The 43,770-nt window shown below is 43.0% G+C and carries 38 protein-coding genes and 1 tRNA gene; 17 read left to right on the top strand and 22 right to left on the bottom strand.

Annotated elements, in window-relative coordinates:
* On the bottom strand, positions 1-149 hold a 149-nt coding region (locus A3775_RS24925), incomplete at its 3' end, for a GxxExxY protein (protein ID WP_231866950.1).
* Between the two features lie 35 nt (positions 150-184).
* Positions 185-1,414 (bottom strand): methionine gamma-lyase family protein, encoded by a 1,230-nt coding sequence (locus A3775_RS05470; protein WP_066424163.1) that lies wholly within the window; start codon positions 1,412-1,414, stop codon positions 185-187.
* A gap of 85 nt (positions 1,415-1,499) precedes the next feature.
* Here A3775_RS05470 and A3775_RS05465 point away from each other — a divergent pair, with 85 nt between their 5' ends.
* From A3775_RS05465 to A3775_RS05450, 4 genes are all read left to right on the top strand, one after another.
* Positions 1,500-2,318 carry an acyl-CoA desaturase gene (locus A3775_RS05465; protein WP_066424159.1) on the top strand — a complete coding sequence of 273 codons (819 nt, stop codon included), beginning with the start codon at positions 1,500-1,502 and terminating at the stop codon, positions 2,316-2,318.
* Between the two features lie 227 nt (positions 2,319-2,545).
* Positions 2,546-3,598, top strand: coding sequence for a fatty acid desaturase (locus A3775_RS05460; RefSeq protein ID WP_066424157.1), 1,053 nt, complete (start codon positions 2,546-2,548; stop codon positions 3,596-3,598).
* A gap of 192 nt (positions 3,599-3,790) precedes the next feature.
* Positions 3,791-4,858: a fatty acid desaturase gene (locus A3775_RS05455; protein ID WP_066424155.1), complete on the top strand. Its 1,068-nt coding sequence runs from the start codon at positions 3,791-3,793 to the stop codon at positions 4,856-4,858.
* 326 nt (positions 4,859-5,184) lie between these two features.
* Positions 5,185-5,739: a Uma2 family endonuclease gene (locus tag A3775_RS05450; protein WP_066424154.1), complete on the top strand. Its 555-nt coding sequence runs from the start codon at positions 5,185-5,187 to the stop codon at positions 5,737-5,739.
* Positions 5,740-5,891: 152 nt separating this feature from the next.
* Here the strand turns inward: A3775_RS05450 and A3775_RS05445 are convergent, their stop codons facing one another.
* From A3775_RS05445 to psbZ, 5 genes are all read right to left on the bottom strand, one after another.
* Positions 5,892-7,157 carry a glutamate-5-semialdehyde dehydrogenase gene (locus A3775_RS05445; protein ID WP_066424152.1) on the bottom strand — a complete coding sequence of 422 codons (1,266 nt, stop codon included), beginning with the start codon at positions 7,155-7,157 and terminating at the stop codon, positions 5,892-5,894.
* A 4-nt stretch (positions 7,158-7,161) separates the two neighbouring features.
* Positions 7,162-7,569, bottom strand: a complete 408-nt coding sequence (locus tag A3775_RS05440) for a hypothetical protein (protein WP_066381331.1) — start codon at positions 7,567-7,569, stop codon at positions 7,162-7,164.
* A gap of 811 nt (positions 7,570-8,380) precedes the next feature.
* Positions 8,381-8,452, bottom strand: a tRNA-Gly gene (locus A3775_RS05435).
* Between the two features lie 113 nt (positions 8,453-8,565).
* On the bottom strand, positions 8,566-9,144 hold the full coding sequence (gene ribH / locus A3775_RS05430) for a 6,7-dimethyl-8-ribityllumazine synthase (protein WP_066381332.1): 579 nt from the start codon (positions 9,142-9,144) through the stop codon (positions 8,566-8,568).
* A 194-nt stretch (positions 9,145-9,338) separates the two neighbouring features.
* Positions 9,339-9,527 carry a photosystem II reaction center protein PsbZ gene (gene psbZ / locus A3775_RS05425; protein ID WP_066381333.1) on the bottom strand — a complete coding sequence of 63 codons (189 nt, stop codon included), beginning with the start codon at positions 9,525-9,527 and terminating at the stop codon, positions 9,339-9,341.
* A 232-nt stretch (positions 9,528-9,759) separates the two neighbouring features.
* Between psbZ and A3775_RS05420 the strand changes: the two genes are divergently transcribed.
* Positions 9,760-12,471 (top strand): CBS domain-containing protein, encoded by a 2,712-nt coding sequence (locus A3775_RS05420; protein ID WP_066424150.1) that lies wholly within the window; start codon positions 9,760-9,762, stop codon positions 12,469-12,471.
* 63 nt (positions 12,472-12,534) lie between these two features.
* Here A3775_RS05420 and A3775_RS05415 read toward each other — a convergent pair whose 3' ends face one another.
* On the bottom strand, positions 12,535-13,215 hold the full coding sequence (locus A3775_RS05415) for a Uma2 family endonuclease (RefSeq protein ID WP_066424148.1): 681 nt from the start codon (positions 13,213-13,215) through the stop codon (positions 12,535-12,537).
* Positions 13,216-13,523: 308 nt separating this feature from the next.
* Between A3775_RS05415 and A3775_RS05410 the strand changes: the two genes are divergently transcribed.
* The 5 genes from A3775_RS05410 to A3775_RS24560 all read left to right on the top strand — a co-directional run bounded on the left by A3775_RS05410 (position 13,524) and on the right by A3775_RS24560 (position 17,700).
* Positions 13,524-13,847 carry a DUF6825 family protein gene (locus tag A3775_RS05410; RefSeq protein WP_066381343.1) on the top strand — a complete coding sequence of 108 codons (324 nt, stop codon included), beginning with the start codon at positions 13,524-13,526 and terminating at the stop codon, positions 13,845-13,847.
* Between the two features lie 125 nt (positions 13,848-13,972).
* A complete protein-coding gene (locus tag A3775_RS05405) occupies positions 13,973-15,658 on the top strand; it encodes an AarF/ABC1/UbiB kinase family protein (RefSeq protein WP_066381401.1) in 1,686 nt (561 codons plus the stop codon).
* Positions 15,659-15,676: 18 nt separating this feature from the next.
* Positions 15,677-16,399, top strand: a complete 723-nt coding sequence (locus tag A3775_RS05400) for a Stp1/IreP family PP2C-type Ser/Thr phosphatase (protein WP_066381346.1) — start codon at positions 15,677-15,679, stop codon at positions 16,397-16,399.
* An 884-nt stretch (positions 16,400-17,283) separates the two neighbouring features.
* Positions 17,284-17,481, top strand: coding sequence for an NblA/ycf18 family protein (locus A3775_RS05390; RefSeq protein WP_066381350.1), 198 nt, complete (start codon positions 17,284-17,286; stop codon positions 17,479-17,481).
* Positions 17,482-17,499: 18 nt separating this feature from the next.
* A complete protein-coding gene (locus A3775_RS24560; RefSeq protein ID WP_197480094.1) occupies positions 17,500-17,700 on the top strand; it encodes a hypothetical protein in 201 nt (66 codons plus the stop codon).
* A gap of 249 nt (positions 17,701-17,949) precedes the next feature.
* Here the strand turns inward: A3775_RS24560 and A3775_RS05380 are convergent, their stop codons facing one another.
* The 4 genes from A3775_RS05380 to A3775_RS05365 all read right to left on the bottom strand — a co-directional run bounded on the left by A3775_RS05380 (position 17,950) and on the right by A3775_RS05365 (position 23,126).
* The gene (locus A3775_RS05380; protein WP_066424145.1) at positions 17,950-19,509 is read right to left on the bottom strand and encodes a serine/threonine-protein kinase; all 1,560 of its coding nucleotides are present in this window, start codon (positions 19,507-19,509) and stop codon (positions 17,950-17,952) included.
* 325 nt (positions 19,510-19,834) lie between these two features.
* Positions 19,835-20,287, bottom strand: a complete 453-nt coding sequence (locus A3775_RS05375; protein WP_066381356.1) for a hypothetical protein — start codon at positions 20,285-20,287, stop codon at positions 19,835-19,837.
* A 102-nt stretch (positions 20,288-20,389) separates the two neighbouring features.
* The gene (locus tag A3775_RS05370) at positions 20,390-21,577 is read right to left on the bottom strand and encodes an anhydro-N-acetylmuramic acid kinase (protein WP_066381358.1); all 1,188 of its coding nucleotides are present in this window, start codon (positions 21,575-21,577) and stop codon (positions 20,390-20,392) included.
* A 187-nt stretch (positions 21,578-21,764) separates the two neighbouring features.
* The gene (locus A3775_RS05365; protein ID WP_066424144.1) at positions 21,765-23,126 is read right to left on the bottom strand and encodes a hypothetical protein; all 1,362 of its coding nucleotides are present in this window, start codon (positions 23,124-23,126) and stop codon (positions 21,765-21,767) included.
* 326 nt (positions 23,127-23,452) lie between these two features.
* Between A3775_RS05365 and A3775_RS05360 the strand changes: the two genes are divergently transcribed.
* Positions 23,453-24,757, top strand: a complete 1,305-nt coding sequence (locus tag A3775_RS05360; RefSeq protein ID WP_066381360.1) for an acetyl ornithine aminotransferase family protein — start codon at positions 23,453-23,455, stop codon at positions 24,755-24,757.
* A 462-nt stretch (positions 24,758-25,219) separates the two neighbouring features.
* Here the strand turns inward: A3775_RS05360 and pstB are convergent, their stop codons facing one another.
* The 5 genes from pstB to A3775_RS24045 form a co-directional block, all read right to left on the bottom strand.
* Positions 25,220-26,026, bottom strand: a complete 807-nt coding sequence (gene pstB, locus A3775_RS05355; RefSeq protein ID WP_066381361.1) for a phosphate ABC transporter ATP-binding protein PstB — start codon at positions 26,024-26,026, stop codon at positions 25,220-25,222.
* Between the two features lie 65 nt (positions 26,027-26,091).
* The gene (gene pstA, locus A3775_RS05350; protein WP_066381363.1) at positions 26,092-26,973 is read right to left on the bottom strand and encodes a phosphate ABC transporter permease PstA; all 882 of its coding nucleotides are present in this window, start codon (positions 26,971-26,973) and stop codon (positions 26,092-26,094) included.
* Between the two features lie 19 nt (positions 26,974-26,992).
* Positions 26,993-27,943 carry a phosphate ABC transporter permease subunit PstC gene (gene pstC, locus A3775_RS05345; protein WP_066381365.1) on the bottom strand — a complete coding sequence of 317 codons (951 nt, stop codon included), beginning with the start codon at positions 27,941-27,943 and terminating at the stop codon, positions 26,993-26,995.
* 225 nt (positions 27,944-28,168) lie between these two features.
* Positions 28,169-29,323 carry a phosphate ABC transporter substrate-binding protein PstS gene (pstS, locus tag A3775_RS05340; protein WP_369815994.1) on the bottom strand — a complete coding sequence of 385 codons (1,155 nt, stop codon included), beginning with the start codon at positions 29,321-29,323 and terminating at the stop codon, positions 28,169-28,171.
* Between the two features lie 255 nt (positions 29,324-29,578).
* Positions 29,579-29,752 (bottom strand): hypothetical protein, encoded by a 174-nt coding sequence (locus tag A3775_RS24045; RefSeq protein WP_156481571.1) that lies wholly within the window; start codon positions 29,750-29,752, stop codon positions 29,579-29,581.
* 172 nt (positions 29,753-29,924) lie between these two features.
* Between A3775_RS24045 and A3775_RS05335 the strand changes: the two genes are divergently transcribed.
* The 3 genes from A3775_RS05335 to A3775_RS05325 all read left to right on the top strand — a co-directional run bounded on the left by A3775_RS05335 (position 29,925) and on the right by A3775_RS05325 (position 33,955).
* Positions 29,925-30,512: a biotin transporter BioY gene (locus A3775_RS05335; protein ID WP_066381369.1), complete on the top strand. Its 588-nt coding sequence runs from the start codon at positions 29,925-29,927 to the stop codon at positions 30,510-30,512.
* A 155-nt stretch (positions 30,513-30,667) separates the two neighbouring features.
* Positions 30,668-31,144 carry a signal peptidase II gene (gene lspA, locus A3775_RS05330; RefSeq protein WP_066381371.1) on the top strand — a complete coding sequence of 159 codons (477 nt, stop codon included), beginning with the start codon at positions 30,668-30,670 and terminating at the stop codon, positions 31,142-31,144.
* 540 nt (positions 31,145-31,684) lie between these two features.
* Entirely contained in the window at positions 31,685-33,955 is a 2,271-nt protein-coding gene (locus A3775_RS05325) for a transglycosylase domain-containing protein (protein WP_066381373.1), read from the top strand.
* Between the two features lie 132 nt (positions 33,956-34,087).
* Here A3775_RS05325 and A3775_RS05320 read toward each other — a convergent pair whose 3' ends face one another.
* The 3 genes from A3775_RS05320 to A3775_RS24040 all read right to left on the bottom strand — a co-directional run bounded on the left by A3775_RS05320 (position 34,088) and on the right by A3775_RS24040 (position 36,748).
* Positions 34,088-35,566, bottom strand: coding sequence for a DUF4335 domain-containing protein (locus A3775_RS05320; protein ID WP_066381376.1), 1,479 nt, complete (start codon positions 35,564-35,566; stop codon positions 34,088-34,090).
* Positions 35,563-36,189, bottom strand: a complete 627-nt coding sequence (locus A3775_RS05315; RefSeq protein WP_066381379.1) for a DUF3038 domain-containing protein — start codon at positions 36,187-36,189, stop codon at positions 35,563-35,565. Before A3775_RS05315 ends, A3775_RS05320 begins: the two co-directional genes overlap by 4 nt.
* Before the next feature lie 289 nt (positions 36,190-36,478).
* Entirely contained in the window at positions 36,479-36,748 is a 270-nt protein-coding gene (locus A3775_RS24040) for a hypothetical protein (RefSeq protein WP_156481570.1), read from the bottom strand.
* Position 36,749: 1 nt separating this feature from the next.
* Between A3775_RS24040 and A3775_RS05310 the strand changes: the two genes are divergently transcribed.
* The 3 genes from A3775_RS05310 (at position 36,750) to A3775_RS05300 (ending at position 38,867) form a co-directional block, all read left to right on the top strand.
* Positions 36,750-37,268 carry an adenine phosphoribosyltransferase gene (locus tag A3775_RS05310; protein ID WP_066381381.1) on the top strand — a complete coding sequence of 173 codons (519 nt, stop codon included), beginning with the start codon at positions 36,750-36,752 and terminating at the stop codon, positions 37,266-37,268.
* A 124-nt stretch (positions 37,269-37,392) separates the two neighbouring features.
* On the top strand, positions 37,393-38,433 hold the full coding sequence (locus tag A3775_RS05305; RefSeq protein ID WP_066381382.1) for an ABC transporter permease: 1,041 nt from the start codon (positions 37,393-37,395) through the stop codon (positions 38,431-38,433).
* 152 nt (positions 38,434-38,585) lie between these two features.
* Positions 38,586-38,867 carry a hypothetical protein gene (locus A3775_RS05300; RefSeq protein WP_066381384.1) on the top strand — a complete coding sequence of 94 codons (282 nt, stop codon included), beginning with the start codon at positions 38,586-38,588 and terminating at the stop codon, positions 38,865-38,867.
* Between the two features lie 146 nt (positions 38,868-39,013).
* On the opposite strand, the gene purF is transcribed toward A3775_RS05300, so the two are convergent.
* Complete coding sequence (gene purF, locus A3775_RS05295) at positions 39,014-40,513, bottom strand: amidophosphoribosyltransferase (RefSeq protein ID WP_066381386.1); 1,500 nt, start codon at positions 40,511-40,513, stop codon at positions 39,014-39,016.
* A 308-nt stretch (positions 40,514-40,821) separates the two neighbouring features.
* Positions 40,822-43,182 carry a phosphoribosylformylglycinamidine synthase subunit PurL gene (gene purL / locus A3775_RS05290; protein WP_066381390.1) on the bottom strand — a complete coding sequence of 787 codons (2,361 nt, stop codon included), beginning with the start codon at positions 43,180-43,182 and terminating at the stop codon, positions 40,822-40,824.
* Positions 43,183-43,770: the final 588 nt, after the last annotated feature.

Here is a 43,770-nt window from a genome sequence, read left to right as displayed (position 1 = left end):
CCCTGCTGTCTTGCTACCCATAACCCCCGCCTCTCCAACTCGTAAGCCAGCACCGCCTCATACACAGATTCCAACAACCCCGGCCCCAAAGTTGTGTGAACCTTATAAGCAGCATCAACAACTACCTTCGCAATCTCATTCTCCGTCATTTCTTTGCGCCTTTGCGCCTTTGCGCGAAACAATCTTAAACCATCCCCACAGCGTCAATCGCCGCCTCAAGTGCGATCGCTACATGAGTCCAGTGAGTCCCCCCCTGGCAATACACCACATAAGGCTCACGCAAAGGCCCATCCGCCGAGAATTCCAACGTACTCCCCTCAATAAACGTCCCCCCAGCCATCACTACTTGGCTCTCATACCCCGGCATTTCATCCGGAACAGGGTCTAGGTAAGAACCCACAGGAGAATTCTGTTGTATCGCCTTACAGAAGGCAATTAGTTTTTTTGCTGAACCCAATTTAATCGCCTGAATCACATCCCCACGGGGCGCAAGGGGGGCGGGATTGACTGGATAACCCAACTTGTCAAATACGTAACCAGTTAAATAAGTGCCTTTCATCGCCTCGCCTACCATCTGCGGCGATAAAAATAACCCTTGGTATAAAAGCCGATTTTGGTCAAAGGTAGCACCGCCAAAGCTACCAATCCCCGGCGCAGTCAGGCGACAGGCGGCGGCTTCTACTAAATCAGCACGACCTGCTACATAACCGCCTGCCGTGACGATAGTACCACCGGGATTTTTGATTAATGACCCCGCCATTAAGTCAGCACCTACGTGGGTGGGTTCTTGGGTGTCGATAAATTCCCCATAACAGTTATCAACAAAACAAACTGTCTGCGGATTTTGTTGTTTAACTAGATGTACAATTTTCTCTATATCGCTAATTAATAAGCTTGGTCGCCAAGAATAGCCACAAGAACGCTGAATTAACACTAATCTTGTTTTATCAGTGACGCTGTGACTTAAAGCTTCCCAATCTACAGTCCCTTGGGGTGTTAGCTCCAATTGGCGATATTTTATGCCAAACTCAATAAGGGAACCTTGACCTTGACCCCGCAAACCAATCACTTCTTCGAGTGTATCGTAAGGAGAACCGACCACTGCTAGCATTTCATCCCCAGGGCGGAGTACACCAAATAAAGCGCAAGCGATCGCATGAGTCCCCGAAACAAACTGCACTCGCACAGCCGCCGCTTCAGCACCCATCACTTCCGCGAAAACTTTATCTAAAGTTTCTCTACCTAAATCATCGTGACCGTAACCGCTTACACCTGCAAAGTGGTGCGCCCCTACACGCTGATTACGAAAGGCTTCCAGCACTCTTTTGAGATTATGCTTGACCTGAGCGTCAATTCCAGAAAAAATCTCTAACAGTGCCTGTTCTGCTTGCCGCAGCTGTTCCAAGCTGTTCATTACTTCCTCGTTAACAAAAATTTATAGATATGCGGATTTTGGGTTCGCGCAGATTAGGCTGAACAATTTCAATACAGGTTACTGCATGACAATTGCTACTTCTACTAAACCTCAAATCAATTGGGTCAATACCCTGTTTTTCATTGGTTTACACCTCGGCGCACTCTTTGCTTTTGTGCCTGGTAACTTTAGCTGGAAAGCAGTCGGTTTGGCTTTATTCCTTTACTGGGTAACTGGCGGCTTAGGTATCACCCTAGGATTTCATCGCCTCGTCACCCACCGCAGTTTCCAGACTCCCAAATGGTTGGAGTATATCTTGGTATTTTGCGGAACCCTGGCTTGTCAGGGAGGGCCAATCGAGTGGGTCGGTACACACCGCATTCATCATTTACATTCCGATACCGACCCCGATCCCCATGATTCCAATAAAGGTTTCTGGTGGAGTCATATCGGTTGGTTGATTTACCACTCTCCTGCTCACGCTGATGTTCCTCGTTTCACCAAAGACATTGCCGAAGACCCAGTTTATCAGTTTTTACAGAAATATTTTATTTTTATCCAGATTGCTCTGGGTTTATTGCTACTATATCTGGGTGGCTGGTCTTTCGTAGTTTGGGGAATTTTCGCCCGTATCGTTTGGGTTTATCACTGCACCTGGTTGGTTAACAGTGCTACCCATAAATTTGGCTACCGTAGCCATGAATCTGGTGATAACTCCACCAATTGCTGGTGGGTAGCTGTACTGGTGTTTGGTGAAGGTTGGCACAATAACCACCATGCTTTCCAATATTCGGCCCGTCACGGTTTGGAATGGTGGGAAATTGATTTGACTTGGATGACAATTCAATTGTTGCAAGTGCTTGGTCTGGCTACTAATGTCAAACTTGCAGACAAAAAGCAATAAGTAATTTATTATTAGTCATTAGTCTCATGTTTCATACTGGTGACTAATAATTTTTTCGCAACCAATCCATCCATTTTTCCGTTCTGAAATAGCATTCAAAAGTTATTTAGGTCTGCGCTTAGGTAACTAAGGTTGCTATAATCCAGAACGAATAATGTCTCTAAACTTTGCGGCAAGTTACTTTGTGAGTGACTTGATTAGGGTTTCTGTTTGTTTTTCAGGTTTTCATGACTACATCAATAATCAAGACGCAAGAAATAAATAATGACCTTGGTAATTCCGAACTAAGGCTGAAAGATATTATCAAAACTCTACCAAGGGAATGTTTTCAGTTAAATCGTCGCAAAGCTTGGACAACAGTCATCATCAATGTGTTGATGGTAGGTTTAGGCTACTATAGTTTGGCAATTTCTCCCTGGTTTCTTTTACCACTCGCCTGGATTTTTACCGGGACTGCTTTAACAGGTTTTTTTGTCATTGGTCATGATTGTGGACATCGTTCATTTGCCAAACGTCGTTGGGTAAATGATTTGGTGGGACACCTAGTCTTTATGCCTTTAATATATCCTTTTCATAGTTGGCGGATTAAGCATAACCACCATCATAAACACACCAATAAGTTAGATGAAGATAATGCTTGGCATCCCATCAGACCAGAGGTTTTTGGAAGTTGGAATAAAACTCGTCAGTCTGCTTTTGAGTTGTTTATGCGTAAACGCCTCTGGTGGGTAGGTTCTATTGGACATTGGGCTGTTGTGCATTTTGATGCACGGAAATTCAAAGCCAAAGATCAAGCCGATGTTAAACTTTCTGTGGCTGTAGTCGTAATCTTTGCAGCAGTTGTTTTCCCACTACTCATAGCTACCACTGGTGTTTGGGGATTCGTGAAATTTTGGTTTGTGCCTTGGTTGGTTTATCATTTCTGGATGAGTACCTTCACCATTGTTCACCACACTTACCCAGATGTTCCTTTTAAGGCAGCAGATAAGTGGAATGAGGCAATGGCACAGTTATTCGGCACTATCCATTGTGATTATCCCCGTTGGGTAGAATTTCTCTGTCACGATATTAATGTCCACGTTCCCCATCACCTGTCTACTGCAATCCCCTCTTATAATTTGCGCCTAGCTTATAGCAGCATCAAAGAAAATTGGGGTGATTATCTCCATGAGGAATTGAAGTTCTCTTGGCCTTTAATGAAGCAAATTACTAATCAGTGTCAACTGTATGTAACCGATGTTGGTTATCAAACTTTTGACGAATATCGCGCAGGAAAGTAAACCTCATTGTCTTTAGCATCGCTAGTATGTAGCGTGCTGATTATCCTGAAAAGTAGTACATATTCTGGCAATTTTTTACATGAATATTGCCTCATAAATTGCCAGATATTTATTTGATTGCGGGCTTTTTTAGCACTGCAAGTATGACAGTCTCCAACATAGTCTGATTTCCTTTCTAATTGAACTAATCCCGTGCAATCCACTACTGTTAACTTCGATAATTCTCCTCCCAGTCAGCCTTCTGAGGGTACAACTACACTGCCCTTTACTCTTCAGGATTTGAAAGCTGCTATTCCCGCAGAATGTTTTCAACCAAATGTGAGTAAATCACTGTTTTATTTTTTCCGCGATATCCTAATTATTGGTGGACTGTATGCAGTAGCTCACTACTTAGATTCTTGGTACTTTTGGCCGGTTTTTTGGCTGATGCAAGGCACAATGTTTTGGGCTTTGTTTGTAGTTGGGCATGATTGCGGACATCAATCATTTTCTAAGCATAAATGGTTGAATGATTTGATTGGGCATCTGTCTCATACACCAATCTTAGTTCCTTATCATGGTTGGCGCATTAGCCACAGAACCCATCACAAAAATACTGGCAATATCGATAATGATGAAAGCTGGTATCCTGTGACAGAATCACAATATAAGGAGATGCCTTTATTACAAAAGATAGGTCGATATTATGTCTTTTTATTGGCTTATCCGGTGTATTTATTTAAGCGTTCTCCTAATAAAGAAGGTTCTCACTTTTCACCCAGTAGCCCACTGTTTAAACCCTCGGAAAAATGGGATGTTATTACTAGCACCGTGCTGTGGATTGGGATGGTAGGTTTATTAGGCTTCCTTACCTATCAATGGGGTTGGATGTGGTTGCTGAAATACTACGCTGCACCTTACATTGTGTTTGTAATTTGGCTAGATTTGGTGACATTTTTGCATCATACCGAGCCGGATATTCCTTGGTATCGTGGCGATGATTGGACTTTCCTTAAAGGTGCGATTTCCAGCATTGACCGCAATTATGGTATATTCAACCACATTCATCACGATATCGGTACTCATGTAGCTCACCATATCTTTTTGAATATCCCTCACTATAATTTGCTGAAGGCGACTGAGGCGATTAAACCTGTGATGGGTGAGTATTACCGCAAGTCTGAAGAACCCATTTGGAAAGCATTATGGCGTTCTGCCCTTAGCTGTCATTTTGTACCGGATAATGGGGGTAAGGTTTACTATACCTCTAATCATCAGTAATTTGCTGCTCACAAAGTCTGAAGTTATATAAAAAAAGTCCGCCAAGGCGGACTTTTTTTTTAGAAGATATTTGAGAGGTATTTTTATGAATACCAAATTTTCGGAAACCTAACCCCCCTAACCCCCCTTCCCTACAAGGGAATGGGGGAATATGTAGAGACGTTTCATGAAACGTCTCTACATTTGTATGAGAGAGGGGTTGCTAGTATGATTTTGGAAACAAACTCTTAGGTGTAAAAATAATGGCTGTTGCTAGCATTATATGATTTTGAATTAGAGAAGTTAGGTTAACATAACTGTAAAGTCAAGTATATGGTGAAATTTATATGAATCTCACGATTGAAGATGTAGAAAGGCTACAACAAAAGCTAGAAGAAGAACAGCAGGACTACCAAATAGAACTGCAAGAAGGAAATATTTTACTTATGGGGCCATCAGATATCGAATCTAGTGAAATTGGCGCACAGTTAATATATTTATTAAAACTTTGGATTAATCCTCGTAAACTTGGGCGGATATTTGACTCAAGTGGCGGGTTTATTATGCCGAATACTGATTTACGCGCCCCGGATGTTTCTTTTGTAGCGGCGGAAAGATTAAAACGCACTGTGAGAGATTTTGCTGAGTTAGTCCCTGATTTAGTTGTAGAAATCAAGTCGAAAACAGATAGAATTTCTAAGTTAGAAGATAAAGTAAAATTATTTTTAGATTTAGGTGCAAGGGTAGGAATATTAATTAATCCAGATGAGTTAACTGTAAGTGTTTATCGTCCGCATGGTGATGTGAAAGTTTTAACTGGTGATGATAAGTTAACTATTAATGAGTTATTTCCTGGTTGGGAAATTGCTATTTCTGAGTTATGGCCACCTATATTTGAATAAGTTGCGTGCTACCTCTAGCGGTGTTATTTGCGCCTACAGTAAGCGGTTCAACTTGCAGTAGGCGTGAACTTTAATTTAATCTCAGGAGGAAAAAGGCAAAATATTCAATCACAGAGCGATCGCCTACCATCCCACCCTACAATCCTACCATCCTAAAATCTCCCATTCCCTTGGATAATATGTTTAGCAGTAGTTAGCGTCTCTAAACTAATAAATCCTCGACGGTGGCCTTTTTGATTAGACATCCCTAAAAATACTGAGTCACCCCGCGCCGGGTTGCGGGAAAAACGCGGAGAAGTGTTAATGTAGGTTGCAGCACTGTTCACCCCTAGAGCAAACTGGCGACTTTCTTGATAAGATTCCGTGGCGATAGAGTCAGCATGACCGCTACTATATTGATTAATCCAAGCGATCGCAGCTTCTAAGCTATCCACCAATTTAAACGCCACTGTTTTAGTTAAATAAGCACAACTCCATTCCCCATCCTTGGCTAGCTGTAACTGGGGAAAAGCTTCTACTAATTCTTCATCGCCTTTAATTTCAAAACCTTTTTCTATCAAACTATTCCATAACACCGCCAAAGATGAAGGCATAGCTTGACGATGAATTAACACTTTTTCAATGGCATTCACTGGGTCTGGTTCACTCTCATGACTATCGAGTATCATCCAGCGCACCATTTCTAGACTGCCATTGAGCGACCAATAAAGGTAACAATTACCCATAGCGGATTTTAACACAGGACAAGTAGCTTGTCGCATCACTTGCTGTACCAAACTAGAACGACCGTAGGGAATGGCTAAATTCAGATATTGGTCTTGAGTAATTAAATCCCGCATGGAAGCCCCATGTTCGGCGGTAATCAGTTCTATGCAACCTGGTGGTAAACCAACTTCAGCGATCGCACTTTGGAGAACTTCAGCAATGGCAGCATTAGAGTGACTGGCTTCTGTACCGCCTTTGAGGATGATACTATTGCCAGTTTTCATACACAAACCGGCGGCGATCGCTCCCAAATCGGGAAACGCCTCATAAATAAAGCCAATTACCCCCAAAGGCATTAACTGGGAATAACTTTGAGAATCTTCCGGTTGATAGTCAGCGTTTCTGACCCGCCTTAGCGGATCTGAAACTTCCCCCAACTTTTGGAGAATTTCCACAGTAGTTGCTAACCGAGTGGGAGTTAACTTCAGCCAATCTAAAATCAAGTCTGGCACAGCCATTTCCCGACTTGCTTCCAAATCCAAAGTATTGGCTTCTAAAATGTCGTCAAAGGATTCTTCTAGAGCCTGTGCCATTGCCAACACAGCGCGACTGCGATCAGTTCCCTTAGTAGTGCCTAATTTCAGGGAAGCTTGATAAGCGCGTTTGGCACTTTTCATTGTTTCGGGGGAATCATCCAAAGGTGGAACAGTCATGAAATTATCGTCTGTAGGTAAGCCAGACCATGAATGCTGGCAGGATAGCCAACAATACCGCCACCATTGCCCAAGCAATAATACTAGAACCATTGGCTAGTCGCAGTGCTAATGGTAGCCATATAATCACTAGCACGAAAATAATCCCCAACGCTATAGGTAAATAACTTTCGCGCAATTTAGGATGGACAACATTCCACCCACTCCCTGTCCAACGCCAAGCACGCTTATAGGGATAGGTGGTTGACAATTGTTCTAGCATATAACCATTATCTTCTACGACAAAGATTTGCTGACAGCGATCGCAGCCAAATGCTTCTGTCAGTGTAATCGGAATCAACCGCCCCCGACGGCGACAGGGACAGATATATTCAGAGTTTAAATCGATTTTTTCAGGTTTTTTAGATGGCACAACCGTTCTACTGACTTGAGCGTGTTGTCTACAAATTGTGAGAGTTCTATATATTTCTCTCCTACTCAGAGCATCCCTATTGTTTCACACACCAAACACAAAGCTTAACTTAAACCTCCGCGTTCCTCTGCGTGAACCTTCTGGAGCGAGACGCTACGCGAATGCGTGACTCTGCGTTAAAAAATCAGATCAAACATCGGGGATACTACCTCTCCAAATAACTCTTTATCTTCAGTGTAGTGGCAGATGCTGCTAACTGAGGCTATTGATTAACCTTCCTGCCAGGTAGCAACCTTGATTAAAATTTTCTGTATTTTCATCGTAACTAACAAATTTTATGTATCTAGATTTCTTTAACATAGACTGCATGAGCGTGTTAGATATACTTCTCAGCTTAGATGGCAAACACTCTCAAGACAACCCATGTAGTCAAGATATTTCTAAGAGCCAACTATTTGTTTTGCTGATAAGTTGACTGCCAAACAACCTTCTGCACCTGACAACAGGGTTAGGGACTTCCAGATAACAAAACATCCAAAATGTAGGGTGCGTCAGTACAAGTCACCCTAGCTACACCAAGAAAATATTAATTCTGACGCACCCTACTAACTACACCTGACAACAGGGTTAAGGACTTCCAGATAAAAAACATCCAAAATGTAGGGTGCGTCAGTACGAGAAACCCTAGCTATACCAAGAAAATATTCATACTGAAGCACCCTACTAACTGTTAAAAAAAAATCAACCGGTTGCGTGATATGCTTCCGGTCAATTTCTTCTCTAGCGGATTTATGATATGCTTGTTATTTCAAGCGGGTAACGCGATTCGAACGCGCGACATTCACCTTGGCAAGGTGACGCTCTACCACTGAGCTATACCCGCAAACCTCACCCTTTTAATATGCCAAATTTTTTTAGATTTGTCAACTACTCCCATGAAAAAAATTTTTTTTGATTGCTGAGTTCCCTAGAATCAGAATCCAGCAATCATCACTCTCAGCCCACTTCCTCGGACTCTGAGGCTAATTTGCCAACGCTGGCATTGCTAAAAGCTGCTGGTAAGGATTGGGTATTGTGAGCATAGCCATCGGTGAAGCTAGAGCGCAATTGCCGCATTAGGCTAGCCATTTCTAGGGCATTCATCGCATAATCCCAGCCGTGATTAGCTTTAATTCCAGCCCTTTCTAGAGCTTGCTGCATCGTGTCTACTGTCAAAATGCCAAAAACCACTGGTACACCAGTTTGAAAACTAGCAGCCGCAATGCCTTTAGCTACTTCTGAAGACACATAATCAAAATGGGGTGTTTGCCCGCGAATCACAGCACCCAGACAAATTACTGCATCATAACGCTGAGAAAGAGCTAGTTGACGAGCCACAACGGGGACTTCAAAACTCCCTGGAACCCAAACATAATCTACCTGATCACCGTGAGGGTTAGGATCTACACCATGACGCTTCAAGCAATCTTGACATCCTTGCAGCAGTTTTCCGGTAACTAAATCATTAAATCGACCAATCACCACTGCCAAACGTAAAGGTTCTGTTTGAGTGAATGTTCCCTCAAAAACTGCCATGACTGCCTCTTAGATTAACGATACTCTTGTCAATATACATTTCTTCTTTAAAAGTAGAAGAGCAGGAAAACACAATTAGGGACAACGAACCCAGAAAAATTGCTAAATTTATCTGGTGTCTGCATACCTAATCTCGTGTTGCTCCTGCTCTTATCGCATTGTTGCTACTGGATACCCTCCAGACAAGTGCTGCCTTAAACCACAAAAAAGTTTAATAGCCCAACTAAAAGCACTAAAGCAATCCAAACTCCAGAACCAAGCCAGAGGAGTTTTTTAGATTCAACCCAGTTTTGAGGAGTTGCATAGGCGACAGGTACGCCAACAACCAGCACAAAAGACATGGCTACAAGAGCTACTAGAGCAAATTGAAATATTATGGTCATTTTTACTTCTCCCAAGACAGCAGAATTCTTAAGGAAATACTAAAGTAAGAATATCCTCAAGGACGACACTGTGATTTTTCCTTATTTGTAACCTAGCAGAAATTGTCACAATTTAGGTAATCGTCCATAGTCAATAGTTCATAGTTCATAATTGTGAAGATTTGTAAATGGTGGATGGTTGCTGATGACTGATGACTAATGACTAATGACTAATGACTAATGACTAATAACTATGGATTTAATTCTTTGTCACACTACAGCCGATTTTGATGCTTTAGGTGCTGCCGTGGGGCTAACTTGCCTCATTCCAGGCAGTAAAATTGTCTTGAGTGGTGGCGCACATCCACCTGTGCGGGACTTTTTGGCACTGTATCGGGATGAATATCCTCTGATTGAACGACGTTCGGTAAATCCTGATAAAATTCGTTCTGTGACAGTTGTCGATACCCAACAGCGCGATCGCTTGGGTAAGGCTGCTGAGTGGTTTGATTTACCTCATGTCAAAAATATTACCGTCTATGACCATCATCTCGGTCAAGATTCTGATATTCCTGCCCAGAAATTTTATATTGATGCTGTAGGAGCTACCACAACTCTGATAGCCGAGCAATTACAAAAAAATAACATGACTCTGACTGCTGCTCAAGCCACAGTCATGGCTTTGGGTATTCATGTTGATACAGGTTCTCTTACCTATGACCAATCTACACCACGGGATGCTTTAGCTTTAGCTTGGTTGATGCAGCAAGGCGCGAGTTTATCAGTTATCTCTAATTACCGTGATCCCGGCTTATCTCGCCAATTACAACGCCTGTTAACTACAGCACTAGAAAAATTAGAATATCTTTGTATACGGGGTTATACTATTGCTTGGGTAACTTTAAAGACAGAAGAATTTGTCCCAGGGTTGTCAAGTTTGGCATCGCAATTAATAGAATTAACAGAAATTGATGCGTTATTGTTAGCGGCGGAATATCCCTTAAGTGAAGATGAATCTAGGTTAACAGTGATTGGGCGATCGCAAATCCCTGGCGTACATCTTGACGTATTATTTCAACAGTTTGGAGGTGGCGGACATTCTCAAGCATCATCTCTCAACTTACGGGGTGCTAATACCCAAGATGTGCTGCAACAAATTTTAGAGGGAATAAAAACAACCATTCCCCACCCACCGACAGCTAGAGATTTAATGTCATCCCCAGTTCGCACCATTCGCCCAGAAACCACCATTGCCGAAGCACAAAGAATTTTGTTACGTTATGGTCATTCTGGCTTATCTGTAGTTGATACACAAGGGCAACTGGTAGGAATTATTTCCCGGCGTGATTTAGATATCGCCTTGCATCACGGTTTTAGTCATGCGCCAGTTAAAGGTTACATGACCACAGACTTAAAAACAATTACCCCAGATACCACACTGCCACACATCGAGTCTTTAATGGTGACTTATGATATTGGACGTTTGCCAGTGTTAGATCATGGGCAGTTAGTAGGGATTGTAACTCGAACTGATGTTTTACGAGAATTACATCAAGCCTATGAAGAAAGAGATAGATGGGAGGAGGGAGAAACAGGAAGATGGGGAGACAGAGAAGTTAGAATACCTACATTAGCAGAATTGCGCGATCGCCTCACTCCCCAGCTATGGCAACTACTCAGCACAGCTTCCCAAGCCGCAGAAAAACGCGGTTGGCATCTGTATTTAGTCGGCGGTGCGGTGCGAGACTTACTCTTAGCCGAAGCCGCAAATGGCAGTTTAATGATTACAGATATTGATTTAGTGGTTGATGGCTTTCATCAAGCCGCAGATGTCGGTGCAGGAGTCGAACTAGCAAAAGCCCTACAGGAAATTTACCCCGCCGCCCGCTTAGAAATACATGGGGCTTTTCAAACTGCGGCTTTGTTGTGGCACAAAGACGTAGAATTAGATTCCTTGTGGGTGGATATTGCCACAGCCAGAACCGAATTTTATCCTTACCCCGCCGCCAATCCAGAAGTAGAAGCAAGTTCCATTCGTCAAGACTTATATCGTCGAGATTTCACAATAAACGCTTTAGCTTTGCGCCTCACTTCACCCCGTGCTGGTGAACTACTCGATTTCTTCGGTGGGTTGCTAGACTTACAAGCCCAGCAAATTCGGGTATTACACGCCAACAGTTTTATTGAAGATCCTACCAGGATTTATCGTGGTGTACGTTTTGCCGTGCGTTTTGGCTTTGACATTGAAAGACGCACCAAAGAGTATATCCACTATGCTATCAACAGTGGAGTTTACGATCGCACCGCCCAAACTAACAGCAAAACCCCAGCCCTACAAACCCGACTCAAAGCCGAACTGAAACACATCCTGGAAGCCCCCTACTGGCAACCAGCTTTACAATTACTCGACAATTTAGGGGCTTTACAGTGCATCCATCCCACCCTAAAACTCGATTATCAACTTATCCGGCAATTACGTTTACTACAACGCTGTTTGCACAAGTTTGATCCTGCCCAAACTTTCACACCTTGGCAAATGCGTTTAGAAGTATTAATTGCCCACCTAGCCCCGAAATATCGGCATAAAGTAGCGAAAAATTTACAATTGCAAGATGACAGTATCAAACGCTTGCAGAACTTAGCCACGGCTGAAACTGAAGTCATTACATCCTTACCTGAATGTGAACGCCCCAGTCAAATAGTGCAGCTACTCCGCAAATACGATTTAGAAATGTTAATTTTAATTGCCTTGCACAGTCAGAGAAAAATCAGACAGCAAATCTGGCATTATTTAACAACTTTAGCTCATGTCCACCCAATTATCAATGGTAATGACTTAAAGAAATTAGGCTACAAACCAGGGCCACAATATCGACAAATGCTAGATGATTTACTCGCCGCAACTTTGGATGGTGTAATAAAAAATCAGGCGGAAGCAGAAGCCTTTTTAGCCCAGCATTATTAGACAATGTTTGTTAAGAAAATATAGAGACGTTGCAGGAAACATCTCTACATTTAACCCCATTCCTTAAATTAAATCTGGGTCGATATTTAACTCCCGCAGTTTTGCTGCTAAACGTTCCGCTTTGTCTTGCGCTTGTTGTGCTGTTTCTTCTGGTGTCGGGACTATTTCCCCATCTGCTGTGAAAAACCGTAATAGTCCCTGATGAATTCCCAAATACAACCCTAATTGTTGACTCCACAAATGTCCTTGTTCATTTGCTTGTAGAGGTTCGTACTTGCCATCTACTAAATGAAAACCTACAAATTCCAAAGTGTAGGGATCAAACCAGAAATAATCAAGCGTGCGAAAGGTATCTTGATATATTTCTTTTTTTAAACCTTTGTCAGTATTCACTGTGGAATCTGATAGAATTTCTAAAATAAAATGGGGGTATTTTCCGTCTTCTTCCCAGACTACCCAACTTTTGCGAGTTTTGCGTTCTGTTCCCAGCACTACGAAAAAGTCAGGCCCCCTAAAGTATTCTGATTTACGTTGGTGGGGACTGTAATAAATCGTCAGGTTTCCTGCGGCATAAAAATCATTTCTCTCTCGCCACAGCAATTCTAAGCAGGTTAACAGTAGGATGATTTGTCGCAGATGTAGTTCTGTTTCCAAGGGAGGCTCGTCACTGTATAAATCACTAGGGGGAAATGTCACATCTGAACAGATGCCCGTTTGAGATTCTAATTCTGAAGCTATGGTCATAGAATATATACGGCATCAAGTGTTTATGGGTTTATTTTAGCAATGTTATGGGAGGCGATCGCCTATCGTCATTTAAGTAATTCCATAAACAAATGTAACAATAGCAACTTACAAACTAGCTAGATTCATCATGTCCCTTGCGTCAGTCCTACAACTTGATTAATATTTAATTGTTATATTCCTATGTAGTTATAATGAATGAATCGCAAAATAACTACCTTGTAAACCTAACTGCACACTCTCAGAAAGAAGCCGCAAAGCATACGGGCAAGTTATAATTCTTTTGCGGACGAGCGTAACAAAAATTTATGAGTAATCCCCTTTTACAAGCCTTTTTCGTGGGCAGAGCCTTAGCAGAAGTAGTGAATGAACGCCTAGAAGTCGCTTTGACTGATGCTTTGAGCGAAATAGGTAAATTTGATGCAGAAGCTAGAGAACAGCTACGCCAATTTACCGAAGAAGTTCTAGAACGGGCAAACCGCGCCGCAGATGCGGCTCAAACAGGACAAACTACTACAGGCAGTAAACCAGCAGGTGGCGGTGCAGTTGACTTGCAAGCAACAGTTGATGAACTGCGAGCAGAAATTGCCCTATTGCGAACCGAATTACAACGTTATCGCAGCAGTTCTTGATACATTTGCTCAATAGTCAATAGTCGCAAATAATTGACAAATAGCTCTTTGTAAAAAACAGTTTAGGGTTAAGAGTGTCTTTTGTTCCAGGTGATTCAGTAAATCAACAACGGTACGCACACAATATGGAAACCAGTTATTCAGATAAAGCATACCGTTGGAATCGTGAAAACTACTCTAGTAAGCGTCGGTTTGTAGACATTTGGTCATTTGTCTTGACTTTAATGTTCAAACTGTGGCGTTACAACAAATCTTGGAGTTATCCTGGCGGTGTGACTGAAGCTAAACAGGCGGCGCGGCGTAAAGCTCAAGCTGTCTGGATTCGTAATACTCTGCTGGAGTTGGGGCCGACTTTTATTAAAGTGGGACAGTTATTTTCTACCCGCGCTGATATATTCCCTAGTGAATATGTCGAAGAGTTGGCAAAACTTCAAGACAAAGTACCTGCTTTTAGCTACGAACAAGTAGAAAAGATTGTTGAGCAAGAACTAGGTAAGAAAATTCCTGAACTTTTTCAAAGTTTTGAACCGATTCCTTTGGCAGCTGCTAGCTTGGGACAAGTACACAAAGCGGTACTACATAGCGGCGAAGCAGTCGTTGTCAAGGTACAGCGTCCTGGACTGAAAAAGTTATTTGAAATTGATTTACAAATTCTCAAGGGGATTGCTCGCTATTTCCAAAATCATCCCAAATGGGGGCCGGGGCGAGATTGGATTGGTATTTATGAAGAATGTTGTCGCATTCTCTGGGAAGAAATTGACTATCTCAATGAAGGTAGAAATGCTGATGCCTTTCGCCGAAATTTTCGCGGCTATGATTGGGTAAAAGTCCCGAAAGTGTATTGGCGTTACGCGTCGCCAAGGGTACTGACTTTAGAATATGTGCCGGGGATTAAAATTAGCCAATATGAGGCTTTGGAAGCAGCCGGGTTAGATCGTAAGGTAATTGCGCGTCAAGGGGCGCAAGCATACCTCATGCAATTACTCAATGATGGCTTTTTCCATGCTGATCCCCACCCTGGCAATATTGCGGTGAGTCCTGATGGCTCGCTGATTTTCTACGATTTTGGGATGATGGGGCGGATTAAATCTAATGTCCGTGAGGGGCTAATGGCAACGCTGTTTGGTATCGCCCAAAAAGATGGCGATCGCGTCGTCCAGTCTCTGATCGATTTAGGTGCGATCGCACCCGTGAATGACATGGGGCCGGTGCGGCGTTCTGTGCAGTATATGCTGGACAATTTCATGGATAAGCCGTTTGAAGCCCAATCAGTAGCAGCAATTAGTGATGATTTATACGAAATAGCTTATAATCAGCCGTTTAGATTTCCTGCAACTTTTACTTTTGTGATGCGGGCTTTTTCCACCCTAGAAGGAGTAGGCAAAGGTCTAGATCCAGATTTTAACTTTATGGAAGTTGCCCAACCTTATGCAATGCAGCTGATCAACAATATGAGTAGTTCAGATAGCAATAGTTTACTTAATGAATTAAGCCGCCAAGCAGTACAAGTTAGTACCACTGCCTTCGGCTTACCACGGAGATTAGAAGATACCTTAGAAAAACTAGAACGGGGAGATATGCGCCTGCGGGTGCGTTCTATCGAAACCGAACGTTTACTCAGGCGGCAAAGCAATATTCAGCTGGGCATGAGCTATGCTTTAATCATCAGTGGATTTACCCTTTCAGCTACTATTTTATTAGTTAATCATTATGTATGGTTAGCAGGGCTGGCTGGTTTAATTGCCGCCGCCATCTCCGTCACACTCATCCGATTGCTCCTCCGCCTCGACCGTTATGACCGTATGTATTAATTTTGGCATCAAAAAGCTATGAAACTTAACTTCACGGGTCTTAGTGATCCGGGACTTGTGCGTTCTAATAATCAAGATCATTACTACATCGACCCAGAAGGGCGATTTTTCATCGTTGCTGATGGGATGGGTGGTCATGCGGGAGGTGAAGAAGCAAGTCGCATTGCCACCAAGGAAATTCAAGAGTATTTGCTGGCTAACTGGAATGCCTCTGAGTCACCGGAAAAGTTGCTAGAACAAGCTTTATGGCAGGCTAATGAAGCCATTTTACAGGATCAGCAAAGTCATCCTGAACGGGCTGATATGGGTACAACAGCCGTTGTCGTCATTTTTTATCATGATGCGCCTTGGTGCGCCCATGTCGGAGACTCTCGGCTGTACCGGTTGCGAAAGTCGCAATTAGAACAAATTACAGAAGACCATACTTGGGTAGCTAGAGCCATTAAAGTCGGCGATATTACCGCCGAAGAAGCCCGCATTCACCCGTTTCGCCATGTCTTATCCCGGTGTTTAGGTCGGGACGACTTATCCCAATTGGATATCCACCAGTTAGATGTGACTATTGGCGATCGCTTACTGTTATGCAGTGATGGTCTGACTGAAGAACTGATTGATGAAAAAATCGCTGCTTGTCTCTATGACACTCCCATTTTAGATACAGCTGCTAAGTCTCTGGTAGAAGCCGCTAAAGAACAAGGTGGACACGATAACATCACTGTCGTGATTGTGGCTATTGAATGAAATTCTGCCAATAGTCATTAGTCATTAGTCATTAGTCATTAGTACAGTTAGTAGTTTTATGGACAAATATCCTCAAGCTACTTTTCCCGGTGTTACCCAGAATGGGCAAACTACAATACCCTCTATCCCTAAGCTAAAAGCCGATGGGACTACTTTTTCACTTCTCCTAATTGTTTTGATTGCCTCGTATCAACCGCGTTTTCTGGCTCTTGCACCTAGGCTTGACTCCTTTTTTAGCGATATACGCAGGAAGCTTGTAGTAGCTGGACTTTCACCCCTCGGTTTGATAGTCATTAGCTCTTGGAGATTTGTCTATATTTTACTATTTTTTATGATTAAAACGACGAATAGTTATAACACCTGTTGCCAGGGAATTTTGACTTATTCAAGTAAAAATACTCAACATTTTGTTCAATTTGAGCATTTTTCCTCTTTACCTCTTGATACAAATACTCTTAGCCACCAAAATTTCCCAATTGGCGGCTATATTTACACAATTTGGTCGGTTGACATCTTGCACCTCATAATATAAGACGCATATAATGCGATCTTAATACCTTTGTTTTTTCACCTTGGGATGGACATCTCCATCCAGGAGCAATTTCCAGTTCCAGGTGTTGACTAGAGGTAGATTCACACCTGCCACCAACTACAATTCAGCCTGAGACTGCCTCCGCAGACTTGGGTTATATGTCAGTAGGTTCAGGTGCAAAATATCCCGACAGTAGAAATCTCCGCACAAAGGATATGGGCAATCTGTCAAATAATTGTTATCTTTCTTAATACAGAGACAAATATGGGACAGACCATAAATCTAGCCCTATACCTGTAGGACTTCTGTCACCGAAATTTACTTTAAGCGTTGTCTGTTTAGGAGTCTAACCATGAATCAACCCATTCAACTCTCATTGGAACAGCAATTCAGCATTCGGTCATTTGCTACTCAGGTGCAAAACATGAGCCATGAGCAAGCTAAAGACTTCTTGGTGAAGTTGTATGAGCAAATGGTCGTGCGCGAGGCAACTTATCAGGAGCTACTGAAGCATCAGTGGGGCTTAGATTCTGGCTCCACTATGGCATAGAGTAGTTTTTGTGTCGCAGTGGGCGACCTCCTTCTCTTGCTCGGTTCCAGAGAGGAAAGGGGCTGGGGATGCTGGGGCGTCAACTCCAAGCAAATTCAACTCAACCTAGGAAAAGCTGATAACCAAAAGCGCAAAACAGCAATTGATTTAGCTAGTAATTTCCATGCGTTTTCACTGACTTTCGACTTATTTGCCAAAGCAGTAGTTGGCAACCATTAGTTACTTTCTACTAATCAACTGTGAACCTGTACTTATGAACCCTTACTGCTCAAATGTTTATAAGCACGATCAACAACTTGCTGATTTGTAACTAGGCACGGTTTGGCAGCTAGCACTAATGCTTATTATATTTATTCCCAATAGTGCTTACAACCTAAATATATTTAATTTTTATAAAAGTTTACATTTTTCTAGAAAACACAATTTTATTATCCTGCCAAGGTCAAGGCAAACAGCAGCAAGTATTCTCTAACCAGAGATATCAAAGGCAGAATCGGTGTCAATGGCTTCTAGCTTGGCTAAAATTTGGGGCTTAATCTTTTCATATTCCTGTTTCAGCAGGTTTTTACTCAGTTGGGGTTCAGCAGTACCGGCTAAGGTTTTGGCTGTGTTGAGCCACTGTTGCAGTCGTTGACGTTGAGCAGTAGCGATACTAGCAACTAGAACATGAAAAGAGCGATGGGGGGATTCCCGCGCAAAGAACAGGAGACGATAATGACCTACTTGGGACAGTAAGCTGACGGTATCTTGACCTAAACTCGTTTTCAGATCAAGGTAATAAGGCAACCACTTAGTACCATGTTGGCGGTTGTAGAGAACAGTAATCCACAGTAACATGGGGTGCGGTGTAGTAATCAAGAGGAATTGATTATAGCGATTGCAAACAAAAAAATTGAGAATGTCCTGTTGTGGTAGCATCACCCATAGGGCTGGTTCAACCTCCCCATTAACATTGATGGGTTGAGGAAAAACAATATTGGCAATTGGTTTATTTTGCGGCCAAGAATTGCTAGAACTGATTTTAAGTTTGGCAGGAGCTAACTGCAATGGTGAGTTAACTTTTGTCTTTTGTTGAGGTTCAGCCGTAATGGTGATGGTATGAGTAGGTTGAGGATGCTCGTCTGGAGTGGGGCGAGTTTGATGGTGCTGGGCGATATTTTCGATAATTTGCAGGATTTCGCTAATACTTTGCGGGCGATCCTGGGCTTTTTTGGCTAAACAACTCATTACCAAATTTTCCACTTCTTGAGGCAGGAGTAAGTGAGGCGCAACCTCTCTAAAAGTTCGTGGTGGTTGTTGGTGATGTGTTTTGTACCATGCGCCAAAAGAATGGGTGGATGCCAGTAATGGCATTTTGCCTGTCAGCATTTCAAACATCATTACACCCAAACTATAGATATCAGAACGATTATCTAGTTCTTTGCCCTCCATCTGTTCTGGGGATGAATAAGCCAGCGTTCCCAAATAAAATTTTGTGTGATCACCATCGCTCTGTAATAATTTAGCAATCCCAAAGTCTAAAATCTTCACTAATTCCCCAAAACTGGCATCTTGGAGGACTAGCATATTGCTGGGTTTAATATCACGATGAATAATCGGACAAACTGAGCCATCAACTGGGATACCATCATGAGCGCACTGTAAACCTAGGCAGATTTGGCGTACCATACTCACAAATCTAGGTAAAGATAATGGTTGTTGCCGGATGATTTGGTTGAGGCTTTGACCTTGTAGATATTCCATGACATAGAAGGGGGTTTGATTTTCATCTAGGCCATAGTCCATGACTCGCACAATATGAATACTTTTTTGCCCAAGTAAAGCACAGGTTTTTGCTTCTCGCTCAAAACGTTCTTGCAGTCGCATCTTTTCATTTTGCATAGACAGGGCGAGAAACTTGACAGCAACAGGTACGCCTCCCAACAAAACATCTTTAGCACGATATACTTTACCCATTGCTCCAGTACCAATTAATTCTTGCAACTGGTAGCGGTTGCTAAGAAGACGACCAATGTTGGGGTCTGACATAGAAAATTCGACTCCAATGTTCAATAAATGTAAATTACACTTACCTATGAAGTAGGTGTGAAGTGCTGGGGTGGAAAAGTGCAATTAAAGATGGAAATGAGTAGACTGACATCTTGCACCAGTTGCGTTATGGCAATTACACGGCGGCGATGCACTCCTAAAAATTCGCTCAAACCCTGAATTTTACGTTGTGGGCATTGCCAACCCTAGGTTGATTGAGAATGGTGCGAGATATCAATAGATGTATCCTCATGTTCTGCACTTGTGATGTAATGTTAGTTTGCCCAATTTTGATGCACGAGATAACTGAATTTATCTTCAGTCTCTAATTATTTAGGGGTTGCAGTTCTAGTTTGGCTTCCATTGTACTGGTTAAAAAATGACCTGCCATGACACCGCTACTGAGAGAATATGTGACATCAGAATTGCGGTGCATGGTTTCAAATCCACTACGACGGTGGCGATCGCTAATCACCCAGTAACGTTGCACAATGGTATCTAACCCAATCCAGCCTTCACCTTCAATCTGACCTAAAATACTATGCTGAACTAAAAAAGTATATTGACGTTCTCCCTCATGCAATCGTCCCTTATACTGTAAAGATATATCTGGGCGATCGCTCCCTGGAAATATGAGTTTTGTCGCCATAGTAAACCAATTATCTCGATTCCAAGCTACCAAGGTCATACCCTTCACATTAATTGGCAGTCCATGACGTTCTAGCCAACTGCCTTGAATTGTCCAGCGTCCTGGTTGCAATAAAAAAGTATGAGCCACCTTGTGTGTTCCTTACTTTGAACGAGTAGTCCTTAGCTACAAAGATATATTTGTAACTGCACAAATGTCAGGTATCAGATGAGTGGGGATTGGGGAGTAGAGTTACTCAGCATCAATGCGGTGAACTTCTCCTAACAAGACTTCACCGGGTGCGCCTGTGACTGCGGGTAAATTGCCAGGTATACCCAGTTGTCGCCAATAAGCTAAAACAGCAAAGGCGATCGCTTCTTTAAAATTAGCATTCAAGCCAACATCATCGGTAGTTAAAACTGGTACTTCTCCCAACAAAAACTGTAACCTTTGCTGCAAATACAGATTACAACTGCCACCGCCACATAAAAATACACGGTTGGGCATTTCTGGCAAAAAGCTGCGGTAACTATGGGCAATGGAAGCCGCAGTTAGTTCTGTCAGTGTTGCCAGCATATCAGATGGACTCAATTGATAGGGTGCGGCATCTTGAAAACACTGTTGCAGGTAATCTAGACCAAATAACTCTCTACCTGTGGATTTAGGCGGATGTAGGTGAAAATATGCTTGATTTAGCCATTTCTCTACCAGAGGATAGCAAGGAGTACCGCTAGCTGCCCATTTACCATCTTCATCGTAGGTTTTAGCACCGTCTGTTAATTGCTGTACGGCTAAATCTAGTAAACTATTACCGGGGCCAGTATCCCAACCGCGAATTTTATTCAACCAGTCATCACGACGCGGGGGAATATAAGTCACATTCCCTATACCGCCGACATTTTGTATACAACGTCCCTCTTGAGGATGACTGAGCAAAAACGCATCTACTCTAGGTACAAGGGGTGCGCCATGACCACCGATAGCAATATCCGCTACTCGAAAATTACTAATAGTGGTAATTTTTGTCAAGTGGGCAATCACGGAACCACGACCGAGTTGTAAAGTATAACCAAGGGAATTTTTTCCCAGTTTCCCATACTCAGGCGGTCGATGATATACGGTTTGACCGTGGGAACCAATCAAAGTTGCTTGTTTGTGTTTTGTTTGAATATTTTCGGCAGCTTGGGCAAAACACAGAGCGATCGCATCATCTAATTCTGCTAATTCTGCCATAGAAATGGCTGCACCAGCGCAAACATCCAAGATTTTTGTTCTCAGTTGTTCAGGATAGGGATAGGTTTCCCCGGCTAGTAACTCTACTTGCAAATCCAAATCTGTACCAGAAATTTCCACCAAAGCCGCATCTATACCATCGACAGATGTGCCACTAATTAAACCTATCACACGGGTTGGGGTAGCAGTTTGTCCAGTTTGGTGCATATACAGAGAGTTTTGTGCGGCTTGCAAGGGGTAGTTTAATTCATCCCATTGTCAGTGTCAAAGATGGAAGTTGCCAATTTGCGTTGGTGCAGCGAAAATTATTTGCTGTTGCTCGATTATGGGAGAGATACCCAACTTCTCAAAGAAGTCGGGTATCTGGTGTTGACATTTTTTTAAGTTGAACTACTTACTTTTTTACCAAAAAATAGGCGTTAGCATACTCAGGTAATTGTCGGATATGTCGGCGAAAAGCGGTTTGATTGGGGAAAATACCGGCTAAAAAATCGAGTTGATACAAGTTAGGTAAAAATGCTCCGCCTGTATCTGCAATCACTCCCATTTGTAGCTGTTTACGTCCTCCTTGATTATGCTCAAGGACAACGATTCTACCTAAACCAATATTTAACACATCACCGGCAAAGGTAACACCGGGTTTAATCGAAATTTTCGCATCTATTTTGTGTCCATAGCCTTTGATAGCATCAACTTGTCTAAAATACCAATAGCGTTTTTGTGCTGTCGCCCTTAAACCCTTGATATAAGACATTCCGTTATTTCTATCTACGTTAAAAAAGCCCTTGGAACCATCTAAAAAATTGATGAGGATGGTTCCTTGCATTAACGCCTCTTCTAAACCATTCCGGGTTAAATAAGCTAATGGTTCTACTTTGCCGAATTCTTTACCTCCGGGTTCATAAATACCCGATAAGACATCTTGCTTTGTATACTTGGTGTAAAATTTATCTTCTGTTGAATTATCTTTTAAACTGTAGAGTGGTGTGTTATAGGTTGAGGTTCTCTGGCGTGAACCTGGATGAGTAAACACTGCATATTTAGTCAGGCGTAGTTGCTTTTGGTGAGGTTTTGCGGGATTATATGGTTTCCATCTGATGACGCGAAAATGTCTATTAATAAAGTTCGGGTTTTGTAAGCGAGTAATGCGATTGTTAGCAATGTCCTCTTGGAGAACATCAATCATAAAATCTAAAGTTTTCAGAATATCTTTAGTAGTAACTTTTTGGGTACTCAGGAGTCCAGGGCGTAAAATATCTGGGTCATCTTCACCGTGTTCTTGAAAATATTTTCTAGTATTCACAAGAACGCTTAATAAATCCGATTGATTAAATTTAACTTGTTTTGTTGGTAGTTGTGCGGGTGATAAAATCTGATTACCGTTGACACTAAATTTATAGTTTCGCCACTCATCAATAATTGGATATTTAACTGATGTTGTTGCTAAATTTTGGTCAGGTTTCGGTGTTTGGTGCTGCGTGATACTTTCAATAGATTTTGATGAATTAGTAATTAAACTACTCTGAGAAAAATTCCCAGTGAAAGCAACTGATTGCAGAGAAGTTTGAGAAAGGTTTGCGGAAGTGATAGGAAAATTAGCTAACTGCTTTAAATTGAATTTTTGCTGATTCTGCTGTTGTGTGGCTATATCGTGATTTTTTGTCTGCTGATATAGATAACTACTAGCCAAACCTATAATTGATATTGTAGCAACACCTACTATTAGTCTGAGTTTATGGCTGAATAAGTTACTCATAATTTAGTCAAGAATCTCGCAATATAAATCTGCTCATGCGTTAAATACGCATATCTTTAGGCTGGAAACCTCTTCCATTCTTCGGGAGAAACTCAACCTAACAGTGCATTATAACTTGCACTCATAATTACTATGCTTATACCAAAAGTTCAGTTTATATCTTTCTCAGGATTAATGAAAAATTGGCTGGATTTCTGCACAATCGCTAATACATAGAAATATCAGGTTGTCAATGCGTAATTTATAGCCAAAAAGCATCAAATGCTACTGTTAATATTTGCACATCGCAGTTAAATTATCCGTATTTTGGAAAAGATTAACACAATATGTTAAGTGTTCCGATTAATCGACCTTTACCTCATCACCCTCGCTTAGTGACATCTTTACCGGGGCCGAAAGCCTTGGCTATGATAGAACGCGATCGCGCTGTTACGTCTCCTTCTTATACCCGTGACTATCCCCTAGTTGTAGCACGCGGTCAGGGTTGTATGTTAGAAGATGTAGATGGTAATGTATTTCTGGATATGACCGCAGGTATCGCTGTCACCGCCACCGGACACGCGCACCCAGAGGTAGTCAAGGAAATTCAAACCCAGGCGGCGCGGTTAGTACACATGTCGGGGACAGATTTTTATTATGAGCCGATGGTGGAACTAGCGGAACATTTGGCGATTCGCGCCCCTTTTCCTCATGGTGCGAGGGTATTTTTCACCAATTCCGGCGCAGAGTCTAATGAAGGGGCGATGAAATTAGCTCGATATTACACTAAGCGATCGCTGATTATCGCTTTTTTAGGAGCATTTCACGGACGCACCTATGGCGCAATGTCCCTCACAGCTTCTAAAACAGTACAACGCGCTAATTTTGGGCCGTTAGTTCCTGGGGTGACACATATTCCCTATGGTACTCACGCCAGTTTGGATTATTTAGAACAACAGTTATTTAATACCATCCTACCGCCCCAGGAAGTAGCAGCAATTGTAGTTGAGCCGATTCAAGGGGAGGGCGGCTACATCGTCCCGGAAGACGGATTTTTGCCCAGAATTCGAGATATCTGCAATCGTCACGGCATATTAATGATAGTCGATGAAGTGCAATCAGGCATGGGGCGTACAGGTTGCTTATTTGCCATTGAGCATTGGGGTGTGATGCCTGATATTATGACTACAGCTAAAGGAATTGCTAGTGGTTTACCTTTAGGTGCGATAATCGCCCGTCCTGAGTTGATGACTTGGCCGCCTGGTGCTCACGCTACCACATTTGGAGGCAATCCTGTAGCTTGTGCGGCGGCTATTGCGACGCTGCGACTATTAGATAGTGGTTTGATGAGCAATGCTACCCAAATGGGAGAAATCTTAAAAGCTGGACTGACTCGACTGCATGAAAAATTCCCCAGGATGTCTTTACCGAGGGGTAAAGGTTTGATGGTAGCTGTGGATTTATTGGATGGTGCAGGACATGATGATAGCAGATTGCGCGATCGCATTATTCAAGCTGCCTTCTTACGTGGTTTATTATTACTCGGTTGCGGTAAAGCGGCTATTCGTTTTTGTCCACCTTTAGTGATTGACAGTCAGCAAATTCACACCGCTTTAGATATTCTGTCTGAGGTTTTAAAGCAGGAGTGTTAGAGGCAACATTTTATGTGCGCGATCGCCCTAATATGGCATCATCTTTGATGAGCGATCGCGGCCAAACTTTGCCAAAAAAAATCCGAAAAGTTGCAAGTTTGATTTGAAGCTTAAAACAATCAATCTTGAGGCATGATTATGAACAGCTATCATCACAAACATAACATCTGTTGGGGTAGGGAACAGGGAACTCTTAACAGGGAACTCTTAACAGGGAACAAGAAAAGATCAGCATCGAAAACTTATCATAAGTAATTAGCCGGACATTATTTAAAGTAATTAGATGAGCAAAAATTAGAAGTTCTTGAGGCATACTGTCAACAAACCTCAAGAACCAAATTGGATGTATTGCGTGAATTTATTCGTGGGTTGTCAAGGAAAGTGAAGAAAGATGAGCGATAGTTAGCAGATTGATTCCTGTTGATTAACCCTCAATCTGGCAATATGAGACACTGAAAATTTTTAGCCAAATCTACCGCTAACGTAGTCTCTAGTGTCTTCCTGTTTGGGGTTGTTGAAAATTACTTCTGTTGCGTCGTGTTCTACTAGGTAGCCGATACGTCCACCTGTTTCTGTAGACCTGACATTGAAAAAGGCTGTCATGTCAGAAACCCTGGCAGCTTGTTGCATATTGTGGGTGACAATGACAATGGTGTAGCGTTCTTTGAGTTCGTGAATTAGTTCCTCAACTCGCAAGGTAGAAATGGGGTCTAAAGCAGAGCAAGGTTCATCCATGAGGATAATTTCCGGCTGTACAGCGATCGCTCGTGCAATACACAACCTTTGTTGTTGTCCACCAGATAAAGATAACCCACTTTGCCGCAGTTTATCCTTGACTTCATCCCATAATGCGGCTTGGCGCAAACTCCTTTCTACTAACTCATTCATATTACCTTTGTAGCCATTAATTCTAGCTCCAAAAGCAATGTTTTCATAAATTGATTTGGGGAATGGGTTTGGTCTTTGAAATACCATGCCAATCCGCCGACGTACCTCTACTGGATCGATATCCGGCGCATACAAGTTTTTGTCATAATAAAAAACTTTCCCTTCTGCCCGAAATGATTCAATTAAATCATTCAAACGGTTATAGCAACGCAGCAATGTACTTTTACCACAACCAGAAGGGCCAATAAAGGCTGTCACCTTATTTTTTGGTATATCTAGCCAAATATTCTGCAAAGCCAGAAACTTGCCATAGTAGACATTGAGATTTTCCGTTTTTAATACGGTTTCTGTATTGTTCACTGTGCTAATTTGAGTAGGCATAAATGGTCTAGTTTACTTTTTAGGGATAAGTGAGCAATCTGACTCAGCTATGAGAGAATTAATCTTTAAGCTTTTTGCCGGGTTGCCCAGCGAGCGATGATACTGGTGAGCAGCACCATCAATACCAAAATCAACGAAGCAGCCCAGGCTAGAGATTGCCAATTTTTGAAGGGAGAAATAGCAAAGTTATAGACTAAAACAGCGAGGGATGCTGTGGGTTTAAACAGGCTATCAGGCCAAAAAGGCGAGAATAAAGCAGTAAATAATAAAGGTGCTGTTTCTCCAGCCGCCCGTGCGATCGCTAGTGTGGCTCCAGTGACAATTGCTGGTAAGGCCGCAGGTAAAACAACTTGGGTAACAGTTTGAAAATTCGTAGCTCCCAACCCTACAGATGCTTGTCGCAAATCTTGGGATACTAACTGTAAGGCTTCATCTGTAGTTCTAACTATAATTGGCAACATCAAGATTGATAAAGCAAATCCTCCGCCTATGGCAGAATAAGAACCTAGATTAAATTTTACTAATGTCAATACCACAATACCATAGGCAAATACACCAGCAATAATCGAAGGTACTCCACTTAAAACATTAGTGGCAAAGCGTATCCATCTTGCTAATTTACCGGAGCTAAATTCTGTTAAATAAATTGCCGCAATCACACCCACTGGGATACTAATTAATGCACCAATACCTACCATTAATAAAGTTCCCAATATCGCATTACCAAAACCTCCACCTTCCCTTAAAGGTGCGGGTGGCAGTTCGGTAAATACGCTCAGATTCAAGCTGCTAAAACCTTGAATCAACACGTAAGAAAGTACAGCCAATAAAGGCAAAAGTGCCAATCCTCCACAAATAAATGCCAATACCGTCATCGCAGTATTAAACATTGTCCGGGGAGAAGTAGAGGCGCGAGTTAAAGTCCTTTTGGGAAAATCAGCAGTCATAATTTTATCCACAACTCTGCTATATTCGCTTGACTCGCAGCACGATCAACTCAGCTAAAATATTGACTGCCAGAGTCAAAACAAACAAAACTAAAGCAGCATACATTAAAGCTGCTACTTGTAGACCACTCGCTTCTGAAAACTGGTTTGCTAATAGAGAAGAAATTGTATTGGCTGGTGCTAGCAGGGAGATGTTGATATTGTTGGCGTTACCAATCAACATGGTGACAGCCATTGTTTCACCCATTGCTCGTCCTAGTGCTAACATGACAGCACTGACAATGCCAGAAAAGGCAGCCGGAATCATCACTTGTAAAAGTGTTTCCCAGCGAGTAGCCCCCAGTCCTAAAGATGCTTGCCGCAGACTAGGCGGTACAGAAATTAAGGCATCACGGGATATGGCTGTGATGATGGGCAATGTCATAATTGCCAGAATCACCCCCGCCGGTAACATTCCCGGCCCCGTGGGAGGAGTGCTAAAAATTGGCAACCAGCCAAAAGCACTATGCAGCCATTTTCCCAAGTCGGTGAGGATCGGGATTAACACAAAAATCCCCCAGATACCATACACAACGCTGGGAATAGCTGCCAGCAGTTCTACTAAAAACACTAATACCGTTCTGATTTTCAGTGGGAGAAAATCTTCACTCAATAATATAGCTGTACCAACACCTATTGGCACGGCGAGTAACAGACCCAGAAAAGAACTGACCAGAGTTCCATAAATTTGAGGTAGTACCCCATATTCTTCCTTGACTGGGTTCCAAGCACTTTTAGCTAAGAAACTCGCACCAAATTCTTTGATGGCAGGCCAAGCTTCAATAGTGACTTGCAACGCTATCCATAATAAAGTGCCAGCGATCGCTAGCGCAAAAATCCGCGTCAGCCAAATAAAGCCTCGATCTAAAGACTGTTCTAATTCCGAGCGACTTTTAATCGCTGATGGCAGATTTGAGGAATTTGTCGCCATGACTACTGATTGTAAAAATTAAATCCGAGATAAATGTGAGAAGCAACCAGCTAAAGCAAATTTTTGCCGCCTAATGTGAGATTTGTACAACCTAGGCTGTTCCGGCTTTGTGGCTGTTAATGTTTAGCCAGGGATCAACCAGATGAGTTGATTATTCCCAAATTGGCTATAGCTGAATATGCTAAATGCAGATTTTCCTGACTGAGTTTAACTCATCTTGTCAGCCTACTTGCTAGCACTGGTGCTACCACCAACAGCAATTTTGTAATCTGGGTTGATTTGATCTGCCGCCGTCGCCACTTTCTGAACTACATTTTGAGGTAAAGGAACATATCCTAACTCGGCTGCAACTTTCTGTCCTTCAGTCAAACCATACTCGATCATCGCTTCCATCGCTTTGCCTTTGGCGGCATCAGGATAGTTTTTATAAGCCAAAATCCACGAGTAGGTAACTATGGGGTATGAGTCAGCACCTTCTGGATCTGTGATAAAGGCGCGGAGGTTTTCTGGTAAAGTTACTGCTTCTAGAGTTTTAGAAGCTGACTCATCTGTAGGTACGACGAATTTGCCACTCTTGTTTTCTAAAGCAGCAACATTGAGTTGATTTTGTTTAGCATAGCCATACTCAACATAACCAATTGCACCTTGAGTCTGTTGAATTTGGGCGGTAACACCTTCATTACCCTTAGCACCAACACCTACTGGCCAGTTTACTGTTTTGCCATCACCTACTTTGGATTTCCAATCAGGACTAATCGCACTCAGGTGTTTGGTAAATACACCAGTAGTACCACTACCATCAGAACGATGTACTACTGTGATGGGTTGGTTGGGAAGGTTGACACCGGGGTTAGCAGCAGCAATTTTGGGGTCGTTCCAAGTTTTGATGTTACCCAAGAGAATATCAACATAAACTGGCCGTGGGAGCTTTAACTCTTGTACACCAGGCAGGTTATAAGCCAAAACAATGCTACCAGCTGTCATCGGCAGCAATAACACACCTTTATCAGCCGCTACTTTTTGGATTTCTTCATCCTTCATCGCCACATCGCTGGCACCAAAGTCTACTGTACCTTTGAGAAATTGCTCAACGCCGGCACCACTACCCACTGACTGATAGTTGACTTGCAAATTGGGGTATTTTTTGTTTAAGTCTGTGAACCAGCTTTGATATAAGGGAGCCGGAAAAGATGCACCTGCTCCTGTCAATGCCACATTACCACCAAGATCCAACTTGGCAGGGCTGGAGGCTGTAGCATCTTTAGCAACCCCAGAGGTGGCATCATTAGTTGCACTATTGTCTGAGGCTTGCTGTCCACCACAAGCAGCGAGGCTAATTGTCAGTGCAAATACTGAAGCAATAGCTGGAATGCGGTTCATTTTTGGGGAATTTAGATGTGAAAGCATAGCTGTCAGTTTTGAGTAAATTTCCACATAGGCTTTTCTAAGCTACTCCTTATAGGTAGGACTTAAGGTTAAGGTGAGGTTAATAAAAGAAAAAAAAACAGATTTTTTTTCAGACTTAATTACCATGAGGGTATCATGATTTTTATGCTAAATTTTATACAAAGTTTCAGTAAACAATGTATTTGTTGATGCTTCCTACCATCTATCATCAGCATTTACAAAACTCTATCATTGGATGGGAATCAATAATTGGCTGTAGCGATCGCGGATTTGACTGGTATGCGGTGCAGATTTGAAAAAATATTCATGAAAATAGCCAAACCGGAAAACTGAAAAATTTAGAGGTGCGATCGCCTCCAACAAGTTCACAAAACATCGCTGATCCAGTTCGTATTCATTCATCAACCAACTGATAAGTCCGCATAAACCCCAGTATTAATGTTAATTATATGACTATCTTATCTGAGTTATCATAATCAGACAACATCACCATCGTGACTGTAAATACGAGTCCCAGTTGCAAAATTAATGCCTATACTGGTTGCTGTTGGTTTTCCCTTGAGCCTCATAATCAATGTTTGCCGCTTCCAATCAATTGCTATGGTCTATGATTGGCTTACTTCTGACAATTGGTGGTACCTTTCTCGAAGCCCACAGTATCACATTACCTTGGAGTTGGGGTCAGCATGGAATTCAAACTTTTTCTTTAGGTGTCACCTATCAAATTGGCGCGGTACTATTAGTAGGCTGCTTAGGGGGTCAGAATGCTGGTGCATTGTCACAAATTGCTTATTTAGTCATGGGCTTAACCTTACTGCCTGTATTTTATGATGGTGGCGGTCTTGGTTATATCAAGTTGTCTCAGTTTGGCTATCTACTAGGTTTTATCCCTGGTGCATGGATTTGTGGCTTTTTAGCCTTTATCGCTAGACCAAGGCTGGAAACGCTAACATTTAGCTGTATTTGTGGCTTGTTAACTGTCCATATTTGCGGAATTACTTATTTAGTCATTAGTGATTTTTTCCAGTGGCAAACTACAGACAGCATACCCTTAATGCAAGCCATCCTCACCTACTCCTGGCTTGCCATCCCAGGGCAATTAGCTGTAGTCTGTGCTGTCACCGTAGTAGCATATCTGTTACGGCATTTAATGTTTTATTAGTTATGGACAGGCTGGAGGCTAGGGACTAGAGGCTAGAGGCTAAAAAGTGTCATGATGCTGATATTCTTTCGAGTTCTTCTTGAATCCCCAATTCCCAGTCCCCAATCCCCAGTCCCCAGTCCCCAATCCCCAATCCCCAATCCCTAATTTCTTTCATGCGTTTTAAAAATCGCCTCTTCTGGATAGCTGCTTTTATCGCTTTTTTCCTAGACCAACTGACAAAATACTGGGTAGTGCAAACCTTTAGCCTAGGAGAGACACTACCACTACTACCAGGTATATTTCACTTTACCTATGTGACTAATACTGGTGCAGCTTTTAGTTTATTCAGTGGCAAAGTAGAGTGGTTGCGTTGGCTATCTTTAGGAGTCAGTTTAGTCTTAATAGCTGTAGCAATTGTTGGCCCCATGTTAAGCCTCTGGGATCAGCTGGGTTACGGCTTGATTTTAGGTGGAGCGATGGGTAATGGTATTGATAGGTTTGTTTTAGGCTACGTAGTTGATTTTCTCGATTTTCGATTGATTAACTTTGCTGTGTTTAATATGGCAGATTCATTCATTAGCATTGGTATTGTTTGTCTACTCATCGCCTCGTTCCAAAAAACACCGACTTCTCATCGCCGGTCTCGGTGAATCCACCGCATTGAAAGCTAATTAGAGATTTTTTTTCAATCTTCCGAAATGTCTACGTTTTTTGTGTTGTAAAGTATGTGGATATAGTCATCCGGTTTGATTTTTGAATTTATTTGTGTGGTCAGGGAACAGGCAACAGGCAACAGGCGACAGGAAAAAAGGGTTTCGGTGTGTACTGAGTCTTGTTCAACAATCAAATAGGATGGCCATATCTCACAGCAATCAAATTTCAATACCAGATTTATTGATAGGAGGTTTTCCCCAATACCAAAATCAAAATGCCATATCTGGTGATGCCTCAATTCACATTAGAGACAATCAGCATTGTCAGTTCGGCATCAAGAATTTTATCTATATTAACAGGTACTGGAAATCAGTAAGTAAATTTACTAGAAATATAGTCTATTGATGTAAGATTAAATCGGGAATAATTCCGTATAGCCAATTAATTTTTTGGCTGAGGAGTAAAATGGTGTAAGACCAAATATCAAAACTGCTATTTACCTGATTCTTGTCTAACAACTGTGATGTAAACAGCCAATGAACTCTCCCCAACCTCCCCACAAGTCACAAACTATACTAGGTCAACTGACTCAAGCTGTACATACTATTCAAGCTAGGGTTGACTTTTCTAAACTGGCACTCAAGCCTAATGCCAAAGTACCAGAACTCTGGGTGCAGGATGCAGGGGCAGATAAGGCGGAAACTTATCCATTGTTGGGCGATCGCTATATCCTCGGTCGCAGTTCCAAATCCTGTGATATCGTCGTTCGTAACCCAGTTGTCAGCCAAATTCATCTATCCTTAACACGGGATTCGTCACAACGTACCCCCGTGTTTGTGATCAAAGACGAAAACTCGACAAATGGTATCTATCGCGGTAAACGGCGAGTTCAGAGTTTAGAACTACGTCATGGCGATATTTTCACCCTAGGCCCCCCAGAACTAGCAGCATCAGTGAGATTGCAATATTTCGATCCACCACCTTTGTATGTGAAAGCCGCAACTTGGGCTGGTTATGGGCTTGGTGGCGTTAGTGCCTTATTAGCATTGGTGATTGGGGTAGAATGGCTGAAATTTTCTGTGCGTCCTTTACCTACAGCTAGCCGCGCGCCTATAGTCGTTTATGCTGGCGATGGTAGCACTCCTTTACGTCAGCCTCGGATTGTGGCACACGTAGACAAGAAAAATTTAGAAGAGTTTGGCCCCTATTTACCTGCGGCAGTCATAGCTTCTGAGGATAGTCGCTATAATTGGCACTTTGGGGTTGATCCCTTGGGTGTGCTACGGGCAGTGTTCATTAATACTCGTAGCGGAGGTGTGCAGCAAGGTGCTAGCACCATTACCCAACAGGTGGCTCGTAGTTTGTTTCGTGACTATGTAGGCGCGCAAGACTCCCTAGGACGTAAGTTAAGAGAAGCAATTGTTGCCCTCAAATTAGAAACTTTTTACAGCAAAGATGAAATTCTGCTGACTTACTTAAATCGGGTATTTCTAGGGGCAGATACCTCTGGTTTTGAGGATGCGGCTCAATATTACTTTGAGAAGTCAGCTAAAGACTTAACTCTAGCGGAAGCAGCAACATTGGTAGCAATTTTACCGGCTCCCAACGGATTTAATTTTTGTGGGAATAGCCCCAGGCGGCTAGATGCAGCAGACTACCGCAACCGTGTAATTAAACGGATGCTGGAAATGGGCAAAATCTCCCCAGAGGAAGCCAACCGCGCTAGAAGATCCACTGTCCAAGTTAGTCCAAAAGTATGTGAGCAGCAAGCTAAAACTATCGCTCCTTATTTTTATGACTATGTGTTTCAGGAACTAGAACAGATACTCGGTGAAGGTGCAGCTAGGGAAGGAAACTTCATAATTGAAACTCAGCTAGACCCAAGAATACAAGCACAGGCGGAAGCATCTTTACAAAATGCCGTCAACACCGCCGGTGCTAGTTTTCGGTTTTCTCAGGGCGGAATGGTGACACTGAACACCAGAACAGGTAGTATTTTGGCCATGGTGGGCGGTACTGATTATCGCCGCAGTCAGTTTAATCGGGCTGTGCAAGCTAAAAGACAACCCGGTTCTACTTTTAAAATTTTTCCTTTCACTCAGGCACTGTTACAAGGTATACCAACATCTAGGAGTTATTCTTGCGCTCCTTTGACTTGGCAAGGCTTTACTTATCGTCCCTGTCGTTCTGGTGCTGGTGGCAGTTTAGACATGATTACGGGATACGCACTTTCAGAAAATCCCATAGCCCTGCGGATAGGTAGGGAAGTCGGGCTGGATAAGGTGGTAGCTTTAGCCCATCGCATGGGGGTAAAGTCATCACTGGAAGCAGTACCCGGTTTGATATTGGGTCAAAGTGTAGTTAATGTATTAGAGATGACAGGGGCTTTTGCGGCGGTGGCAAATCGTGGCGTGTGGAATCCTCCCCATGCTATTAGTAGAATTTTAGATAGTGGTGATTGTAGCGATCGCAATGATTTAAAAACCTGCCGTGTCATCTACTCCTTCGACCAAAATCGAGAAGCCAACAAGCAAGTCCTACCTACAGGTGTTGCTGCTCAAATGACGAATATGATGCAGCAGGTAATCACAAGGGGTACTGGACGCAGTGCGGCCATTGGACTGGGGGAAGGAGGCAAAACAGGTACAACCGATAGAAACGTTGACTTGTGGTTTATCGGCTTTATTCCCAGTCGCCGATTAGCCACAGGTATCTGGCTCGGCAATGATGATAATTCTCCCACCTCTGGGAGCAGCGCGCAAGCTGCCCAATTATGGGGAAATTATATGAGGAGAATTACACGTTGAAGTCATTAGTCATTAGTCATTAGTCATTAGTCATTATTCATTAGTCATTAGTCATTAGTTTTTCCCCCTGCTCACGGCAGTCCGCTCAAGTCGGGAAACCCGCCCACGCGGCTGCCTCCCCTGCTTCCTCAATTAGTCGTATCCCTGCCAAGGACTGACTTCTAATTGTCCATTAGGTTTAAATATCACTTGGAAGTGAGCTAGAGGTTCGCTACTGTTGGGAGCGGCTGCATTTGAGCCATAGACTGCTTGAAACATCTTTGGTAAAGGTGTTTCGCGGAAATAGTCAAAGGCGACTTGATTGAGTGGCTCATAATCGGCAATTGTGCCTTCTTGATTAATCGCCACCCGATACTTTAAGTCTTTGGTATAGTTGGGAGTGCTAATTGCAGTTTGCCGGAGTGTATCATATAGCTTGGTGTTTAAAGCTTTGATAGCATTCGGTTCAGTGATTTTAGCCCCGATGACTTGGGGTGTGCTGGCATAACCCCGCCAAGGACTGACTTCTAACACACCTTTGCTAGTAAAAACTACTCTAAACTGGGCAATTGGCTCATTAGCGATGGGAGTACGTCTAGCAGGATTGTATAGTAAGTTAGGCAGAGGCGTTAATTCTATAGCGGTGTTTGCCTGTTGGTTGACTGCTTTATATCCCACAATCGCACCATCCGCAGCTACACCCACGCGATAAACTAAATCCTGATTAATTCCTGAACGGCTATTCCAAACTGGATCAATTTGGTTCCAAACTTGACGATTTAAAGCTTTGAGTTGAGACGGATCGGTTATTTCATTAACTGTATTTAAAAGTGCTTCTAAATCTTGAACTGTCGGCTGTGTGGCAGCTGTCGCAGTTGTGGGAAAGTTTGGTGTGGGTTGTGCAGATGCTAAGGGTGTGGTGGTTGGTGTAGGTGTGGCGGTTGGTGTTGTTTCAGCTAAGGGTGTGGTTGTGGGTGTTGTGGTTGGATTGGTTGTCGGAGTAGTGTAACTTTGCTCCTCTGTTTTGGTTTCTGGGGGACGCATTTCTGGGGCAGGAACAAAACTAAAGGCGATCGCTGCCACAGCTAAACTAGAAACACCAACAGTTGCGGGTACTGCTTGCTTTAATACAACTTGACTGGTACCACCATAACGTCTAGTCACTGGTTGTAATTCTAGTGATAACTCCGGTAAAGTTTGCGTGTCAGCAAAAAACTGATCTACAGCTTCCACTAAATCAAACAACTGTACCGTATTTAAATCTATTTGCATCGGTTGTTGATGCTGAGAATTAAATTCCTCTGGTGCATTCTCATAATGTACTATCAGCCTATGTCGGTTATGGTCGATTTTTTGTAACTCCACTAACTCAGAATCTTGGTTATGTGCTTGTGGATTCGGCACATTACTTAAAAATTCTTGAGCATAACCACTCACAGCCCGCACCAAACTTTCAAAAAATTCTCTTCCCCCCACTAAAGGCTGGGTGTGTCCAGATATATAACATTCTGCATTTACCAATATTGACAGTTCAGGGCGCAATTCCTGAAATTGTGCGCCCCTATTAGCATCACTTAATCCTTCTAACAGCACCGTACAATTAGGTAAACTGTACTTCCTTTGAATGTTCATTCTACTTCCCCATCAAATAGACTGATCCAGAATCGCTGCATTCCAGCTGTGCCAGTACAAAATAGCAGTTGTCCTAAGAGATTTATAGCTAATTCATTTAATTTTTCATCAGAAGTTAATGCTAAAGCACCAATGCGCCGAGCATTCATTCTGCTTTTAAAATGCGCTCTAAACCTTTCTAGGTAAGTAGATAAGCGTAAATTTTGTTCTAAAGGAATTTGCTTTTCGTTGAGTTGTTGACAAATGATCAGCATTTGGCGGATAACTACTGTTAAACGCCGTGCTATGTAACAGGCAATCACCACTAAGGCTTTTGCCTCCATAATGGTTAAAGGGCGACGAATATGCGCTCTGCGGATGGGGTTAGAAGAGCGCATCCGCCACAAGTTCACTCTGTCTTTAATAATTCCTTTTAAATCTAATTCTTCAGCAAAAGCTAGGATGGCTTCCGAACCACCCAATTCTAAAGCTTCGATCGCCAGTAAAATCAGATCAATTTGCATCCTAGTTCTAGCCGGACATCCCTGCCCAGGAATGGCAGGATCTGGTAGAGCGTCCAAAATCATCGGTAATGAGGGGGGGGTTGGACTGTTGAACGGCGTTAAGCTGGCAGAAACATTCATTCGATCAAATACCTTGTGCGGCTCCAATAAATCAAATAAAACTAGGAGAACTAACTTTAGGATATCTAGCCAAACAGCAAGATGAAACTGGTGGCAGTAGTCAGGCTACTAGATATATACATTTACATAGTTGTTCTACTCTCAAGTTGTTCTATACGTAAATTTCAGTTTTTAAAGCATAATTTTACTCTTTTATGTCTTGAGTATAAATCCATCTCTTAGCTTGGTTTAAATTCTCAGTATCGTCAATAGATGGCGAAACCTAGGCATTGATCCCAAGCGTATGACATTATAGTGTACGATTTTTCAGGTGACTGGGGACTGGTGATTGGGGATGAGGAAGATGTAGCTTGCTTCTCTTAAGAGACGCTACGCGAACGTGTAGCGTCTCCGTAGGATTCACCCGTAGGGTGGGAGATGAGGAAGCAGGGGAGGCAGCCCCGTGGGCGGGTTTCCCGACTTGAGCGGACTGCCGTGAGCAGGGGAAAATCTTCTGCCTTCTGCCTTCTGCCCGATGCCCAGCCCAGTCTCCAATACCCAATACCCAATAACTCAGCACTATGGATCTAAAATCTCTTATTCGCGACATCCCTGATTTTCCAAAGCCTGGAATTTTGTTTCGTGATATCACTACTTTACTGCGCGATCGCGATGGATTGCGATATACTATTGACTTTTTAGCAGAAAAATGTATTGAGACTGGTTTGACTATAGATTATGTTGCGGGTATGGAATCAAGGGGGTTCATTTTTGGCACCCCCTTGGCTTATAAATTAGGGGCTGGTTTTATTCCTGTGCGTAAAAAAGGTAAGCTACCAGCAGCAGTTCATTCGGTTGAATATCAACTAGAGTATGGTACTGACTGTTTGGAAGTGCATCAAGACGCTTTACATCCAGGTAGCCGAGTCTTGATTGTAGATGATTTGATTGCTACAGGTGGTACAGCCAGTGCTACAGCTAAGTTAGTCCAGCAAATCGGCTGCGAATTAGTCGGGTTTGGGTTTATCATCGAGCTACGGGATTTACAAGGGCGCAAATATCTACCAGATGTGCCGATTATTTCCGTAGTTGAATATTAATGATTAGTCCACAGTCAACAGTTCATACTCCATAACCCATAGTTTCAAAGTTAGCAATTGACTAATGACGATTACACATTGATTAATTTTGAATGAGAGAATTTTGAATTCGGAGCGAAGCGACGTGACATCTACACGAATTTCTTGGGATAGAAGTTGGGACTGGTTGATCAGGTTTGTCACCAGCGAAACGTTTATTTATGTGATTAAGCGAATCTTACAAGCGTTGTTAACTTTATTGTTAGCATCGGCGTTGTCGTTTTTCATCATGAAATTATCACCAGGTGACTATGTAGATACGCTGCGACAAAATCCCAAAATTTCCCCGGAACGTATTAATGAACTCAAAAGACAGTTTGGTTTAGATAAATCTTGGCTAGAACAGTATGGGCTGTGGTTGTGGCGGATTTTTACCAAGGGTGATTTTGGCACGAGTTTTGTTTATCAGCGTTCAGTTGCGTCTCTGCTATGGGAAAGAATACCCGCTACTTTAATGTTGGCGATCGCTTCTTTATTTGTCACCTGGGCGATCGCAATTCCCTTGGGTATCGTGGCGGCTGTCAAGCAAAATAAAGCCACTGACAGAATTTTACAAGTGATTAGCTACACCGGACAAGGATTCCCCAGCTTTATAACTGTGCTGTTTCTCCTGATCTTTGCCCAATACACCACGCCTTTATTTCCCGTCGGTGGTATGACCAGCATTGATCACGCTGATTTATCTTGGTTTGGTAAAATCCTAGATATTGGCTGGCACATGATTTTACCGACTATAGCGTTAAGTATCACCAGTTTTGCTGGGTTACAACGCATCATGCGCGGCGAATTATTAGATGTGCTAAGGCAAGACTACATTCAAACTGCACGCGCCAAAGGGCTACCAGAAAATCGCGTGATTTACGTTCATGCGCTACGTAATGCGATCAACCCCCTGATTACTTTGTTGGGTTTTGAGTTAGCCGGCTTATTAGGTGGTGCATTTATCGCTGAACAGTTCTTTAACTGGCCGGGTTTAGGTAGATTAACTTTACAGGCGGTAATTGCCAAAGACCAATATTTAGTCATGGCTAGTCTAGTCATGAGTGCCGTATTGTTGAATGTAGGCAACTTAATGGCAGACTTATTACTGAAAGTAGCCGACCCCCGCATCCGTCTTGAAGCATAATTTTAGTCATTAGTCAATGGCCATTATTCATTAGTTATTAGTTTTTCTTCCTCCGCTCCCCTGCTCCCTCATTCCCCTCACCTCCCTTACCCAGTCCCAGAGATTCTTTAATTTTGAATTTTGAATTTTGAATTTTTAATTGATTCCTCCCCATGCTGTCCGAAGTCTATTACCTAGTACGTTCAAAAGCTGACGGTCGTTATCTTACAGCCCGCCCCGGCGAGGAAACATCGGGTTATTTGTTACTATTTCGGGAAAATTTTGACGCTTTAACCTATCTCAATACCCACGCCGCAGAAGTAGCAAACCGCTTTGCTGTAGAGTCTATTCCTGGTACACAGTTAGGCAGTTTGCTTCAACGCTGGGGTTTTACTGGTGTGGGTGTTGTAACTGATCCGTTGTTACCTAAAGTGGATTTTCTCCAGCACAGATGAGCGTAGCAATTTTGGACTAGAGTTATGGTTTGTAGTCAGCACTTTAGTGCTTTCATTTTGAGGACTAAAGTCCTCACTACAAACCCAACATTGATGCTAATGGTTCAAGTTGGGTTTACAGTTTACCCAACCTACTTTTCTAGTCCCTAAACTACCACCTTCTCTAACATCAACTTAGAACGCTTCACTTGTTCAGGAATCGCTACCGGATAATCTCCGGTGAAGCAAGCAGAACAGAAACTATTGGTATCTTCTCCGGTGGCTATTAGCATCCCTTCCCAACTGAGATATGCTAGTGAGTCTACTTCTAGCTGCTGGGCGATTTCTTCTACAGATTTGGTAGCCGCAATTAGCTGATCTTGGGTATCTGTATCAATACCATAGAAGCAGGGATGAGTCACAGGTGGTGAAGAAATCCTCATGTGTACTTCTGCTGCACCAGCTTCACGCAAGGCTTTAACCAGTTTGCGGCTTGTCGTACCCCGCACAATTGAGTCATCAACGATAATCACCCGTTTACCCGCGAGTACATCTTTAAGCGGGTTAAGTTTCATTTTAATACCCGACTCGCGCATAGTTTGGGTTGGTTGAATAAAGGTACGCCCAACATAGCGATTTTTGATCAATCCTTCACCGTAAGCGACACCAGAAGCTTGAGAAAATCCAATTGCCGCAGGTATGCCAGAATCAGGGACACCAAAAACGATGTCAGCATCTACATAGGATTCTTTTGCTAGTTGTCGCCCTAAACGCATCCGATAGCTATACAGACTCTCGTTGTGCATTTGGCTATCAGGACGGGCAAAATAAATCATCTCGAAAATACACAGCTTGCGCTGGGGTTTTTCACTCCAGTGGAAGGAAGCTAAACCTTCTTCGGTAATCCAAACTACTTCTCCTGGTTCTACGTCGCGGAGATATTCTGCACCAATAATATCTAAGCCGCAGGTTTCGGAAGATAAAACATAACGGACGGGATTACTAGGTAATGTTCCAATGACTAAGGGACGAATGCCATTAGGATCGCGCACACCCATCACACCTACGGGAGTCCCGATTACTAAGCTAAACGCACCTTGACAGCGATGAAATGCCTGAATCGCACCTTCTAACCAATCTACACCTGTGTTAATGGCTTGTGCGATCGCAAAGGCAATCATTTCTGAGTCGGTAGTAGTCACTAAGTTACAATTGGTCTTGAGTAACTCTTCTCGTAATTCTATTGTATTGACTAAATTGCCATTATGTGCTAAAGCTATTTTACCCAAGCGTGTGTCCACTACAGCAGGTTGGGCGTTAACTCTGCGGCTAGAGCCGGTGGTGGAATAACGAGTATGACCAACGCCGATACTACCGGGTAACTCTTCCAAAATGGATTCACTAAACACTTGAGACACCAAGCCCATGTCTTTGTGTAGATGGACTTGCTCCCCTTCAAATGTGGCAATGCCGGCTGATTCTTGACCCCGATGTTGGAGGGCATACAATCCAAAGTAGGTCAGTTTGGCAACATTTTGTCCGGGTGCGTAGATGCCGAAAACGCCGCAAGCTTCTTCTGGCTTGTCAGGACGATTTTCCAAACTATTGATTGAGTCGTTGGTATGTTGGGCGTACTCATCCAAAGTGACGGAATCAATGGGAATCATGCTAGCTTTGCTCCTGGTTGGGGTGTCAAGTCACTGGGATTATTTTTATGAACCGGATAGTGGTGCTAATCTTAATAAATCTTTAACCATCCATTAAAACAGTACCTTAAATGTGTCCAAAGTTGCTATTGGTTTGAGGGAATTAATCAATAGTTGGGAGGACTGGGGACTGGGGATTGGGGACTGGGGATTGGGGACTGGGGATTGGGGACTGGGGATTGGGGATTGGGGACTGGGTACTGGGAAAGAATTTCTCCCTTGTCTCCCTCATCTCCCTCACCTCCCTCATCTCCCCTACTCCCTACTCTCTACTCTCTTAGATAAATTAACCGTCTAGCGATCGCATGTTGATAGCGATCGCTCATCTGTTCGATACTAACTTGAATTATGCTGTGGTTATCAGTGGTCAAAACCCCCAATCCTGTGTCGATATTACCCACTGTTCCCAATTGTTGCCATTCTTCACCTAGATGCTCCTGTAAATAGGATTCCCAAATCTCTTGCTGTGCAGGGGATACAGACACAATAATTCTTGTGCCACCTTCACCAAAAAGTAATTCATCTAAACGTTGTGACTGAGTGGCTTCTAGATAAATTTGCGCCCCCAACTTACCAGCCAAGCAACATTCTGCTACAGCAATAACTAAACCACCCTCAGCACAATCATGGGCTGAACGTACCCAACCAGCACGGATACCTTCACGACAAACTTTTTGGACACGACGTTCTAATTCAAAATCTACCTTAGCTGGTCTACCTGCGACAGTGCCGTGAATGCTAGCTAAATACTCAGATGCGCCCAAACTGCTAGGAGATGAACCCAGAAGGTAAATGATATCTCCGCTAGCTTGCCAACCTTGACCGCAAATTTTGGTTAAATCAGGTATTAACCCTACCATCCCCACAACGGGAGTTGGATAAATCGGTTGAGGATTACCTTGAGCATCAAGGGTTTCATTGTACAGCGAAACATTACCCCCTGTTACCGGAGTTGCCAATTCTCGACAACCTTCCGCCAAACCTCGACAAGCTTCTGCTAATTGCCAGTAACCAATGGGTTTTTCGGGACTGCCAAAATTCAGGTTATCTGTCACCGCCAAAGGTTCTGCACCTACGCAGCTAAGATTACGTGCTGCTTCTGCGACTACTGCCTTAGCTCCCTCATAGGGGTCAAGGTAAACATAACGAGAATTACAATCAACAGTAGCAGCCACACCACTTTGAGCATTAGCAGTTCCCCCTTGCTCCCCTGCTCCCCTGCTCCCCTGCTTCTCTAGGGGACGTAAACGTACTATTGCCGCATCTGCGCCACCAGGGAAGACAACGGTGTTATTCTGCACTTGATGGTCATACTGACGATACACCCAATTTTTAGAGGCGATGGTCGGTGTATCGAGTAAAGTTAATAAAACGTCATGCCAACTTTTTACAGTACCTTGAATTTCAATACCGTTTGTGGTGCAAGTTGGCAAAGTATCAGGCGACCATTCCCAAGCTTTAATAGCATATTCTGGTGGTTCTGTCAATAGCTCACGTTCATAAAGCGGCGTATTTTCTGCCAAAGCATCCGCCGGAATTTCTGCTGCAACTCCACCTTGATATAAAATCCTGACGATGGGTTCTGCAATTACCGTACCAGCAACAACGGCGTGTAGTCCCCAACGGTGGAAAATATCAATTAACTCTTGTTCGCGTCCTTTGTGGGCGACAAACAGCATCCGTTCTTGGGACTCTGACAGTAGATATTCATAGGGAACCATTCCCAATTCCCGCACCGGAATTTTATCTAAGTCAAGTTCGATACCTACGCCACCTTTGGCCGCCATCTCGGAAGTAGAACAGGTAATACCAGCCGCACCCATATCTTGAGCGGCTACTACTGCACCTGTTTTAAATGCTTCTAGACAAGCTTCAATTAAAGACTTTTCTAAAAAGGGGTCGCCTACTTGCACCGCCGGACGGTCATCTATAGATTCATCGCTTAATTCCGCACTGGCAAAACTCGCGCCTCCCATGCCATCGCGTCCGGTGGTAGAACCTACATATAACACCGGATTCCCTAGACCAGATGCCCCAGATTTGACAATTTCTGGTGTTTCCATCAATCCTAACGCCATGACATTGACTAAAGGATTCCCAGAGTATGCTGTGTCAAAATAAACCTCACCGCCTACAGTGGGAACACCTACGCAATTCCCGTAATGGCTTATACCAGAAACTACGCCAGAGAACAGCCTTTGAGTTTTGGGGTCGTCTAAAGAACCAAACCGCAGAGAGTTTAACAAAGCAATGGGACGCGCCCCCATTGTAAAGATATCTCTGAGAATACCACCGACTCCGGTAGCTGCTCCTTGAAATGGTTCAACGGCTGAGGGATGGTTATGAGACTCAATCTTAAATGCTAGTTGCAGTCCCTCACCTAAGTCTACCACCCCAGCATTTTCACCAGGCCCTACAAGGATGCGGGGGCCAGTTGTGGGGAACTGTTTGAGTAGAGGACGAGAATTTTTATAGCAACAATGCTCAGACCACATTACGCCAAACATTCCCAGTTCGGCTTTGTTGGGATGACGACCTAAACGACGCACAATTTCTGCATATTCTTCGGGTTTAATACCTTCAGCAGCAATTTCTTGAGGGGAAAAGGGAGCAGGAGATGTAGCAGTCATGGAAATAATGCACCAATAGTACAGAGCATTATTGTATAGCAGGAGGCAAGAGGTAGGAGGTGAGCCACTGCGGTAGACGGGTTCCCCGGCAGATACAGGACTGACGCAACTGGCATATTAGTAGGGTGCCTCAGATATCAAAAATACGTTTATTGAGAATGGTGCAAGATATCAGACAGGCGATCGCACGCTTTCCCCTTCTGACATAGCCTCGTCCGAAGGTAATGTTTCAATTTAATTAAAAAGTGTAATTTCTGTCACAATAATGTCCCAAATTATGTGTTGTCATATATCTTTAGGAATAGATTTTTTCTATGAATGCAGTAAATTTCTCTATCTTAAGTGATAAGAATCACTGAATTTATTGATTTAGATCGTTTTACTTATATAACCAATTTGTAAATATTTAAGTATTACTGAACTCTAGCCGAGTCATTAATAGGGAACACACTAATCGCCGACATTCCGTAAAAGAGGTTGTCGGCTTTCTGTTTGGGTAATGGGGAGGCAGGGGAGGCAGGGGAGCAGGGGAGGCAGGGGAGGCAGGGGAGGCAGGGGAGGCAGGGGAGGCAGGGGAGGCAGGGGAGG

Source organism: Anabaena sp. 4-3 (genome assembly GCF_001597745.1).
Classification (GTDB): domain Bacteria; phylum Cyanobacteriota; class Cyanobacteriia; order Cyanobacteriales; family Nostocaceae; genus Trichormus.
This window is presented reverse-complemented; position numbering and strand designations above follow the sequence as displayed.

Coding starts and splice junctions, on each gene's coding strand:
- A3775_RS05470 (WP_066424163.1), bottom strand. CDS start 1,414: ATGAACAGCTTGGAACAGCTGCGGCAAGCAGAACAGGCACTGTTAGAG.
- A3775_RS05465 (WP_066424159.1), top strand. CDS start 1,500: ATGACAATTGCTACTTCTACTAAACCTCAAATCAATTGGGTCAATACC.
- A3775_RS05460 (WP_066424157.1), top strand. CDS start 2,546: ATGACTACATCAATAATCAAGACGCAAGAAATAAATAATGACCTTGGT.
- A3775_RS05450 (WP_066424154.1), top strand. CDS start 5,185: ATGAATCTCACGATTGAAGATGTAGAAAGGCTACAACAAAAGCTAGAA.
- A3775_RS05445 (WP_066424152.1), bottom strand. CDS start 7,157: ATGACTGTTCCACCTTTGGATGATTCCCCCGAAACAATGAAAAGTGCC.
- ribH (WP_066381332.1), bottom strand. CDS start 9,144: ATGGCAGTTTTTGAGGGAACATTCACTCAAACAGAACCTTTACGTTTG.
- psbZ (WP_066381333.1), bottom strand. CDS start 9,527: ATGACCATAATATTTCAATTTGCTCTAGTAGCTCTTGTAGCCATGTCT.
- A3775_RS05420 (WP_066424150.1), top strand. CDS start 9,760: ATGGATTTAATTCTTTGTCACACTACAGCCGATTTTGATGCTTTAGGT.
- A3775_RS05415 (WP_066424148.1), bottom strand. CDS start 13,215: ATGACCATAGCTTCAGAATTAGAATCTCAAACGGGCATCTGTTCAGAT.
- A3775_RS05410 (WP_066381343.1), top strand. CDS start 13,524: ATGAGTAATCCCCTTTTACAAGCCTTTTTCGTGGGCAGAGCCTTAGCA.
- A3775_RS05405 (WP_066381401.1), top strand. CDS start 13,973: ATGGAAACCAGTTATTCAGATAAAGCATACCGTTGGAATCGTGAAAAC.
- A3775_RS05400 (WP_066381346.1), top strand. CDS start 15,677: ATGAAACTTAACTTCACGGGTCTTAGTGATCCGGGACTTGTGCGTTCT.
- A3775_RS05390 (WP_066381350.1), top strand. CDS start 17,284: ATGAATCAACCCATTCAACTCTCATTGGAACAGCAATTCAGCATTCGG.
- A3775_RS05380 (WP_066424145.1), bottom strand. CDS start 19,509: ATGTCAGACCCCAACATTGGTCGTCTTCTTAGCAACCGCTACCAGTTG.
- A3775_RS05370 (WP_066381358.1), bottom strand. CDS start 21,577: ATGCACCAAACTGGACAAACTGCTACCCCAACCCGTGTGATAGGTTTA.
- A3775_RS05365 (WP_066424144.1), bottom strand. CDS start 23,126: ATGAGTAACTTATTCAGCCATAAACTCAGACTAATAGTAGGTGTTGCT.
- A3775_RS05360 (WP_066381360.1), top strand. CDS start 23,453: ATGTTAAGTGTTCCGATTAATCGACCTTTACCTCATCACCCTCGCTTA.
- pstB (WP_066381361.1), bottom strand. CDS start 26,026: ATGCCTACTCAAATTAGCACAGTGAACAATACAGAAACCGTATTAAAA.
- pstA (WP_066381363.1), bottom strand. CDS start 26,973: ATGACTGCTGATTTTCCCAAAAGGACTTTAACTCGCGCCTCTACTTCT.
- pstC (WP_066381365.1), bottom strand. CDS start 27,943: ATGGCGACAAATTCCTCAAATCTGCCATCAGCGATTAAAAGTCGCTCG.
- pstS (WP_369815994.1), bottom strand. CDS start 29,323: ATGAACCGCATTCCAGCTATTGCTTCAGTATTTGCACTGACAATTAGC.
- A3775_RS24045 (WP_156481571.1), bottom strand. CDS start 29,752: ATGAATGAATACGAACTGGATCAGCGATGTTTTGTGAACTTGTTGGAG.
- A3775_RS05335 (WP_066381369.1), top strand. CDS start 29,925: ATGTTTGCCGCTTCCAATCAATTGCTATGGTCTATGATTGGCTTACTT.
- lspA (WP_066381371.1), top strand. CDS start 30,668: ATGCGTTTTAAAAATCGCCTCTTCTGGATAGCTGCTTTTATCGCTTTT.
- A3775_RS05325 (WP_066381373.1), top strand. CDS start 31,685: ATGAACTCTCCCCAACCTCCCCACAAGTCACAAACTATACTAGGTCAA.
- A3775_RS05320 (WP_066381376.1), bottom strand. CDS start 35,566: ATGAACATTCAAAGGAAGTACAGTTTACCTAATTGTACGGTGCTGTTA.
- A3775_RS05315 (WP_066381379.1), bottom strand. CDS start 36,189: ATGAATGTTTCTGCCAGCTTAACGCCGTTCAACAGTCCAACCCCCCCC.
- A3775_RS05310 (WP_066381381.1), top strand. CDS start 36,750: ATGGATCTAAAATCTCTTATTCGCGACATCCCTGATTTTCCAAAGCCT.
- A3775_RS05300 (WP_066381384.1), top strand. CDS start 38,586: ATGCTGTCCGAAGTCTATTACCTAGTACGTTCAAAAGCTGACGGTCGT.
- purF (WP_066381386.1), bottom strand. CDS start 40,513: ATGATTCCCATTGATTCCGTCACTTTGGATGAGTACGCCCAACATACC.
- purL (WP_066381390.1), bottom strand. CDS start 43,182: ATGACTGCTACATCTCCTGCTCCCTTTTCCCCTCAAGAAATTGCTGCT.